Source organism: Bradyrhizobium sp. (assembly GCF_035701725.1).
Lineage (GTDB): Bacteria > Pseudomonadota > Alphaproteobacteria > Rhizobiales > Xanthobacteraceae > Bradyrhizobium.
Genome location: NZ_DASSRP010000155.1, coordinates 1 through 46217 on the forward strand (window position 1 = coordinate 1; position 46217 = coordinate 46217).

Annotated in this window: 38 protein-coding genes and 1 pseudogene; 26 read left to right on the forward strand and 13 right to left on the reverse strand. The window is 62.0% G+C overall.

Annotated elements, in window-relative coordinates:
- Nucleotides 1–580 precede the first annotated feature (580 nt).
- Nucleotides 581–775, reverse strand: a pseudogene (locus VFL62_RS08810) (DUF6496 domain-containing protein); the annotation flags it as partial.
- 509 nt (nt 776–1284) lie between these two features.
- Here VFL62_RS08810 and VFL62_RS08815 point away from each other — a divergent pair.
- The 4 genes from VFL62_RS08815 to VFL62_RS08830 all read left to right on the forward strand — a co-directional run bounded on the left by VFL62_RS08815 (nt 1285) and on the right by VFL62_RS08830 (nt 3126).
- Nucleotides 1285–1950: a phosphatase PAP2 family protein gene (locus tag VFL62_RS08815; RefSeq protein ID WP_325171985.1), complete on the forward strand. Its 666-nt coding sequence runs from the start codon at nt 1285–1287 to the stop codon at nt 1948–1950.
- Nucleotides 1947–2294: a DUF3147 family protein gene (locus VFL62_RS08820; protein WP_325171986.1), complete on the forward strand. Its 348-nt coding sequence runs from the start codon at nt 1947–1949 to the stop codon at nt 2292–2294. The genes VFL62_RS08815 and VFL62_RS08820 overlap by 4 nt, the downstream gene beginning before the upstream one ends.
- On the forward strand, nt 2291–2776 hold the full coding sequence (locus VFL62_RS08825; RefSeq protein ID WP_325171987.1) for a DUF3147 family protein: 486 nt from the start codon (nt 2291–2293) through the stop codon (nt 2774–2776). Before VFL62_RS08820 ends, VFL62_RS08825 begins: the two co-directional genes overlap by 4 nt.
- Nucleotides 2777–2925: 149 nt before the next feature.
- Nucleotides 2926–3126 carry a hypothetical protein gene (locus VFL62_RS08830; RefSeq protein ID WP_325171988.1) on the forward strand — a complete coding sequence of 67 codons (201 nt, stop codon included), beginning with the start codon at nt 2926–2928 and terminating at the stop codon, nt 3124–3126.
- A 42-nt stretch (nt 3127–3168) separates the two neighbouring features.
- Here the strand turns inward: VFL62_RS08830 and VFL62_RS08835 are convergent, their stop codons facing one another.
- On the reverse strand, nt 3169–3372 hold the full coding sequence (locus tag VFL62_RS08835) for a hypothetical protein (protein WP_325171989.1): 204 nt from the start codon (nt 3370–3372) through the stop codon (nt 3169–3171).
- Nucleotides 3373–3418: 46 nt separating this feature from the next.
- Entirely contained in the window at nt 3419–3541 is a 123-nt protein-coding gene (locus VFL62_RS08840) for a hypothetical protein (RefSeq protein ID WP_325171990.1), read from the reverse strand.
- Nucleotides 3542–4013: 472 nt separating this feature from the next.
- Here VFL62_RS08840 and VFL62_RS08845 point away from each other — a divergent pair, with 472 nt between their 5' ends.
- Both VFL62_RS08845 and VFL62_RS08850 read left to right on the forward strand, forming a co-directional pair.
- A complete protein-coding gene (locus VFL62_RS08845; protein WP_325171991.1) occupies nt 4014–4598 on the forward strand; it encodes a hypothetical protein in 585 nt (194 codons plus the stop codon).
- Between the two features lie 107 nt (nt 4599–4705).
- Nucleotides 4706–5944: an amidohydrolase family protein gene (locus VFL62_RS08850; RefSeq protein WP_325171992.1), complete on the forward strand. Its 1239-nt coding sequence runs from the start codon at nt 4706–4708 to the stop codon at nt 5942–5944.
- A 12-nt stretch (nt 5945–5956) separates the two neighbouring features.
- On the opposite strand, the gene VFL62_RS08855 is transcribed toward VFL62_RS08850, so the two are convergent.
- Together VFL62_RS08855 and VFL62_RS08860 are read right to left on the reverse strand one after the other, a co-directional pair.
- Nucleotides 5957–7843 carry an HlyD family type I secretion periplasmic adaptor subunit gene (locus VFL62_RS08855; protein ID WP_325171993.1) on the reverse strand — a complete coding sequence of 629 codons (1887 nt, stop codon included), beginning with the start codon at nt 7841–7843 and terminating at the stop codon, nt 5957–5959.
- A 2-nt stretch (nt 7844–7845) separates the two neighbouring features.
- The gene (locus VFL62_RS08860; protein ID WP_414644655.1) at nt 7846–9549 is read right to left on the reverse strand and encodes a type I secretion system permease/ATPase; all 1704 of its coding nucleotides are present in this window, start codon (nt 9547–9549) and stop codon (nt 7846–7848) included.
- Between the two features lie 583 nt (nt 9550–10132).
- Between VFL62_RS08860 and VFL62_RS08865 the strand changes: the two genes are divergently transcribed.
- From VFL62_RS08865 to VFL62_RS08875, 3 genes are all read left to right on the forward strand, one after another.
- Entirely contained in the window at nt 10133–11314 is a 1182-nt protein-coding gene (locus tag VFL62_RS08865; protein ID WP_325171995.1) for a hypothetical protein, read from the forward strand.
- Between the two features lie 304 nt (nt 11315–11618).
- Entirely contained in the window at nt 11619–13508 is a 1890-nt protein-coding gene (locus tag VFL62_RS08870; protein WP_325171996.1) for an ethylbenzene dehydrogenase-related protein, read from the forward strand.
- Nucleotides 13505–14551 carry a 2Fe-2S iron-sulfur cluster-binding protein gene (locus VFL62_RS08875; protein ID WP_325171997.1) on the forward strand — a complete coding sequence of 349 codons (1047 nt, stop codon included), beginning with the start codon at nt 13505–13507 and terminating at the stop codon, nt 14549–14551. Before VFL62_RS08870 ends, VFL62_RS08875 begins: the two co-directional genes overlap by 4 nt.
- Nucleotides 14552–14637: 86 nt before the next feature.
- Here VFL62_RS08875 and VFL62_RS08880 read toward each other — a convergent pair whose 3' ends face one another.
- Nucleotides 14638–15567: a LysR family transcriptional regulator gene (locus VFL62_RS08880; protein WP_325171998.1), complete on the reverse strand. Its 930-nt coding sequence runs from the start codon at nt 15565–15567 to the stop codon at nt 14638–14640.
- 127 nt (nt 15568–15694) lie between these two features.
- On the opposite strand from VFL62_RS08880, the gene VFL62_RS08885 reads away from it, so the two are divergent.
- The 3 genes from VFL62_RS08885 (at nt 15695) to VFL62_RS08895 (ending at nt 17645) form a co-directional block, all read left to right on the forward strand.
- Nucleotides 15695–16222 carry a hypothetical protein gene (locus VFL62_RS08885; RefSeq protein ID WP_325171999.1) on the forward strand — a complete coding sequence of 176 codons (528 nt, stop codon included), beginning with the start codon at nt 15695–15697 and terminating at the stop codon, nt 16220–16222.
- A gap of 106 nt (nt 16223–16328) precedes the next feature.
- On the forward strand, nt 16329–16670 hold the full coding sequence (locus VFL62_RS08890; protein WP_325172000.1) for a hypothetical protein: 342 nt from the start codon (nt 16329–16331) through the stop codon (nt 16668–16670).
- Nucleotides 16671–16757: 87 nt separating this feature from the next.
- Nucleotides 16758–17645, forward strand: a complete 888-nt coding sequence (locus tag VFL62_RS08895) for a 3-keto-5-aminohexanoate cleavage protein (RefSeq protein WP_325172001.1) — start codon at nt 16758–16760, stop codon at nt 17643–17645.
- Nucleotides 17646–17734: 89 nt separating this feature from the next.
- Here VFL62_RS08895 and VFL62_RS08900 read toward each other — a convergent pair whose 3' ends face one another.
- The 3 genes from VFL62_RS08900 to VFL62_RS08910 form a co-directional block, all read right to left on the reverse strand.
- Nucleotides 17735–19357 carry an esterase-like activity of phytase family protein gene (locus tag VFL62_RS08900; RefSeq protein WP_325172002.1) on the reverse strand — a complete coding sequence of 541 codons (1623 nt, stop codon included), beginning with the start codon at nt 19355–19357 and terminating at the stop codon, nt 17735–17737.
- Nucleotides 19358–19598: 241 nt separating this feature from the next.
- The gene (locus VFL62_RS08905) at nt 19599–21722 is read right to left on the reverse strand and encodes an alkaline phosphatase family protein (RefSeq protein WP_325172003.1); all 2124 of its coding nucleotides are present in this window, start codon (nt 21720–21722) and stop codon (nt 19599–19601) included.
- A 145-nt stretch (nt 21723–21867) separates the two neighbouring features.
- Entirely contained in the window at nt 21868–22560 is a 693-nt protein-coding gene (locus tag VFL62_RS08910) for a TetR/AcrR family transcriptional regulator (protein WP_325172004.1), read from the reverse strand.
- 188 nt (nt 22561–22748) lie between these two features.
- Here VFL62_RS08910 and VFL62_RS08915 point away from each other — a divergent pair, with 188 nt between their 5' ends.
- A complete protein-coding gene (locus VFL62_RS08915; RefSeq protein ID WP_325172005.1) occupies nt 22749–23984 on the forward strand; it encodes an acyl-CoA dehydrogenase family protein in 1236 nt (411 codons plus the stop codon).
- A 223-nt stretch (nt 23985–24207) separates the two neighbouring features.
- On the forward strand, nt 24208–25266 hold the full coding sequence (locus VFL62_RS08920; RefSeq protein ID WP_325172006.1) for a phosphotransferase family protein: 1059 nt from the start codon (nt 24208–24210) through the stop codon (nt 25264–25266).
- 13 nt (nt 25267–25279) lie between these two features.
- Here the strand turns inward: VFL62_RS08920 and VFL62_RS08925 are convergent, their stop codons facing one another.
- On the reverse strand, nt 25280–26707 hold the full coding sequence (locus tag VFL62_RS08925) for an amidohydrolase family protein (RefSeq protein WP_325172007.1): 1428 nt from the start codon (nt 26705–26707) through the stop codon (nt 25280–25282).
- Between the two features lie 297 nt (nt 26708–27004).
- Here VFL62_RS08925 and VFL62_RS08930 point away from each other — a divergent pair, with 297 nt between their 5' ends.
- From VFL62_RS08930 to VFL62_RS08960, 7 genes are all read left to right on the forward strand, one after another.
- Complete coding sequence (locus VFL62_RS08930) at nt 27005–27856, forward strand: hypothetical protein (protein ID WP_325172008.1); 852 nt, start codon at nt 27005–27007, stop codon at nt 27854–27856.
- A gap of 906 nt (nt 27857–28762) precedes the next feature.
- Nucleotides 28763–29254: a Spy/CpxP family protein refolding chaperone gene (locus VFL62_RS08935; protein WP_325172009.1), complete on the forward strand. Its 492-nt coding sequence runs from the start codon at nt 28763–28765 to the stop codon at nt 29252–29254.
- Nucleotides 29255–29303: 49 nt separating this feature from the next.
- Nucleotides 29304–30644 carry a lytic murein transglycosylase gene (locus VFL62_RS08940; protein ID WP_325172010.1) on the forward strand — a complete coding sequence of 447 codons (1341 nt, stop codon included), beginning with the start codon at nt 29304–29306 and terminating at the stop codon, nt 30642–30644.
- A 101-nt stretch (nt 30645–30745) separates the two neighbouring features.
- Nucleotides 30746–32227: a L,D-transpeptidase family protein gene (locus tag VFL62_RS08945; protein ID WP_325172011.1), complete on the forward strand. Its 1482-nt coding sequence runs from the start codon at nt 30746–30748 to the stop codon at nt 32225–32227.
- A 47-nt stretch (nt 32228–32274) separates the two neighbouring features.
- On the forward strand, nt 32275–34734 hold the full coding sequence (locus VFL62_RS08950; RefSeq protein ID WP_325172012.1) for a hypothetical protein: 2460 nt from the start codon (nt 32275–32277) through the stop codon (nt 34732–34734).
- Nucleotides 34734–36152 carry a S8 family serine peptidase gene (locus VFL62_RS08955; RefSeq protein WP_325172022.1) on the forward strand — a complete coding sequence of 473 codons (1419 nt, stop codon included), beginning with the start codon at nt 34734–34736 and terminating at the stop codon, nt 36150–36152. The genes VFL62_RS08950 and VFL62_RS08955 overlap by 1 nt, the downstream gene beginning before the upstream one ends.
- A gap of 48 nt (nt 36153–36200) precedes the next feature.
- Nucleotides 36201–37253 carry a hypothetical protein gene (locus tag VFL62_RS08960; RefSeq protein WP_325172013.1) on the forward strand — a complete coding sequence of 351 codons (1053 nt, stop codon included), beginning with the start codon at nt 36201–36203 and terminating at the stop codon, nt 37251–37253.
- A gap of 81 nt (nt 37254–37334) precedes the next feature.
- On the opposite strand, the gene VFL62_RS08965 is transcribed toward VFL62_RS08960, so the two are convergent.
- A complete protein-coding gene (locus VFL62_RS08965) occupies nt 37335–38510 on the reverse strand; it encodes a cobalamin-independent methionine synthase II family protein (protein WP_325172014.1) in 1176 nt (391 codons plus the stop codon).
- A gap of 274 nt (nt 38511–38784) precedes the next feature.
- Between VFL62_RS08965 and VFL62_RS08970 the strand changes: the two genes are divergently transcribed.
- The 3 genes from VFL62_RS08970 to VFL62_RS08980 all read left to right on the forward strand — a co-directional run bounded on the left by VFL62_RS08970 (nt 38785) and on the right by VFL62_RS08980 (nt 42306).
- The gene (locus VFL62_RS08970) at nt 38785–40413 is read left to right on the forward strand and encodes an MBL fold metallo-hydrolase (protein ID WP_325172015.1); all 1629 of its coding nucleotides are present in this window, start codon (nt 38785–38787) and stop codon (nt 40411–40413) included.
- Nucleotides 40414–40585: 172 nt separating this feature from the next.
- A complete protein-coding gene (locus tag VFL62_RS08975; RefSeq protein WP_325172016.1) occupies nt 40586–40777 on the forward strand; it encodes a CsbD family protein in 192 nt (63 codons plus the stop codon).
- Between the two features lie 347 nt (nt 40778–41124).
- Nucleotides 41125–42306: a cytochrome P450 gene (locus VFL62_RS08980; RefSeq protein ID WP_325172017.1), complete on the forward strand. Its 1182-nt coding sequence runs from the start codon at nt 41125–41127 to the stop codon at nt 42304–42306.
- A 748-nt stretch (nt 42307–43054) separates the two neighbouring features.
- On the opposite strand, the gene VFL62_RS08985 is transcribed toward VFL62_RS08980, so the two are convergent.
- A complete protein-coding gene (locus VFL62_RS08985) occupies nt 43055–43840 on the reverse strand; it encodes an SDR family oxidoreductase (RefSeq protein WP_325172018.1) in 786 nt (261 codons plus the stop codon).
- Between the two features lie 139 nt (nt 43841–43979).
- On the opposite strand from VFL62_RS08985, the gene VFL62_RS08990 reads away from it, so the two are divergent.
- Both VFL62_RS08990 and VFL62_RS08995 read left to right on the forward strand, forming a co-directional pair.
- A complete protein-coding gene (locus tag VFL62_RS08990) occupies nt 43980–44684 on the forward strand; it encodes a histidine phosphatase family protein (RefSeq protein ID WP_325172019.1) in 705 nt (234 codons plus the stop codon).
- Nucleotides 44685–44720: 36 nt separating this feature from the next.
- Nucleotides 44721–45488 (forward strand): SDR family oxidoreductase, encoded by a 768-nt coding sequence (locus VFL62_RS08995; protein ID WP_325172020.1) that lies wholly within the window; start codon nt 44721–44723, stop codon nt 45486–45488.
- A 141-nt stretch (nt 45489–45629) separates the two neighbouring features.
- On the opposite strand, the gene VFL62_RS09000 is transcribed toward VFL62_RS08995, so the two are convergent.
- The coding region (locus VFL62_RS09000) for a serine hydrolase domain-containing protein (protein ID WP_325172021.1) at nt 45630–46217 on the reverse strand (588 nt) is incomplete at its 5' end.

The window sequence follows — 46217 nt, forward strand, 5'->3', positions numbered from 1 at the left end:
GCCCCCGATGCGCTTCTCGCCCATTGGGCGAGATCGCAGCTTGCGCAAATCGAATACCTGGTGGCAGACGGCACGCATTTCGAGCTCTCTGCTCACCGATAGCAAATGGTCGGCCATGCGAGCTACCGGTCCCATGTGCCAAATCGACCCACCGCCATTCCGACAACGAGAAATTCTGTAGTAGTCTCAATGGTCCGCAAAGGCTGCAAAATGTCGGAATGGTTATTGAATGTGCTCACAGATTCCACGACTTCCAAGCTGAATACGAGGGTTCGATTCCCTTCACCCGCTCCAGTTCATTCCGTGTCGAATAACAGAGGGGTCATCGCAACCGCCTCAACGGATCCTGGCTCTGATATCCCTTTCGTCGTCTGGACTGCAGTCATAGAGACAGCTTGTCTCCGCCGAGCCGGAACTGGTCTCGACCATTCGCTCCGACGACCCGGACGTATCTTATAGTTTGATGCCGAGCGCTCCGCCGCCCGGCGCGATTACTTCCGTGGTCCATTCTGTGACAATTATCAACTGACGACGCGGTGACCGCTTTGATTCGGCGTCGGCCTTCACGCCATCACTTCTTCTTTCTCGGTACCTTCTTGCCCTTCTTGCGGGCCTTGGAAAGTCCGATTGCGATTGCCTGTTTGCGGCTTTTGACTTTTCCGCCCTTGCCGCCGCGACCGCTTTTGGCGGTGCCTTTCTTGTAGCGGCGCATTTCGCTCTCGACATCCTTGCCCGAGCTTTTCGAGTACCTGCGTTTCTTCGCCTTTCGAGCCATGCATCGCTCTCCCTAAAGGGATGAAACCGGTCTCGCATGCCGTTGTTCCAGTTTGTCCTGGTTCCCTGTGCGGGCTTCTTGGAACGGAATGGATTGCAGCCGGTTGGGCCGGCAGAGGACAAGAAGATGCAGCGCCGTCGCGCCCGAGTTTCATTTCTTTGCGCCGTGCGCGAGCACAGGGGCGTTCGCTGGCGACGGATGGTCCAGGACGTTGCCGAAGACAGTCTGGAAGACTGGATGACCGCTGGCGGGGATTCAGCAAGGCCCGGCTAGACCCATAGCCGACCGCGACGGTGCTTCCCAACCGATAAGCGATCCGACGCTTCGCGCCGGGCTCAACATTTGTGCCGCGCGCCTCCAGTATATGACAGAACGATGAACCCCTCGCCAAGTCGCGCGTTTAGCAGGGTATGTCAGTCTCTGATCATCCGGAGGTGAACCGCACCTTGCTCCGATCCGCTCGCGGTGACTTCAACCGTCGCTTTCCAATAACCGTCCAACCCACGACGATGGACGTTGCGATCGCGCGAACCGTCGCGCGTCGGACAGGACCCGTTGCCGAGGAGGTCGCGCGGACCCTGACCTGGGGCGCGGACGAGAAGGTTCTGCTGCTGCTGGCCGCGGCAGGCTTTTTTGCAACCCGAACCCAGAGCGGTCCGGCCCGTCGCGCAGGCAATCATGCGCTTCTGGTGACGGCGACGGCTTCGCTCTTGCCCCACGCTCTCAAGCTGGTTTTCAATCAGACCCGGCCGGACCGCACGACCGTGCTGGGTCACCTGCACGGCGTGCGATTTTCCGGCAAGGCGGAGGACGCGTTTCCTTCAGGTCACGCGCTGCATATGGGCGCACTGGCGTCCTGGGCCGGCATGCTGCCTTCGGGCCCGCGCAAAACCATCCGTACAGTCGCGATCGCTCTTTCGATGACCCGGATCCTGGTATTGGCGCATTGGGCAAGCGACGTCGTTGTCGGATTTGCGCTCGGTGCCGCGATCGAGCGGCTCGTGCGTCCCAAAATCCCAGCCAAGACAAAGCCACGCGTGCCGCGCGAGCCAGCCGCGGAAAGCCGGCGAGAAGCGCTCCCCCACCTGGCGGCGGGCGGCCTTTCCAGCGCGCGAACAGCGCCAGTCGGCGAAACGCGCTGGCCGTTCTTGCAACGTCGTGCAACACCGAAATGAGCGAGTACCTGGTCCGTTTCCTGATCGGCGGCGCAATCGTATCGGCATTCGCGATGCTCGGCGACGTGCTGCGGCCCAAGAGTTTTGCCGGGCTTTTCGGGGCGGCGCCGTCGGTCGCGCTCGCCACACTTGGCATCGCCGTGCACGGCTACGGCGCAGACTATGCGGTGGTGCAGAGCCGGGCCATGATCGGGGGCGCTGTTGCGCTTGCGGTCTACAGCATCCTCGTTTGTCAGTTGCTGATCCGCGCGCGGTTGCGAGCGGCTGAGGCGAGCTTGCTCTCACTTGCCGTCTGGCTCGTCGTTGCGCTCGGCCTGGCATCCATTGCGGGAGGCCAAACATGATGCCGGTCCGGCTTTCGCTTTCGTCTCTGAAAGAGGGCCGCTGGTACGAATATGTGATCCGTTTTGCGCTTGGCGGCGCCGCGACGGTTTTCACCGGCCTGGTGAGCCGCTGGTATGGACCGGTTATCGGCGGCGTTTTTCTCGCGCTTCCCGCCATTTTCTGCGCCAGTTCAACACTGATCGAAGCGCACGAAATTCGCCGCAAGCGCCAGGCAGGTCTGGACGGCAGACGGCGCGGCGAAAAGGCCGCGGCGCTCGAGGCCGCCGGCACCCTCCTTGGTTCGATCGGGATGTTGGGCTTTGCAGCGGCTTTTATCTTGCTAGCCAAGATCAGCATCGCGGCCGCATTCGTTGTTGCCGCGCTGGCGTGGCTGATTGTGTCGGTCGTCGCCTGGTACGTGCGGCGCAAATGGCGCCCCCTGACGAGGAAACGGATTGGAACGATGGGTGTTCGGCACGGATCTCGACGAGTCCCACCATGAAGGATCGTTCACGCCGCCCGCGGCAATCCTGGCGATCGGCCAAAAAAATGCGGCACGAGCCGCGACGAAAATCCCGCCCGCATTAACCCGTGTGAATGTGGGCTCCGGTGGCGACAGGTTATCCTCGATCATCTTTCTGGGAGGCGGCCATGCTCAATTCCGAGACCACGGCGCTGCTGCGCGCGCTCTTGCAGGAGATATGCGAGGAGGTCGGCCAGTACGAGAACGGCACCCGAGCCCATGTCGCGGCGAAACTGCTGGAGGCCGCCGCGCGGGGAGAGCAGACCATCGAAAACCTGAAAGCGACGGGCAGAGAAGCCTTGCGGCGCACCCCGACCATGTGGCGATGAGGCTCTGCCGCGTCGGTCTGCGCGACCGCGGGCTCCTGACAACTATGCCAGCGCGGTCGGCTTCGGCGGGTGCGCGGTGCGCGGGTGATGTTCATGGAGATAGAGCGCCAGGCGGTGGCGCAGATGTTCGTCGGTCCCAACGGCGTTTTCGAACAACTCCTCCTGGACATCGCGCGGAAGGTTGGCCCAAAGACCGAGAGCGGCCTGTCCGATCGCAACCTGAAACCGGGAAATGTTATCGCTCATCAGCCTGCTCGCATCTTCGGGATCCTATCGCTCGGACAAATGTCGATCAGTCGTCGTGATCGAGATCGTCAGGGCCGACCGGCAGGCCAACGCTACCGCCATCGCCGTGCACCAGATCGCGGTCAGCCCCTTCCGTCTTGTCGGCATCCTTGATGATCGCCTTCCGCATCTCCCGATCTTTGTCTCTGCGCGGTTCTTGCTTGGGAAGATCATTGGACGATTGGGGCTTAGCGGGCATCGGATCATCCTCCATTCGGCGGAGAAAACACCCGCCGAGATATTCTCGACGAGGGGCCGAGATCTGCTAACGCGGTGGCGAGGTGAAAAGTTCGCTACATGCGTGATGCCGCGTAAGATAGTGTCGGCAAGATCGCCGCGCATGAACGAAAATGTCATCCGGGTCCCTGCTGCCGCAATCATTGCCGGAGCGTTTACGCGTTCCATGCATGAGCGCATATCTCATTGTTATTGTTGCATTCCTTCGCCACATTCCCGCCACGTGCAGTTTCTCTAAGGGCGCCTCGGCCGAATGCATTTCGGCCCTCATCCGTTGAGGCCGCAGCAAGGTGATCAACCCGAGATCACGCGGCCCTTGATCGCATCGCGATCGCTTTCCCTTAAACAGCACGAAGGAAGACAGTATGCGTAGTTTCGTTGCGGCGAGTGCATTGCTATTTGCATTTGCAACGAGTGCGGAAGCGCGAACCCATCATCAACACTACCGGCATTATGCTCACACCCATTATGGGCACTACGCCCATCGCCACTACCGGCAACAGCAGGAGTTCGGATTTTCGAATTTTGGTTCGGAATCGAGCTTTGGCTCCGGATCGGGCTTTGGCTCGGGGTTTGGATATGCGAGCGATGAGAACTCTGGCTCCCGCCGCCGAGGTTACCCGCGCGCGAGCTATGGGCAAACGAGCTACAGCTCGGCGCGTCTGGGCGGCCGGCCCGCGGCCTGGTGCGGCTGGTACATGCGCCAGCTGGTCGGTAGCGACCCGGGCCCGCAGTACAACCTCGCGCGATCGTGGGCGCACTACGGCACCAACGCCGGCGGACCGTCCGTCGGCACGATCGTGGTCTGGAGCCACCATGTCGGGAAGATCGTCGGCCGCGAGAACGGACAATGGATCGTTGAGAGCGGAAACGACGGTCACGCCGTTCGGACCCGGCCGCGATCGCTGGCCGGCGCCATCGCGTTCCGCAATGCTTACGCATCGTTCTAGATAGAAGCCTCATTCTAGAAGACAAAGCCCCGCTTCATCGCTTAGATGGAGCGGGGCTTTTTGTGGGGTGGGATGGTTCCGACCCGAAGCGAAGGGAAAGATCTTACATGCGCCGTGCCTTGATACTTCGTGGGGGCCGCGTCTTGCGCTTCGGGGCGGCGGCGCTCGAGGCGCTCGACGTCAGGATCGGCGGCGATGGGCGCATTGCCGAGGTCGGCCCGTCGTTGCCCGACGATGGCGCCGAGATCCTCGCGCTTGGCGGACAACTGGTGCTGCCGGGCCTTGTCGACATGCACCAGCATCTCGACAAGTCGCGGACCCGCGCTTTGCTCGACAATCCGTCCGGTACATTGAAAGGCGCCTCCGCCGCATATCGCGCACTGGCGCCCTCGATTACAAAAGAACAGATGATTGCGCGCGCGCGTGCGACAGTCGACGCCTGCAGCGCCCATGGCACGGTCGCGATCCGCAGCCACACCAATATCGACCCGCAAAGTGGCGTGCGCGGCGTCGAGGCGATGGTGGCATTGCGTGAACAGTGTGCACATCGCATGCGCATCCAGGTGGTGGGCCATGTCACCTCGGAAGCGACGTCGATGCTGCCGGAAAGCGAGGCTTGGTTGCGTCAGGCGGTCGATCTTGGCATCGACGCTATCGGCGGCGTGCCGGCGTTCTCGTCCGAACCGGAGGCGTTTCTGAAACTCCTGTTCGCGTGCGCCGAACGCAGCGGTCTGCCGCTCGATATGCATATCGACGAGCATCTGGATTCCGGTCGAGCGGTGTTCAGCGAACTTGCCCGGCTGACGCGCGCTTATGGCATGCAGGGCCGGGTGGTTGCCGGCCACTCGTCGGCCTTGAGCGCCATGTCGCCGGATCGGGCCAAGCGCACGATCGACGAATTGCGCGAGGCCGGTGTCGGCATCGTTACGCTGCCGGCGGCAAACCTGTTCCTGCAGGGGCGCGAGGCGGATCGCTTGCCGCCGCGCGGGCTGACGCGGGTCAAGGAATTGCTGGCGGCGGGAGTGCCGGTCGCAACCGCGTCAGACAATATCCAGGATCCGTTTGTTCCGATCGGCTCGGGTGATCTTCTGGAGATGGCTCGATGGACCGTTGTCGCGGCGCATTTCGGTCTCGGTGACCTGCGCACCGTCTTTGAAATGGTCTCCTCGATGCCGGCGCAGATGATCGGACTGGGCGCCGACTGGGGCATCCGCAAAGGCGCGCGCGCCGATTTGCTGATCGCGCGGGCCGAGACGATCGAGGATGTGGTCGCCAGCGGTGCGTTGGAGCGGACCGTGATGATCGCGGGGCAGGTGGTTTCGCAGATCAGGGTGCAGAACTTCTAGGCGCGCAATCGCCTATTGTTCAACGAAAGCACGCCGCATTTGATCGGTGATCGGTTTGAGCAGATAGCTCATCATGGTCCGGCTGCCCGTCTGCATGAAGACTTCCGCCGGCATACCCGGAACGAGTTGCAATCCGGCGAGCCGTCGGCGCTCGCTGTCAGATAGCGAGACCCTGACCGTGAAATACGTTGCATTGGTCTGCTGATCGCGGCTGGTGTCGGGCGAGACGTAGGACACGGTGCCGCTGACCTGCGGCGTTACGCGTTGATTGAAGGCCGTGAAACGCACGAAAGCGGCCTGGCCCATTCGCACCTGGTCGATGTCGTTGGGTTGCAGCCGTGCTTCGATCTGAAGATCATCGAGATCGGGAACGATTTCCATGATCGGATCGCCGGCACGGATCACGCCGCCGATGCTGTGGACCGATAGCTGTTGTACCACGCCGGATGCTGGCGCGCGGATGTCGATGCGGTCGAGGACATCGCGCGCCGCGGTGCTCCGTTCCACGAGCTCGGCCTCCTTGCCGTTATTCTCGCCCAGCTCCTTGACGACGTCGGTACGGAAATCATGATCGAGCTTGAGAATCTGTAACTGCGCTTCGCCGATCTTGGAGCGAGCCTCGGCGATCGAGGAAGTCAGCTGTCCGCGCTCGCCTTCGATCCGCGCGCTTTCCCGCTGCAGCGCGGTCAGCCGGGCGAGCGGAACCAGCCGCTTGTCATAGAGCTCCTGCACGCCGGTCAGCTCGCCGGCGATCAATTCCAGTTGCTTGCTTTTGGCTTCGACTTGGGCGTCGAGACCGCCGATTTGCTCGCCGAGCTGGGTGATCCGGCTCTGAAAAACCTCGATCTGGCTTCGTCGCGCGTTGTTGCGCGCCAAGAAAAGCGATTCCTCGGAGGCCAGGAGCGCGGCTATTGCGTCTTCGTTCTTCCTGGGCGCCAACTCGTCCGGCATTTGAATTTGCGAGAGGCCATCGCGCTCGGTGGTCAGGCGGGCGATCCGGGCCCGCACTTCGTCAAGCTGCTTGCTGATCACTTGCAGGCTGGCTTGCGCCTGGGTGGCGTCGAGCCGCACGAGCAACTGACCGCTGTTCACGCGCTGGCCATTGTGAACTGCGATTTCGGCGACAACCCCGCCGGTCGGATGCTGGACAGCCTTGACGTTGGATTGAACCACGAGGTTTCCAGGAACGATGACGGCTCCCGCCAGCGGCACAAGGGTGGCCCAGCCGCCTGCGAGAACGCCGACAACGAGCAGTACGCGCAGTCCCGTCCGCAGTTCACGCTCGAGCGCGTGGCCAGTGCGCACCAGGAGGCTGCCGTCGGCGTCGCCACCATCTGGCACGACGCCGTCGCGGGTCAGCAGGAACGAAAGGGGCGGCCCCAGCCAATTCCGACAAGCTGAAACCAGCTGGTTGGCCGTCAACGGCGACGCGATGCCGCCGGCGGACGGAGGCAGTTCCATGCGTGGGCTCTCGACATGCATCGATTGATATCTGGCGGTCGGTTCGGGAGAGCTCCGCTCAAGGTCGATGAGAACGGATGCACCTGCCTCACCATGGGCCGCTTGTCGGTGCTGCGGTGAAGCCGACGCGGCTTCATGCGCCGGATTGGAGCCAGGAACCGTGGCGGGCATTGCCAATCCGAACTGCTCAAGACAAAGGCTGATGGCGCGGCCAATCGTTCCTTGCCGTCGGCGACGGGCGTGCTGCTGTCGCCGGCGGACCGAGGAGGGCGGGCGTTTGGGGGGCGGGTCGGATTGCTCTTCGTGCTCGAGCGCGCGCCGCAGGCGCTGCAGTTCGAGAATCAATGCCGCGCCCTGTGGTCCTACGCCGCCATCCTTCTCAACGTTGGACCAGCGCTGGGGAGTGGCGTCGATGCGAGCGGCGGCGTCGTCGTTCAACATCAGGCGACGCTCTCGGGCACCGCGGACCGCGGCGCGTGCGCAGCCGGAGAGGACGCCCTTGCGGATGCCGCTTTTCCGGAAGCGCCGCGGACGCGCGCAAAAAGCTCCTGACGCGGTCCAAATGCGATCGCTTTGCCTTCATAGAGCACCATCGCCATGTCGAGCGCGGCAAGGGCGCTCGGCCGATGCGAAATTACCACGACGATGCTGTTGTTCCGACGCAGGATTTCAATGGCGCGATGCAGGGCGTTCTCGCCGTCGGCGTCGAGATTGGCATTCGGCTCGTCGAGGACAACGAGGAACGGATCGCCGTAGACCGACCGTGCAAGCCCGATCCGTTGACGCTGCCCAGCGGAAAGCGACATTCCGCCCTGGCCAATTCGGGTCGAATATCCCTCCGGCAATCGCAGAATGATATCGTGCACGCCGGCGATCTGCGCCGCCTTCAAGATGGCGTCCGAACTCGCCGTTCTGTCGAAACGGCAGATGTTTTCGGCGACGGTGCCGTCGAACAGCGCCACGTCCTGCGGCAAATAGCCGATGTGCTGGCCAAGATGTTCGCCCCATTGGTCGAGGGCCGCGCCATCGAGCCGGACGACCCCGTGCTGCGCCGGCCAAATTCCCACCAGCACTTTTGACAGCGATGTCTTGCCCGAGGCGCTGGCGCCGAGCAGGGCCAGGCCCATGCCGGCTTTCAGCATGAATGACACGTTCGAGATGATGGCCGTCGAGGTGCCGGGCGCGCAGACCACAAGATCCTTGACCAGCAACTCGCGGCGGGGACGGGGCAGCACGACGGGTGGAGCGGGCGGTGGCGCGGTGACCTTGCAGATATCGCGCAGACGTACCACGGCTTGACGCGCGGCCACGAGCTGTTTCCAGGACCCAAGCGCGATTTCGACTGGCGCCAGCGCGCGGCCCATCATGATTGACGAGGCGATCATGATGCCGCCCGACGCGCGATCGGCGACCACCAGATAAGCGCCGATCCCCAACAGCCCGGATTGCAGGACATAGCGCAGAACCTTTGCGCCCGATCCGAGATTCGAGTTGACGTCGGTGGCGCGGATATTCTCGTGCAGATAGCGTTCGTTGATCAATGACCATTGCTCAAGCAATCGTTCGGTCATGCCGAGCGCCCGGATGACTTCGGCGTTGCGCTGGGTCGCATCCGCCAGGACCTGGCGCTGCGCGCTGCAATCCATTGCGGCCTTGGCCGCGCCGCGCGAGATCTGTTCGGTCAGAAAGGTCATCGCGACGATCGCGGCCGTGCCGACAAGAGCGGTCAAGCCGATCGCCGGATGAAAAAGAAACAACGCGGCAAGAAATAGCGGAATCCATGGCATATCGAGGAATGCCGTCGGTCCCATGCCCGACAAAAAGCTGCGAACCTGATCAAGGTCGCGCAGCGGCTGTTGCAGCAGCATGGGTTTGACTCCGCGCAGCGGAAGCGTCGCGAGCGCGGTATGGATCGAGCGTTGCAAACTTGCATCGAAAAGTGTTGCAACCCTGCACAGCATCCGCGAGCGCAACGCGTCGAAATAGCCTTGGACGAGGTAGGCGAGCAGCACGATCAGCGACAGGCCGAGCAATGTTGCCAAATTGCGGCTCGGGATCACCCGGTCGTAGACCTGCAGCATGTAAAGTGAGCCCGACAGCATCAGAACGTTGATCACGCCGCTGAATATCGCGACGCCGGCCATGCGGCGCGCGCTATCGCGCAAGCCGAGCGCGACCGGGTCATCGGAAGAAAGCGCGGAAACAAGGCTCGAAAAGCCCGAATTTGCTGCCCTTCCTTGGGCACCCGCTTGCGCAAAGCTCATGACTGCGGACTCCCCACCATTCTGCGCAGTCAAATCTGATTGAAGGTCGATGCCGACCATTTTTCGGCAGGAATGCGACGCGCGTGCATAAACGTTATGACGATCGTGGCAGACGTTGTGGTTCACGCGCGTTTGTTGAAGTCGCGCCGCGCCATCAAGGATGCTGCAAGATGTCACCACTCATATTATGCAGAAATCATCCGACGGTTCGCGCGACATCGGCAGGGTCACGCTATTACCTTACTTGTCGCGCGCTTGGCCCCGTTGTCGGCCGAAAGCTGCCACGAAACTAAACGCAAAATCCGTACGACGTTCATTGTGGCGAAATGCCACCGCATGAAGTCCCGACGCTTCGGTCTCAAGAGGAAATCTTGCGGCCGGCGCTGCGGATCTGTGCGAGCGACGACCGAGGCAGCGGCGGCAACTATCGCAATCGAAAACTGAGAGTGGCAGGAGAAATTCAATGGCTCTGACAGCAACGGACCTGTTTAACGACGCAACGACGCGGGAGATCGGTGGCATTGGTCCGGACCAGGTCAGCGCGATCGTCTCGGATCTCGTTGGCGTACAGCAGATGTTGAGTGCGGCCGATCCCCAGATCAACAATCTGACGGATCTGCACACGCACGTCATTATCAACCAGCTCAACGAAGAGATCGCCTCTGTTGAGCTTGCAAACTCGCCGACCGGAACGCTGGTCCTCGGCACCAATCTCGGACAATATGTCGGGCGCGCCATCAACGACATCCACCGGGACATCATCGATATCGCGCAAGGCGATGCGGGTGTGCAGGCCATCTTCAACCCGACGCCGCTGCCCGGGTTGAACACGCCGGCGACGCCGTTTCTCGACAACGCGACCCAGACAACGTTCGTGACCCAGTGGATACAAGACAGCAACCATCTCGGACAGATGGCGACGACGATCGAAAACAACGGTTTTCAGGGTGACATTGCCGGCCTCGTCCAGCAGATCCAGACCTTCGAAACCAACTCGAACGCGTTCGACCAGTCGCAGGGCGGGTTGTGGTCGGCACGCTTCTGGAACGAATTTCGATCGGACGGAACGACCGGCACCGCGGCGAACGCTCTCATCGACGGCCTGCAAACGCACAATGCCGGCGAAGTCAACGCCGCGGTATCGCAGCTCGCTGCGAACTCGGCCGATGTCGCGGGCAACAACCTCATGGCGGACGGCGGCAGCTATGCGAGCGTCGTGGCCGCCGCTCAAGCCACGGCGGTGACGCCAAACCCGACACCGACGTCGCCTCCATCGACGCCGCCCGGAGGAACGCCGGACCCGGGATCGCCGCCGCCTGGCGACGGTGGCAACCATCTTGTGACCGACCTGATCGCCCTGCTTCAGGGCGGCGGTCAAAACAGCGCGGCGGCAGTTGTCGCCGATCTCCAGCAGTTGGTTCAGGCGGCTGGCGGCGGTCACAACAATGGCCTCGCGGCATTGCTCGGTGATTTGCAAACCGCCGCCGGTCCGGCAGCGCAAACCCAAAACGGTCAGCCGGCAACAAACGCTTCGTCGGGCCCGGAGCATAATCCGGCCGGCGATCCAGGGCTGGCGCCCGCCGTGGGGGCAGATCCGGCTGGACATCATGTCCATGAGCATCAATTCCACCACATGTGGGGATGACGTGAGAATCGCAGCGTCTCGTCGAACGGACGAGACGCTGTGATTTGACGATCGTGAATCAACCGCGGCCGGGGCGGCCGCTCAGTCAGAAGGAATTTTCAGCTCGTCGGCACGGCGAAACGGCAATTGGGGATGCTCCTTTGTTCAAGTGTGATGGCTTCTTACATCGTGTTTGGCGCGCCAAACCGAAAAGCGACTCTGTCTGGCGCAGCGCGGTGATGGTTGGTGCGCACGCATTTCAGTCGAGGCTGAAGGGTCATGAAAGGCGAGGCGATTGCGCGCTCCGTGAAGATGGAGCCCGCAAATGAAAAATCGCAAGACCGACTACGGTACGATCGTTCTGCACTGGTTGCTGGTGGGTGCCTTTGGCGTCGCCCTTCTGAGCGGAATGCGGATCGCTACCGAAACGCCTGAACGCCGCTGGATCAACCTGTTCGACATTATTCTGCCGCAGGACAGCGTGTGGGTGCTGCATATGCAGGCGGGATTGGTGCTGGTCGCCGTTGCACTTGCTTATGCGGTCTACCTCTGGAGAACCGGCCTGACGCGCCGCGTCAGATTGGATACCGTGCGCATTCGGGCATTGTTCGGCCGCTCGGAGGCCAGGCTGGGTGCATCGAATGTCCTGCTCTGCTGGGTATTCTTCGTTGCGATGCTGCTCCTGATTGCAAGCGGCGGCGCGCTTTATTTCGGCCTTTCGGTCGGGCACGACACCGCGGCGCTGCATTGGTATTCCACCTGGGCCATTCTCGGCTTTGCCGCGCTCCATGTCTTCACCCACTTCAAGATCGGCGGCTGGTCGCAGTTGCTTCGGATCGTTCGGCCCACAGGCGTGCCGCCTGCACCCAAGCAACTCGATCCCGTGGAGTTGCTGACCATTCTGGCGGAGCAATCGACACAGTCGGCCCGCGACACCGGCAGTGCGGACCAGCAGCCGACGCGGCCGCGGCCCGCAGTGCGCGTACCAAGCGGCGCAGCACGGTTGCACCCGGGCGCTCCTGCTCAGGCCGCGCGGGGCGCCGCGACCATGCAAGGCGAGCGGTCGAGACGACGACACCCGAGCCTGCAGTCCAATGCCTTCGTCGTGGCGGCGGCCATCGCCATAACCGGCGCCTCATTCATCGTGGCTGTCGACCGGCTCGACGTTGACCATTTGCAGGTGCGACGGATCGACCGCGCAGACGCGCCCAAGCTCGATGGAGACACGTCCGATCGTGCTTGGCGCGCCGCGGTGCCGTATTTCGTGGCGACCAGCGGCGGCGGAAATTTCGACGGCAGAGGCGAGACCAGGATTGAGATTCGGGCGGTGCACGACGACACCTGGGCGTATTTTCTTTTCATATGGGAAGATCCGACGCGATCGCTGAAGCATTTTCCGATGGTTAAGGAAGCCGGCGGCTGGCGTGTCCTTCACCACGGGCTTGAAAACGGCGACGAGCGCGACTTCCACGAGGACAAATTCTCGGTCCTGCTGACGACAGCGGATACGACGCTCGCGGGCGACCGAACCTTCCATGCCAGTCCTCATCCTGTCGCCGGCGCACCCGAAACGCTGACCGGCCGTGGATTGCATTTTACGAACGTCGGCTACGCCGACGTTTGGGAGTGGCGGGCGACGGGCGGTGCGATGGGATGGATGGATGATGCGCATTTCGGGCCGCCGCTGCAGCCGACCCCGCTGCAGGCGCGTCGTGTCGTTCCCTATAAAGGCGGTTTCGCGCCCGATCCGGGCGTCGCGAACTTCTCCGATAATTTCACGATCGAAGAAGACGAGGCTGGCGGGCCGCAGCTCATTGCGCCGCTTCGATTGCCCAGAGATATCGCTGCCACAGCGGCCGCGATCGGGCCTGTCGATCTTGATCCAAATCACGGCGACGAAGATGGCAGCCGCTGGTTCATGACCGACACTGAATCCGTGCCGTATTCGGCTGACGATGATGCCCGCATTCCCGTGGGGACGGTGATTCCCGGCGTCATTATCGCAGGCGAGTTTGCCGGCGATCGCGCCGATGTCCGCTGCGCGGCTCGCTGGGCCTCCGGGCATTGGGCGCTCGAGGTTGCGCGGCGCCTCGATACCGGAAGCGCGTATGACGTTGCGATCAAGACGGGCACGTTCATGCGGGTTGCCGCCTTCGACCACAGTCAGATCAGACATACCAGGCACGTAAGGCCGATCCGCCTGGAGGTGGAATGATGAAGAGAAACTGCCAGATAAGTCTGAACGGAAAGTCGTTCCCGGCCAAGTGCGGTGATGTCTTGCTCGATGCGGCGCTGCTCAATGGTGTCGACTTGCCGCATGACTGCCGCAGCGGGATCTGCGGTGCCTGTCGTGTTCGTCTGGTCAAGGGACGGGTATTTGGCGGCCAGCAGGAGGGTGACGAACTCATCCAGGCCTGTCAGGCGCGGGTTATCTCCGATATCGAGATCGAAACCGAACGCGTTCCGGATCAAGTTTCCGTCTCCGCCCGCGTCGCGGCGATCGTTCGCCTGTCGCCGGACGTCATCGGCGTCGATGTCGAGCTGCCAAAGCCACTTCGCTATCTGCCGGGGCAGTTCTGCAAACTGCAATTCTTCGGATTCCCGGCACGAAGCTATAGTCCGACCTATCCGTTGGAGGGGCGGCCGAAGCCTCACCTGATGCACTTTCACATCAGGATCTTTCCCGACGGCATCGTCTCTTCCGAACTCGGTCGCGGGATTCGCGTCGGGCATCGCGTCAGGGTGTCGGGGCCATTCGGCACGGCTTTCCTCCGACCCAATCACGGCGGCGGTATTGTGCTGGCGTCGAGCGGCACGGGTTTCGCGCCAATGTGGTCGATCGCGGTCGGAGCGATCACCGAACGCCCTCAGCGCGAGTTGATTTTCGTGGTCGCGGCGCGAAAGCTTCAATCTCTCTACATGCACGCTGCACTGTGCCGCCTCGCACTGTTCCCGAACGTCACGATCATCATGACGGTGTCGGAGCCGCAGACCGTCTCGCCGGCGATCCGGCGCGGCCGTCCAACCGATCATCTGCCGATCCTGTCGCCCGATGACATGGTCTACGTTTCGGGCGCTCCCGCCATGACTGCGCAGGTGGCGCGGATGGCAAGGGCGGCCGGTGCAAGGTGTTTTGCCGATCCTTTCACCTCCAACGAGACGGCGGGCGAACAAGGCCAGTTGGCGCGGACATTGGGCCGGTTTGCTCGATCGCCCGGGAGGGCACTTTTCGGCATTGCGTCACGGATGGCGGGATGATGCGATACTTTCAACCGCTGGCTTGCCGATAGCGTCATCGCGCTTGCGGTCGTCAGGCCGCTCTGGGCTTTGCGGTTGTCAAGCCCTCATGAATGCCGTGTCCTGGCTTTCGGCCGGGTTTTCACGTGATCGATGAAGGCGCGAAGCTTTGGCAGCATGTGCCGCTGGCTCGGATAATAGAGAAACACGCCGGGCACGGTCGGCGCGAACTTCTGCAGCACCTGAACGAGTTTTCCGGCTTTGATCGCGGCGGCGGCGACCGGCTCCGGCACCTGCGCCAGACCGACGCCCTCGATCGCAGCTCCGAGCACGGTCGGAAAGTCATTGGCGATGAGAGGGCCCGACACGGCAATCTCGAGCGCGCGGCCGCCATCGTTGAGAGACCATAGGGCAATTGCGCCGCTGGAGCGGCGCATCCGCAGGCAGGCGTGTTCGCGCAGATCGTCCGGGCGCAGCGGGCGGCCGCGGCGCGAAAAATAAGCGGAACTGCCGACGACGACGAAGCGAAAGGGCGGGCTCAACCGTACCGCGATCATGTCGCTGGCGATGAATTGACCCATTCGCACGCCGGCATCGAACCCTCCTTTGGCGAGATCGACGAGTTCCTCGCTGGCGGAGAGTTCGACCTCGACCCCGGGATAGGCCTCGCAGAACGATGCGATCAGCGGCTCGAGCAGGATCGGCACTGCCGCCCGCGGCACCGCCAGGCGCAGCAGCCCGGTCGGCCGCTGTCCCAGTTCGCGCGCGGTCTCGCCGGCCGCGACAAGCTCCTCAAAGGCGGGCTTGGCGCGGGCCAAAAATCGTTCGCCCGCTTCCGTCAGCCCGACGCTGCGCGTGGTGCGCGCGAACAGCGCCGCGCCAATGCGCGCCTCCAGAGTCCGCACCGCCTGGCTGATCGCCGACGGCGTCACGCCGAGTTCGGCCGCAGCCCGGCGAAAGCTGTGATGCCGGGCAACGCTCAGGAAGGCCTCGACGCCATCGAGTGCGCCTTGGCGAACTGTGAAGTTCTGCTTCATAGAGCATCGACATTATCGCAAATAGTCGCGCGGGAAAAGCAGTCCTAGCTTGGGTCTCGGGATAGGAACGGGTCGGCATTCTCGCCGTGGCGTTCGAGACTTCAGCAAGGCGTGACAGGAGGCAAAAATGTCGGCGGAAACCATCTTTCGTATTCATCTTGCTCTCGGATATGTCACCTGGCTGCTTTGCTTCGGCGCCTATGTCTGGCCCTGGCTGAAGTCCATGGAGCGGGACGAGGCGCAGCGCGCGATCGCGACCGTGCACAGCTTTCGCTTTTTCGGACTCGTTTTCCTGGTTCCCGGCGTCACCGGCGACCACTTGCCGGCGGACTTCAGCGCATTTTCCAACTTCTCGGCCTATGGCGACTTCGCGACCGGACTGCTGGCGATCCTGGCACTCCTCGCCTTCAGGGTGCGGCCGCTGTTTCTTGCGCTCGTTGTCGCTTTCAATCTGGTCGGGGTCGTCGACCTCCTCGGCGACTACACGCTTGCGACGCTGGGCAATCTGCCGGCCCGGGCGGGTGAGTTCGGTTCGACCTATGCGATCCCGATCATCTACGTGCCGCTCTTGATGATCACGCATGTGGTTGCGTTCTACCTCTTGATGCGTTCCCGCGCAGCAGTAGCTGCGGCATCACCAGCGCCGACGACCTGAACCGGGTGACTGGCGGCATTGGACAAACGAGGCGATGCTGGTTTATGAGAATGCGAGGCGGGCGAGCACCGCAAAGGATCACCTCACATTTTCAGGAATTTGCGAAATGGCCGAAACGGACCTTGATGTTGTCATCCGCGGGATCGGAAAGACGCAACACAAGGCGCTGATGGCGGAGGCCAAAAAGCGTCAGGCCCGCCTGGCAGGCCTGGCCGCCAAGGCCAAAACCAAGGAAAGCAAAGCGCGCCTCAAGCAGACCGCCAAGGACATGATGCTGCATGCCAATGCCGCGGCGCGGCGGCTGCAGATCGGGTGCGAGAATGCCGCCGACAGCTACGCGCGGGCGATGAGAAATGCGCTTGAGGAGCTCAAGGCGGCCGAGGCCAAGGTTGCGGCGGCCGCCAAGAGCAAGGCGGAAGCCAAGAAGGCGGCCAAGAACAAGGGCTGAGGCGCCGGCAAGGTGGCTCGCCATCGGCTCTCCGCTGCGCTATGCCAGTCGCCAACCTCCACCAAGCCGAAAAAGGCGAGCCGCGCCATGGCGCATCAACCCCACTCCAAAGTCATCATTACCTGTGCGATCACCGGCAATATCACCCGGCCGGATCAGTCGCCTTATCTGCCGATCACGCCGCAGCAGATCGCCGACAGCGCGCTGGAGGCGGCAGAGGCGGGGGCTTCGATCGCCCATATCCACGTGCGCGATCCCGAGACCGGCCGGCCCTCGATGTCGATCGATCTCTACCGCGACGTGATGAGCCGGATCCGCGCCAAGAACCCGAAGATGATCATCAATCTCACGACGGGACCGGGCGGTCGGTTCGTGCCGTCGGACGAAGATCCGAAGGTCGCAGGCCCCGGCACCACGTTGATGGTGCCGGAAAAGCGGGTCGAGCACATCGAGCTCCTCAAGCCTGAAATCTGCACGCTCGACCTCAACACCATGAACTCCGGCGGGCAGGTCGTGATCAACACGCCGCCGAACGTGCGCAAGATGGCGGCGCGGATGCGCGCGGCGGGCGTGCTGCCGGAATTGGAGCTGTTTGATTCCGGCGACATTCATCTGGCGCGCGACCTGCTTGCCGACGGGACCTTGCAGGGCCCGCCGCTATGCACGCTGGTGCTCGGCGTCAAATACGGCTTCGATCCGTCGCCCGAGACCATGCTTTATGCGCGTAACCTGTTGCCGGAGGGTTCGACCTGGGCAGGCTTCGGCATCGGCCGCTCGGAGTTTCCGATGGTGGCGCAGTCCTGGCTGCTCGGCGGCCATGTGCGCGTCGGCATGGAGGACAATCTCTATCTGTCCAAGGGCGTGCTCGCCAAGAGCAACGCCGAACTGGTGGCGCATGCGGCGCAAATCCTCAAGGATCTGGGTGCCGCGATTGCTACGCCCGTGGAAGCACGCGCGATGCTCAAGCTGGCCTGAGCATTTTTCGAAGCGAATCGCCTCTCCCACATCGATCCGCCGCCCTCGGCGCAAAGACTGGGGGCGGCGGACGCCGTTTGGCGCTCGGGTCAGTGCCGGTCGAGAATCTTCTCGAGATCGTGGTCGAGATCGTCGAGAATCCGGGCGAGCGAGAGGTCGAACTGCCGCGGCGGCACATAAGTCGGCAGCGTCACGCGATAGACCAGCACCAGCGTATCGACGTTGAAGCCGGAGGCGTCCTTGTAGGGCTGGCCGGCCATGAAGCCGTTCTGGGTGATGAAATCGTTGTCGCTGCCGACGAACAGGAAGTAGTCGTGCGGCGTCTTCGGATCGAGCGTCGGCACGATCGCGATGCTTTCCCACTTTTCGTAGAGGTCGTTGCCGTCGGCCGGCGCGCCGTTGTGAAGGCCAAAGCGGTTGAGCTGTGCGTTGTCGTTGATGTTGAGGAAGGGCTGGTAGGCCGCGGGCGTGATGGCGGGGTTCAGCACGCCCTTTGGCGCCACCTGGCCGCCGACTTTATCGGCATCGGTGCCGGCAATGTTGGTGGCCTTCGAGATGTCGATCAGGTCGATGCTGCGATAGACCGAACCCGGGTTGGCGACGGCAAATCCGCCGGTGCTGTCGCGCGCGAGCACCAGGAATTGGTGGTCGTTGAGCGCGTGCAGTTCGCTCTGCGCGGCCGTGAGCAGGGTCGGCTTGGTCGTGGTCTGATCCTGGTAGAGCGGCAGCTGGACCACATATTCGCCGACGAGCTTGGGTTGCTCATGCCGCAGGTCGTAGGCCAATAGACGCGTGTTATGGCGGGTCAGCTTGATGGTGGCCGAGCTCGTCGCATCGAGATCCTGGATCAGCGCGCTCTGCAGCAGCACGAACAGCGTGTTGCGGTCCGGGCTCATCGCGAGCCCCTCAAAGCCCTGATTGTTCTGCCGGCCCGAGACCGGATTGCCGGTGTTCAAGGTGACGCCGATCGGCGGGCTGTTGGCCGAGAAGTTCTCAACCAGATTTCCGTTGGCATCGTGCCGCATCGGGATAAAGGCGTCCGGCGGCCGGATCACGTGGAGCAACTGCCCGTCCTTGGCGTAGTGATAGATATAGGGGCCGTATTCCTCGCTCACCCACACCGTGCCGTCGCCGACGTGAACCAGGCCTTCATCGTCAACGGGGACGTGGCCGTTGTCGGCGATCGGCAGATCGGGGGTACCGAACATACCCGGGCGGACCCCGGTCGGGTCGAGACCAGTGGTGGGTACGCCGCCGGCCTGCAGAAACAGCGTCGAAGAACGATAGTCGAGCTTGAGCTGATCTTGCGCGGTCGTGCTGGCGCCGGTGAAGGGCGTCAGCGTGACGTGGAAACGATGCATCCGGCCGCGGAAATCCACCGTGCCTTGCGTGTTCCAGCCGCGATCCGGCAGCATATAGAGCGTGCCGGCGTAGCTGCCGTCGAACTTGCGGTGCCAGGTCGCCAGATCCATCGCCATGCTGGAGCCAAAGCCGCCGAGCGTCTCGCCGAACTGATCGACCGCATCGGACGGCACGCGCGCCACGCCTACCAATCCCTTGTTGACGAAGGTCGCGCCTTGGAAGGTGACGGGCTGCGCGGCTGCAACGCCGTAGCTCAAGCCGAGGGCGATCGCCGCGGTCGCCGCAAGGCGCGTCCATCGAAGCGGAAAGTCCGCACGGTTGTTCTGCAAAGAGGTGGAGGAAATACCCATCGCGATCATGCTTTCCGGTGAGAGCGTTGAAAAAAACGGATCAAGCGAAAATGGCTTGCGAACCGTCTTGTTTGATTTCGCGCGCGGCAACTAAGCGCAATCCTGTATCAAAAATATTACAGTGTGGTCGGGTGCGTGTGGACAACGCCTGGCTGGCGTCGCCGTCTCGCCGGACATTTGATCGGGCGGCGCGTTGCCGCACCGCTCGATACTGATTTGTTGGATCGCACGCGGAAGATCGCTAACCCTTGCGATCGTCCAGGATACGGTCGAGGAGGCCATCGATCTCCTTGCGGAGGCCGCGGTCGTCACGGTCGTCGAAGTCAAACATCTCCATGAGATCGCCGATCGCCGGCATATTGCGCGGCACGTAACGATCGTCATCCTTGTCCATGACCGGATTCGGCAGATTGTCGCGGCTTCGGGCGGAAAGCGGCTTCAGTCCCCAGTTGCGCTCGATGAACTTCGTGATCGAGACATGATCGTAATAGGTGTGCACCACGCGGCCGCCGCGGGAGAACGGCGAGATCACCAGCAGCGGAACGCGGGGTCCGTCGCCGAAGAAGTCGACCGGCTGAATGAAGCCGGAGTCGTAGAAGCCGCCGCTTTCGTCCCAGGTGACGATGATCGCGGTCTCTGCGAACAATTCCGGATTGGCGCGGACCTGATCGACGATGTTGTCGAGCAGCGCTTCAAACAGGATCAGCTTTGAGGATTGCGGGTGACCGTCGACGAGGCCGCTCGGCTTGACGAAGGCAACCGACGGCAACTGGTCCTTGGCGACATCGGCGAAGAAGTCGACGATGTCCCTGGTGTGCTGCTTGATCTGGCTGGAATTGCCGTAGATCGAGGCCGCATATTGCATCGGGTTGCAGATCGGGCAGTAGGCGTTGGGCTGACCGGCTACGGCTTCGTTGAAGCCGCCTCCATAGTAGACCCAGGAGACGTTCTTGGCGTTCAACGCATCGCCAATGGTCGGCACATTCTGCGGTGGAATGAAGAAGAAGTCGCTGCCGTCCGCCGCCTGCTTCGCCGACAACGGATTGGCCGGTGTGCCGTCCGGATGGTAGCCGGGGAAGAAGTTGTTGATGGCGTAGAAGGTGCTTGGCGCGCAGACCGTCGGCGACAGCTTGTAAGGCAGGGTCGCCAGATAGTTCTTGATGGCGGGAACGCCGGGCTGCGTCACGTCGGAGCAGTTGACATATTCGCCAAGCGAGGCGGCGATGTCATTCTTGTAGACGTTGTTGGTGCCGGGCACCGGGTCCGGATTGGCGACCAGCGAGATCGTGACTTGCGGCGGCAGACCGAGCACCGCGCCGGGGACCGGCGGCGGGGGTACAGGCTGGAAACTGTTGGCGTTGAACACGCCATTTTCTGCGAACGTATTGTTGAAGAAGTACACGTCGCCCGTGCCGATCATGATGTGATTGGCGCCCGTGCCGCCCATCACCGCCTGATGATAGTTGTCGGCGATCGAATATTCGAGCGCGAGCCTTTTCAGGGTCGGCGCGTCGCCCTGGTTCATGTTGAAGAACGCCATCGAGGTGCCCATGCCTTCTTCCGCCAGCCCGGCAAACGTGGTGATCACGTAGGGCAGGAGGTCGGCTTGGCAGCCGGACGGATTGTCGCGCGAGGCATGCTGGAGCGTGCAATCGAATTGCTGCCACATCTGGAAGAACCGATGGATCGTGTCTTCCGTATAGGCATCGTAGGCAAGGCCGTGGCCCTGTCCGTCCTTTGCGGTTTGCTGGAACGGCCCGTTCGGCAGGTTGGTGACGTTGAGAATGCGGGTGTCGGGGTTGCGCACGCCGTTGGGTTGGCCGCCGGTGGTTTCCGGCTTCAGCGTAATGCCGCTCGCGCCCGTGGTCAGCAACACCGCATCTTCGGGTTCGAGGCTGGGCTCGGCCGCGCGCGCGACGGCGACGCTGGCGAAGGGGGGCGGGGTGGTGTCGCTGCCCGCAACCGGCACGCCATTCAGATCCGGCGGCGGCAGCGTTGCGAACGCCGTCTTGCTGACGTCGGGGGCGCTGATGAAATATTGCGGCTGCGGTGCGACGGTGAATTGCGCGGCTTTCGAGAAATTCGGACCAGGCGTGCCGTTCTCGTTGACGATGCCCTTCGACAGCAGGTTGGCGATGTGCTGGCCGGGACGGGGCCGGAAGGTGCCGAAGGCATGATCGAAGCTGGAGTTTTCGGCCAGCACGACGATCACATGCTTGATCGGTGTCGCGGTATGGGTGCGGTCGGCGGCTTTATCCGGATCGGTCGCGCCGGCCTGGGTCGTGAAGGTGCAGAGCGTTGCGACCGCTACGCCAGCCAGCAGTCTGACTTTGCGACTGCGCAGCGCGTATGTCTTTTGATACATTTAGGTGCTCCCCTGAGTGAAAACGGCGGGAAGCTAACGAGACGTCATGACACTTTCGTCGATGTGTCATGACAGCTTTGTTTGTCTCGACGGAAATTTTTTCTCGAAGAAACGGGAATATTGTCGCGAGCGGAGGTGTCGGGCCCTAACCCTTCAGTCTTTCCGGGCGGCGGGAAATAACGTCCGTCTCGTTGCGGGCCGGCGGCCGGCCGGCACCTGCACGGGCGGTCAGCATCATCGCGCAGGCCTCGACGATGCGTTCGATCAGCGCCTCGACGTCATCGAGATTGCATTTGCCTTCCGACAGCTTGCTCAGACGCTCGGTATCGCGAATGGTCTGATGCGCCATCGCGAGCGCGAAGTGCAGACCCCAATAAAGATCGGCCTCGTCGCAATCCGGCAGCGAGCGCCGCATGGCCGCGGCAAATTTCCGCAAGTGATCGATCTCGCGATTCTTGATGCGGCGGATCGGCGGTACCGACTCGATCGAGGCCCGGATCATGAAATGCGCGGCGGTCGACTGTTCGTTGTCCGGTCCCAGGCAACCGCGCAGGGTGGGGCCGACCAGCGCCCGCAGGATCGCCTTGATGTCGGCACGGCCCTCGTTGCCTTCGGCTTCCTTCAGCTCGGCGAGACGTTTGCGGTTGGTGGCGATGCCGCGGGTGACGAAGAGTTCGGCGATCAATTCGTCCTTGGAGCCGAAATGATAGTTCACCGCCGCAAGATTGACGCCGGCGGCCGCCACGATGTCGCGCAGCGTGACCTCACCGAAGCCGCGCTCGGCATAGAGCCGCTCGGCGGCGTCGAGGATCAAAGCGCGGGTCCGGTCTGATGGCATGAGCGTTGCGGGATTGCAATTCAAACAGTTGTATGAAACTATGGTTTGAACGTGGCGATGTCAATGCGCGATCGGTGCCTCGGACCGTTTCACGCCTTGTCGCGGCTCACGAAAATCACTTGCCGAGAACCGGCGGCGGGCGGAGAGTCGCCGCCAATCAATTCACTCAAAACAACGGGGAAACGCCCATGGACTTCACGATGTCGGAACGCCAGCGCGAATGGCTTGGCCGTGTGCAGTCATTCATGAAGAACCACATCCGTCCCGCGGTGCCGATCTACAAGCAGCAGGACGCCGAGGGTGGCCGCTGGAAGGTGATTCCGATCCTCGAGGAGTTGAAGAAGAAGGCGCGCGCCGAAGGCCTCTGGAACATGTTCATGCCGCCGTCCTCGCATGAGGACGATGAGTTCCGCGGCGCGGGACTGACCAACCTCGAATACGCGCTGCTGTCGGAGGAGATGGGACATATCAGCTGGGCCTCGGAGGTCTTCAATTGCTCGGCGCCCGACACCGGCAACATGGAAGTGTTGATCCGTTACGGCAACCTTGAGCAAAAGCGGAAATGGCTGCGTCCGCTGATGGACGGCGAGATCCGCTCCGCCTTCCTGATGACGGAGCCTGCGGTGGCATCTTCCGACGCCACCAACATCGAGACCCGGATCGAGCGCGACGGCGATCACTATGTCATCAACGGCCGCAAGTGGTGGTCGTCGGGCGTCGGCGATCCCCGGTGCAAGATCGCGATCCTGATGGGCAAGACCGATCCCAAGGCGGCCAAGCACCAGCAGCAGTCGCAAATCCTGGTGCCGTTGGACACTCCCGGCATCACGGTCGAAAAGATGTTGCCGGTGTTCGGCTTCGACGACGCGCCGCACGGCCACGCCCAGGTGCTGCTCGAGAACGTCCGCGTGCCCGTCAGCAACATTCTGCTCGGTGAAGGCCGCGGCTTCGAGATCGCACAAGGCCGGCTTGGCCCGGGCCGCATCCATCACTGCATGCGCACCATCGGCAAGGCCGAGGAGGCGCTTGAGAAGATGGTGAAACGGCTGTCGTCGCGCACCGCCTTCGGCAAGAAGATCATCGAGCATTCGGTCTGGGAGCAGCGCATCGGCGAGGCCCGTACCAATATCGAGATGAACCGCCTGTTGTGCCTCAAGGCCGCCGACATGATGGACAAGGTCGGCAACAAGACCGCGCAGCTCGAAATCGCCATGATCAAGGTCGCGGCGCCGAACATGGCGCTGAAAATCATCGATCAGGCGATCCAGGCCTTTGGCGGCGCCGGGGTTTCGGACGAGGCGGGGCTGGCCAAGGACTATGCGGGCATCCGTACCTTGCGGCTCGCCGACGGTCCGGATGAGGTGCATAACCGCGCCATTGCCAGGCTCGAGCTTCGGAAGTATGCCAACGCTCCGGCAAAGTAGTGAACTAACATAAGGCTGGATGTTGCCGCGTCGGCGGTGTGCTCCCTCTCCCCTTGTGGGAGAGGGTTGGGGTGAGGGGTTACGGTCCCTCCGTTGCGCACCAGCTCTCACCCGGATCGCACTGGACGATGCTGTCGCATCGCCAGGAGCGGTCCGACCTCTCCCAAAGGGAAGAGGTGAAATGGGGCGACGCTGCCGCTTTCGGCGAATGAGGGAGCGCACCGTGGCCGAAGGCGTCAGGAGCGACGAGGAGTTTTCCGGAACCAAGCCGGTCGAGGAGCGGCACCGGATCGACGAGGTGCGCCTCCACGACTGGATGGCGCAGCACGTCGAAGGTTTTCAAGGGCCGCTGACCGTGCTGCAGTTCAAGGGCGGTCAGTCGAATCCGACCTACCGGCTTGATACGCCGTCGCGTTCCTACGTGATGCGGCGCAAGCCGTTCGGCAAGCTGCTGCCGTCGGCGCACGCGGTCGACCGCGAATTCCGCGTCATCGCCGCGCTCGGCAAACAGGGGTTTCCGGTTGCGAAAGCCTATGCACTCTGCACCGATGATGGTGTGATCGGGGCGGCCTTCTACATCATGTCGATGGAGGAGGGGCGGGTGTTCTGGGACCCGACCCTGCCGAACCAGCCGCCGGCGGCGCGATATGCGATCTTCAAGGACAAGATCGAAACGCTCGCCAAACTCCATACCTTCGATCCGCAAGCCATCGGCCTTGGCGATTTCGGCAAGCCCGGCAATTATTTTGCGCGCCAGGTCGACCGCTGGACCAAGCAGTACCGCGCCTCCGAGACCCAGCACATCGAGGAAGTCGAGAAGCTGATCGAGTGGCTGCCGCGCACCGTGCCGCAACAGGAGCGGGTCTCGATCGTCCATGGCGACTATCGCCTCGACAACATGATCTTCCATCCGACCGAGCCGCGGGTGATCGCGGTGCTGGACTGGGAACTTTCGACGCTCGGCGATCCCATGGCCGATTTCACCTATCTTCTGATGCAGTGGACGATGCCGGGCCTCGCCAAGGCCGACTTCAAGGCGCTGAACATTCCGACGTTGGAGGAGGCCGCGCAGATCTATTGCAACGTCACCGGCAGCGCGGTGCCCGACCTGAACTGGTATTTTTCCTACAACCTGTTTCGGCTGGCCTGCATCACGCAAGGCATCGCCGGGCGGATCCGCGACGGCACCGCCGCGAGCGCCAAGGCGATGGAATCCGCGGCGCGCACCGTGCCGTTGTCCAAGGCGTCCTGGGGCTACGCACAAAAGGCGGGCGCGGTGTAAGCGCGTAACGCGCTTATCGCCACTTCGCCCGCTCGCGAATGCCTGCGAGCGCGGTGCGGGCGCCGGATATCACCTCCGCGGTGTCGACCGCCACGAGCTTGCCGCCGCGTTTGAGGATGCGGCCGTCGACCACGACCGTGTCGACGTTCTCCGGCGCCGTCGCTTCGAGCACGAGATGCGCGGGGTCGGTGACGACGGCCATGTTGAGCGCATTGGGGCTGATCATGATCAGGTCGGCGCGTTTGCCCGGCTTGAGCGAACCGACCTGGTCCTCGATCCCCATCGAGCGCGCGCCCTCGATGGTCCCGAGTTCAAGCGCGCGCCGGGCCGTCATCTTGAATTCGTTTTCGGCCCGTCCATTTTCGCAGTCGCGGGCAAGCTTCAAGACGCCGAACAGGTTGGAGCTTCCGGTCAGGGCCGAGGTGTCGATCGAGATTCCGATCGGAATGCGTTTGGCCAGCATTTCCGAGATCAGCGGAAAGCCGAAACCGATCCGCAATTCAGACCCCGGCGACATCGATATTGCGGCGCCTGATTCCTCGATCATGTCGAGTTCTGCCGGCGTGACCGCCAAGGCGTGGATGAGCTGAACGTCCTTGCCCATCAGCTTCGACTTGTAGAGCAGCTCGACCTGGTTCACGGCGCGATGCGCGGCCGCCGCCACATGCACCGTGATCGGCAGGCCGAGCTTGCGGGCATTGTCGAACTCAGGCTGATAGACTTCCGGCTTGATCGGGCCGGCGCGGAATTGTCCGCGCAGTCCGACGCCGAGCGTCAGCAGGCCGTCGTTGGCGTAGCTCTTCCAGTTTTTTGCCAGCGTTTCGATCGGCGCCTGATCGGCCGATTGCGTATCGGGCAGACCTTGCGGCCAGCCGCAGGAGTGCCGCGCGCGAATGCCGGCCTGGCTAAGGGCGCGGATGTCGGCCTCCGCGTGGGCCGTGCTTCGCACGTTGTGACACCATGAGTGCACGAAGGTCATGCCGGAATTGATGGCTTCCGCCGCCGAGAGCCGCGTGCTCTGGAAAATATCGTCCGGCGTCATCTGCTGGCCGAAGCGGGCGACGGTCGGGAAGTAACCGTCTTCCTGCTTGTCGCCGGCAAAACTGCGGAAAATCGTGTTCCACATATGCCAATGGGTCTCGACCAGACCCGGCATCACGATCATGCCGGTGCCGTCGATTGTCTCGCCGCCGCTGAGGCCATGACCGACCGCAACGATTTCGCCGTCGCGCACATGCACCGAGCCGCCGGTGAAGTCGCCGAAGTCGCGCTCCATCGTCATGATATAGGCGTTGGTGATGGTGAACTCGCCGCGCGCAGGCAAGCGCGTCGCGGCGGAACTATTGGGCGGCGTTTGCGCCATCAATGATGGCGAAAACAGCCCCGTTGCGCCCAACGCGGCCGCGCCGCCAATGAAATTCCGCCTGCAAATCTCGCACATAGTTCCTCCCGCGCCCCTTAATGCGGACTGGGTTTGTGACTGGTGTCCGCCTGTTGAGGCGGATTGTGACACCAATTGGCGCCGGTGACGACTAGCCTTTACGGTGGCAAGGCCAGCGGGCGCCTCGCGGTTTCGGCATTTCGCGCGGGGTCTTTCGGTCGCCGCCCGCGGTCGACGCGGAGCCGGCGCAGGCGCTCACAAGCCGGCGACTGTCACAAATCTCCTGTCGTGATTCGCCATTTTTTATGACAGAATTAATAAGGATAGATGTCGTTTTGATTACGGACGGAGCCGTTGATGAGACTGGAATCGCGAGCGCAGCCACGTTCATTGGCCTGGTCGAATCCCGTGTCCTGGTGGTGGGCGATGCTGACGCTGGTCAGCGCGATCAACGTTGCAGCGTGGGTGCTGATGTACCGCGAGCTGCACGCCGCCGGCACGTCGGGCCGGGTGCCGGGCATGGAAATCATGCTTCTGCTCAGCGCCGCCTATGTTTTCGGCTGCGCCTTCCGTTCATTTTTGCCGCGCGCCGATGTCCAGCGGATCTGTCTGTTTGACACCTGGCTCTCGAGCGTTGCGGTCGGACGCTCGGTGGCGACGGTCGCGGAGCTGTGCTTCGCCGCGCAGTGGACGATGATCCTCTGGCAACTCGGGACCATGTCGGGTGCTGAGACCGCGGTGATTGCGGCTTGGGCGATCCTGCCGCTGATCGTGATCGCGGAATGTTTTTCGTGGTATGCGGTCGTCACCACCAAGTATCTTTTCAATGCCATCGAGAATTCGCTGTGGGCGGTCGCGTTCTTCATCGCGGGCATCGGGCTTTGCCGATTGTTGCCCGAGTTTAACGGCGCGATCCGCATCGTGCTCGGCAGCGCGGTGGTCGGCATCGTGTTTTACATCGTATTTCTGATCACGGTCGATGTGCCGATGTACCTGAAGCGTTGGCGGGCGGACGTCGCCGGCGGTAACAAGATGCTGCGTCCGCTGGAAGGACTTCGTGACGTCAGCACGCGCTGGATCGTGACGCACGACATTTCGGAGTGGCGGGAAGAAATTGCGTGGATGTCGCTCTATTTCAGCGCTGCGGTGTGGGCGAGCCTCGGGCTTTGCGTGTTTTACGCACTCGAAGGTCACATCCTGGTGTCCTGATTTGTGAAGTTTGCAACACGCAGAACTTCCGAACTGCGAAGCCGGATAACATAAGATAAGAAAAGTCCGGCTTATTCAGGTTTTTTCAAGCAATCCGCCGGTCCCGCGGCGCAAATGCGTTGCAATCCGGGCAGTCCACATCTTTGCGACCGCCGATTTATGATTCATTTCGACGCACGCGCTGTGACGCGTCGCAACAGATTCCCATTTCGGTCTCAAATCCGCCCTCGACTCGCATCAGTGTCGCTGCCGGTGGAGAACTGGGGACACGTTTCGGCTAGTAGTTATTGGGGAATTTGGCCATGGTACCCGTACAACCGCTACACAACGCACTAAAAGAACTCGATGGGTCGTCATTCGGGCCTGACGAATTTACCGACGAAGATTACTCCGACGATGATGTCGTTTCGCTGCTCGAAGAGAATGCACGGCTGCGCAAGCTCGTAGTCAGGCTATCGGAGATTGTGCTCCGGAACGTCGCGGACGAAAAATAACAGCCAAACTGCCGCACCAAAATCGTCACTCTGATCAGAAGCTCGCCTCATCAAGACAACCGCTCCGATGCAAGTCGGGCGCTTTCCTTCAGAGCGGCGAGCTTCGCCTACACCACATCTTCCGCCAAATCGCCCGGCACCGGCTGAGGTATCTAGGCCGCAATCGGTGCCGGCCATCACGCGCTTGTACTCGCCGCATGGATCGGCAATGTGCGCATGCTTGGCGCGGTCTTGCGCTGGTCCCGGCGAAATCGCTGTATGTGTCCTTGCTTCCCACCGGCCCAAGCGGGGGCATAGTGCCGGGCAGTGATGCCGAGATGTCCTCTGCATCGGTATTGAAGTAGCGGCAAAACCGCAGTACCGTCCGGCCGTTTGCTGTTTTATTTTAGCAAAGTAATTTTGGGGGCAGGCAATGTTGAAGCATTTGGCTGTCGGCTTGGCTATTTACGCGATGGCGGGGACGACACTTGTCTGGTCGCAGACGCCGGCAACTCCGACAAATTCTCCTCCATCCGCGACGAGCGGCGATTCAGCATCGAGCAACGGGCCAAGGGCGGAAGACGTCGCGGCGCTGAGCGACGCGCGCCTGGCGGCCCTCAAGATCGGCTTGAAGTTGAAGCCCGATCAGGAAAAAGGCTGGGCCGCGTTCGAGAGCACGGTGCGCGATCTTGCCAAGCAGCGGCAGGACCGGTTCAGCCAACTGACCAAGGAGCGCCAAAGCCTCCCGAAAGGTCAGCTTGCGAGTCCGGCCGACGCCTTGCGTCTTCGCGCCAAATCAATGACGCAGGTTGCCGCTGACTTGACGCGGTATGCCGACGTTATCGACCCTCTCTACAAGAGTCTCGATGACGATCAAAAGCGTCGAATGCTCGTCTTGATGACCGGGTTGATGCCGGGCCGATGATCGGCTTTCCGGCGGGACTTTCCATCATTCTCCGCGGGGGATGAAAACGATGGTTGGCTCAAGCGTTCCGAGGTCGTGCCTTCTGTATGCGCTCGGCGCGCTCGCCGCGTCCGCTCTGACGGACAGCGCTTGCGCGCAAGCTGTCGACAGGACGGCCCAGGCCGCGACTTCAAAAGCTTTGAGCAACGTCAGCGCGGGCGAATGGAGCGGACGCTCCGGTCACTCCGGTGACGCGATGATGAAGGCCGACGCGATCCGCAGCGCAGCAAAGGATTTCCCGAAATGCATCGACGGACTCCGGACGGTGGCCGAGGCACGCGGAATTTCGCGTCAAACCTTTGATGCCGTGGCCGACGGGCTGAAACCGGATTTGCAGCTGCTCGATCATCTCGACGCCCAACCAGAATTCAGGATGGCGGTCTGGCAATATCTCGACGTGTTCCTGTCCAGCGACCGCATCGATCGCGGCCGCGAGATGCTCACCCGCTACCGCCCGGCGCTCGATGCAATCGAGAAGGCTTTCGGGGTAGATCGCCACGTTCTGCTGGCCATTTGGGGCATTGAGACCAACTACGGCACCGAAATGGGGCAGTGGCCGGTCCTGACTTCCACCGCGACGCTCGCCTGCATCGGACGTCGTCAGTCATATTTTCGCGGCGAGTTTGTCGCCGCACTTTCGATCCTCGAACGGGGCGACATCGGCCGGGATCATTTTGTCGGATCATGGTCGGGCGCGTTTGGCCAGACGCAGTTCATGCCGTCTTCCTTCGAGGCTTTCGCCGTGGACTTCGATCGCACCGGTCGGCTCGACATCGTCGGATCGGTCCCGAACGCCCTTGCCTCCACGGCGAACTATCTGAAGGTTTACGGTTGGACGCAGGGGCCGGCGAGCATGGAAGTCGTCCTGCCGAAATCGTTCGATTATTCCTTGAGCGATCAGGTTGAGCCCAGGGCGGCAGGTGATTGGGCTGCGCTCGGGGTCGTTGGTGCAGATGGAAGGCCGATTGCCAGCGCCAGCGATGCGAGCTGGCTTTTTGTACCCGCTGGCGCCCACGGGCCGAGCTTTCTGATTTTCCCGAATTTCAAGAGCATTCTTTCCTACAATCCTTCTTACGCCTACGTGCTGGCTGTCATGCTGCTGTCGGATCGACTTCGGGGCGGCGGCGAACTTCGTCATGACTGGCCGCGCAGTGAACGCATGTTGAGCGATGCCGAGCGGCTTGAGCTTCAGGCCCGCCTGGTTCGCCGCGGATTTGAAATTGGGGGAACTCCCGATGGTCACGTGGGGGTCGGCACGCGACAGGCGATCCGCCGCTTTCAGGCGTCTGTCGGCATGATTGCAGACGGATATCCCTCACCGGCTTTGTATGAACGGCTTGTGGCGCCGTAGGGTACTGATTTTTTGATGCTTGCCCGCCGGCGACAGGATCACCGGCGGGGTCTCTGGATGGTTCGACGGCAAGGCTTGTTTTCATGCCTGCAGGCACACGAATGACGATCGCGGTCTCGGCGCTGCTGCTGGCGGCGTTTTTGTCGCACGATACGAGGGTCGCCACGCACATGTCGGCGACCAGTCCCAACGCGCCGGTGGCGCGGGTGCTGCGCCACCTCGTCGACGATCTGCGCAAGAGCCGCCTCATGCCGGCCGCCGATCAGGCTGCGGTCGAGACATTCTATCGCAAGCGTGGTTTTTCTCCGCTCTGGATTGCCGACGGTCAGATGACCGACCGGGCGCGCGGGGCCATCGAGTGCCTTGGCGATGCCGACGCAGAGGGGCTGCGATCGGCGGATTACGCTATTGCCGAGCTTGCGCGCGACGCGGACGCAAAAGCGCTGGCGCGTGCCGAACTCGGTCTGACCAGAGCCGTGCTCGCCTACGCGCACGACGCCGCAATCGGCCGCGTCCCATATGACAGAGTGAGTTCGGAGATCGCCTACCAGCCCCAACCATTCGGGCGGCTGGCCGCGCTCGAGCGCGTTGCGGAAGCAAAAGACGCGGCTGAAACCCTTCGTTCCTTCAATCCAACGCACGCCGGCTATCGCGCGCTGAAGAGGCAGCTGTCGGAATACCGCGCGGCGCTCGTCAAGGCGAAGGGCGTCAAGCCGCGATCGTCGGGCAGCGTGAGCGAAGCCTCGCGTCTGGAGAGCGTCGTTCGCACGATCGTCGCCAACATGGAGCGTTGGCGCTGGATGCCGCGCGACCTCGGTGCCGATCATGTGATGGTCAACATTCCGGACTTCACGCTCAAGATTGTCCGCGCGGATGCGGCGGTATGGACGACAAAAGTCGTTGTCGGCGATCCGCTGTCGCCGACGCCCATCACATCCGCCGACATGACGTCGATCACGCTCAATCCGATCTGGAATATTCCAAAGTCCATTGTCGAGAAGGAATATCTCACGGCAATCGGGGACGAATTGGAGCGGATGGATCGTCTCGGTATTCGTTCCGCGCGCTCCGCCGATGGATCTCTGCACGTCTATCAATTGCCGGGCGAGTGGAGCGCGCTCGGCCAGGTGCGCTTCAACTTCCCGAACAAGTTTGCGGTCTACCAGCACGACACGCCCGAGCAATATCTGTTTGCGCGAAAAAGCCGCGCGTTCAGCCATGGCTGCATCCGGGTGGAAAAGCCGCTGATCTACGCCCAGGCGCTGCTGGCGATTGTTGCGCCCGAACGCGATTATAGCGCCGAGCGAATCTACGGTCTGCTCGGCGGGGATGAGTTCAACATCGAGTTGCCCAAGGCAATGCCGGTGCATCTCACCTATCAGACGGCTTTTGTGGATGATGCAGGCAAGCTGCAGCTGCGAGACGATATCTACGGCCACGACCAGCGCCTTCTGGCCGCGTCGATGCGCGCGCCCGCGTCAAATGTTGCGCAGACGCCGGAAAAACCACCTGTTGTCGCGAAGGGCTTGCTGGTTCGCATGGCGGATTGGCTGGACCGTCAGAGACATCGTCTGGGCGTATGAGGAACGGCATGCTGTCAACATATCGCTTGGCCAACGGAGGAATGGGGATGCGCAGGCGGTTGAGCCATTTGATCATGGCACGTGCGATATTGGCATGCATTGCCGCTTTCGACTTCACCGCAGGGGCGCATGCGTCGTCCCATTCCGGCGCGCCTGATCTTGCGATGATCGGCGAGATCGTCCGGCCCGACGCCAAGTCGAACGATCTCGCCACGCCCGTCCTGGCCTCGGTTCGTTGGTTGAGCCCCGACGCTGCTTCGGAGACTTCCGCATCTCGTGAGAACAGGATTCGTCTTGCCGCCGACCTTCCGGTCAAGGCGCCTCCGCCATCGCTGCCGTCGTGTCCCGGCGGTCTTTATTACCTGCCGGGTACCGATATGTGCACGTCTCTTCCGGTGAAGGCCGGATACAACTTTAAGTTCGAGTGCTTCGGCGATACCGGCATTGGCTACACCATCTCGGCATATACCGGCGGATTGTCGATCGGAGGAAATATCGGCCAACAAATTGCGACCGCTTATGGCGACTTCAAGCCAAGCTATTCAGGGGGAAGCGGCTGGACCATCGGCGCCGGTTTCGAGACAGGTCTGCATGCATATAACTGGGACGTCCCAAAAGATGGACATGACTACAACTGGGACGTCCCGAAGTGGACCGTCGGCGGCGGCCTGGGGGGCTGGGATCATCTTGGAGGCTACGGCAGCTACGACAAACCCGTCGGGGGCGACACGATCCGCATCGGAGTTAACTACCGATTTGACGATCCGCCCAGGAGAAGCGAGCCGACGAAGACGCCGCCGCCGGTGACGAAGATCCCTCCGTATGCCGTGATCGATTATAACGGGCTCAAGTTAGGCGGCTACGTGAAGGCCGACGACAATCCTGTCGGCACATTTCCAGGCGAAGGCTCCTCCAACTGGGGCAGGATCGATTACCGCGCCGGCTTGAATATGTGGGGCGGCGCTCAGGTCTTCGTTGGCACGCGCCAATCCACCGACGGCTACAGCAACGATGTTGGCCGTGGTGGGAAGATCTACCAGCCTCGCTGGGAAGAATGGGACGTCATTCGTGATCCCCACTTCGGCGACACTTACGACATCAGCTATCAGTACGATGACGGTACGGAAGACAGGTTCTCGGCATTTTACGACCTGGACGGCAATTATCACGAGAGATGGGACTACTACGACCACGAAGCGCCCGGGAACGACGAGCAAACGGACTACGTGTACGACGGTACATCGATGACGCTGATCAGCCGGACCCACACCGATTGGGAGTGGGATGCCGTATATGTGCATCAGACGATCAGCACGAACGGCAAGATAGTCGACCTGCGGAACAGCTACTCTTACTTCGACCTGGCCATCGGGCAGGGGGTTCAATCCGTGGCGACGACGCTGCTCCAGGTTCAACTCGCACAACTCTTCCTCAACGTCCTGTCGTTGCCGCCCTCGTTCATGGCGCCGGACGCCATGCGAGGCGGCGCCCGCGTAGCACCACCGGCCGCAATCCCGTTGGCGAGTGATTCCGGCTTACCGGTGGACGTGGTCCCCATCGTGGGCGACGGCGGATCGGTGGACGTGGTCCCGATCGTGGGTGACCTCGGCGGAGATGTCGATTTGGACATGGGCGGTGCGCCGGGTGGACCTGCTTCCGCTCCCGACGCCAATGTGAAAATGCAGGCCGAGCAGGCCGGACCCGCCCCGAGCCCGAGCAGTACCGGCAATCCCAAACGTGGAGACATCGAAACGCTTCGTCCGATTCCGGTTTCGCTCACCTCGCTGGAGTTCGCCGAGAACGCAACGGCACGCGACAAGGCCAAGACGGCCAATCCGGCTCCGGCGCCTGCACCGGCTGAGAAGCCTGCCGTCGCACTGAAGCTTTTCACCAACAAGCCTGCTCTGCCAACGGCGAGCGGGCCGCGGCCACTGGATGTCGGATTCGACCACGGCCCGGCGGCATGCCTGACCGACAAGACAGGCAGTTGCAGCGTGACCGTGCCGAGCAGCGAACGACGGTTCTACGGGCTCATCGGCAGCGCGTCGGATTTCGCAGTGAAGCTGAAAGTCCCCTACACGACGGCGATCGTATGGCGCGAGAAGGACGGCGCTGCGCCCGCGACCATTGACGCCATCCGCCAGCGTATGCCCTCTTTGCCGCCGGAAGTTCGGGCAAAGGCGAGATCCTTCACGATTGGAGACAAGAGATTTTCGCAGGCCATGATCGAGGCTTCCGATTTCAATCCGTCACCGGACCGCTGGAAGAATTACCTGCGCCCGACGACGCCCGCGCCCACGCCTCCTGCTACAAAAATGAAACGGGGCGACGCGGCAGGTAATCCGATGGATTCATACGCGCAGGGCGGCGATCTTGGATCGGCGCAGTCCGACGATTGCCACTACAAGCAGCCCGCAGCTTACGTCGAGGGCCAGCCGCTCGCGGTCAGCGATGTGGCGGCCCGCGAACTCAAGGGCGCAACCCTTCACATTGAGGCCGTGCGGTGATGTTCACCAAATACAAGTTTGTGCTGGCTGCTGTTTTCCTTGCCGCGCTTCCTGCCGCGGCGGCCGCCGAGGACATGCTCGAACCGCCCGTCAATAAATACTTTCTGAGCAAGGGCGCGTGGGGGCAAGACTACCCGGACCAATGGGCGCTCTCGCATATCGGGTTCGACAATTCAGCGAATTCGGCGTGGCGTCTGGTCCGGCGAAATGCCCAGCCGGTCATTGTCGCCGTCATCGATACCGGGCTCGACTGGAATCATCGCAACATCGATTGGGAGAACATCTGGCGAAACTCCAGGGCCTCGCCGGCGAAGGCCGAGCTCGACAACTATGCCGATGACGTCATCGGCTGGGATTTTTTTGATCGCGACAACAAGCCCTGGGATTTCGACGGCCATGGCACCATGGTGGCGGGCATCATCGCCGGCAGCTGGAAGGACAAGGACGGCATGGCCGGCGTCAATCCCTTTGCACGGTTGATGATCCTCAAGGCCGTAAACAATTTCGGCGTCACGCGGGCTTCTTTCCTCGCCGAAGCAATTGCCTATGCCGCCGACCACGGCGCGCGCGTGATCAATCTGAGCGTGGGCGGCAAAGGCAGCGCGCAGGTTGCGAAAGAGGCGATCGACTATGCCTATGCCAAGGGTGCCGTGATCGTTGTCGCCGCCGGCAATGACGGCGCCGAGATCAAGGATTACGGGATAGCGATGTCTGAGAAGATATTGCTGGTGGGCGCGACCGGTTTTGACGATCAGCGGATGGGATTTTCCAACTGGGGCAATATTTCAGTGGCTGCGCCCGGTCTTGAAATCCTCAGCCTGCGCGCCCGGCGCACCGATACCATGCTTGGGATCGAGGGTGTGAAGTATGTGCCCGGTGCCAATTTCGTCGGAGAGGACAAGCGCTACTATCATGCGAGCGGCACGTCCTTCGCGGCACCTCTGGTCAGCGGCCTGGCGTCGCTGATGATCGCCAACGATCCCACTCTCACCAATCGCCAGGTGATGAACATCATCAAGAGCACCGCGCGTGACGTCGGCACGCCCGGCGTCGACCAGTTCACGGGCTATGGACTGATCGACGCACGCGCGGCGCTGAAAGCGGCGCGGGACTATCGCCTGCTCGTAAATATTGCAGCCGTTGAATCTGCTACTGCCGGTGGAAAACAAGTTGCCCGCGTCCGCGGAACGGCCGATGCGGACGATCTCAAGAGTGCCCGTCTCGAGATCGGCGCCGGCGAATCCCCAACCGCCTGGGTGCCGATTGGCCCGGTATCGAGGTGTGACGCTGTGGATTGTGTGCTGGGCGATGTCCCGGTCGCCAAGCTGAGCGGGGCAAAACTGTGGCAAATAAGAGTCATCGTGGAACATTCCAACGGCTCGACCCGCGAAATGCGTTTCAGGTTGTCCTTGGGCTAGCCAAGGCATGTTAATTGTTTCTCCATATTTCAGTGATTGGGGGCGATCATGTTGCGCAGGTTCGTGGGGACGTGCCTTGTCGTTTGTGGCCTAACTCTTTCGGGCAACGCTTGGGCAATTACGGCAACTGTGACCGGTCAGGGGACGGGGCAGGCGGAAAAAGGCGGGACTTTTACGGTCGTCAAGCAGTCGTCGACTGGCAAAGTCACCCACTATACCGGCCGTATCAATCCAACCACCCACAAGGCGACGGTCAGCGTTCCGGTGAAAAAGGGTGATACGCTTTACGGCAGCCTCGATGGCGGTCTGACCGGCAAGCCGCTTACTGACGATAATATCAACGGGACCGTTCCGGTCGATTTCAGCACCGGCGTGGGGCCCATTCCTCAACCGGGAATGCCAACGACGTACACGTCGAATCCTCCCTATACGCCTTCATATCTCATCGTATCCAATCCTCTGCCCTGGAGCGGCTTCTACATCGGCGTCCAGGGCTCAGGCGGGACCACTGACCAGCGCATCGTCGAGCGCTTCGCGGGCACCGACATAATTTCCAATACCCTGTCGAACAACAAAGGAATTGGTGGCGTCGGCATCAACGCCGGATATGACTTCGGCGGCTTCGGCATGCCGGGAGCCAGCGTCGGACCGGACGTGTCCTTCAACTGGATCGGGAATTCCAACAACCAGGTGTTCGCCAACGGCAGCTTCATCGGCGTGCACTACAACTGGAACGTAGACCTTGCATTGAAGGGCGAGTACTGGAACCAGCAGCACACCATGGCGATCTACGGTCTCGCTGGCGCCCGTATCCTGGATTACGATCTGCAAAGCAATTTCACGGGCCCGGTCCAGTCGGTGAATCGTACGACGGCGGGCTTCCTGTTCGGCGTTGGCGGTGAAGCCACACGGCCGGACTGGCGATGGGGTAACGGGCAATGGACCGCTTATGCCCAACTCACGGTCGCCTATATCGACAGCGATACGATCCGCATGCCGCCATTCTCGACGGGCTTCGATTACGCGCAGCGCTTCACTCAGGTCACAGCTACTGGCGGCCTCCGTTACCGGCTTGGGGCTCCGCCGCCCCCGCCTCCGTAGGGCGTAAGCGAAGGGACGATCGATCCGGTGCAACGAAGGGGCGAGGGCAACTCGCCCCTTTCTCATGTCCGGCTCGCTCCGTCAAAACAACCGGTCCGATGCAAGTCGGGCGCCTTCCTTCAAAGCGGCGAGCTTCGCCCACACCACATCTTCCGCTACACGCCCGGCACCGGCAGAGGTATCAAAGCCGCAATCGGTGCCGGCCATCACGCGCGCGGGATCGCCAAGCGTCTTGGCGACCCGCTCGATACGCTCGGCGATCACCTCCGGATGCTCGACAAAATTCGTCGTTGAATCGATGACGCCGGCGACCACCACCTGGTCGTCGGCGATCGCTTTTCCCTGCAGGCAGCGAACCTCGTGCGCATGGCGGGGGTTGGCGAACGGCAGCACCAGCGCACCGACATTCATGCGCGCGATCAAGGGCAGGATCGTCTCCAGCGCCACGTCACGGTCGTGCGGACCTTCGTAATTGCCCCAGCAGACATGCATGCGCACTTTGTCGCGCGGAATGTTGCGCAAGGCGTCGTTGATGGTGGCGACCACGCGCTCGACGAAACTCAGAAAATCCCGGATGGGGCGGTCCTGAAACGAGATGTGATGCTCGAGCGCGAGATCCGGGCAGTCGAGCTGAAGCAGGAATCCCTGGTTGGCAATCGCCTCGTATTCCACCTGAAGCGCGCGGCCGACGGCGGCGAGATAGGCGTCCTCGGTGTCATAGTGCTCGTTCTTGATCGCGGCCACCACGATGCCCGGGGAGGGGGCGGTCAGGAACGCCTCCACAAATCCGCGTCTGCCGTCGCGCTTGCGCGCCTCCAGGACCGCGCGAAAATCCGTGCATTCGCGCACCGCCTCGGCGGCGCCGATATAGTTGATGTCGCCGATCACCTTCGGTGGCGCAAAGTTGCTGACCATTTCCCTGACGGCGCTTTGCTGCTCCAGCATCCGCTTGAACACCGGGTAGCCTTCGACGTCGGCGCGCGGCCAGCGCTTCCATGATCCGCCGAAGCCGGTCATGCGGTGGCGGACATGAAGAAAGAAACCTTCGCGCTGCTGCTCGCCATTATTGCCGATATCGATGCCGGCCTCGATCTGCCTGGACACGATCTCCAGCATCGAGGCGTGACCGGCGCGCTCGATTTCGCTTGCATCGACCGCCTCGCCGCGCGAGCGCATGGCATAGAGTTTCGTCAGCGCCGGGGGACGCGGCAGGCTTCCGGTGTGAGTGGTGAGAATGCGGTCGTTGCTGCGCTGCATCGGAACTGCCCTGAAAGTATGACCGGAAAAGATGGTCTGTGATACTGTCGAATACCCCTCAACTCAACAATAACAAGAGCGCCTAGTGGAGTGGATTTGATATTCGCGAGCCTGTTGCCCGGAATGTGTAATGCGAATGTCAAATCCAAACACTCCACTCAAAACCGATATTTGCCAGTGGTCCTTTGATTCGAACATTTGCAAGACTGCCAGCCAGACCGGGATGCAAATGATAGAATCGGACCACTGGTCTGCGCCGCACGAAAGAATGCGAATGCCCTCCATCACATCAGTTCTGGGACGCGTCGCCGCCGCGGCGATGCTTGTCGGCCTTCTCGCCGCAATCGGCATTGTGCCCGCGATCGCCGCGGAGCCCGCTGCGCTGGTCGCCGCTGCGATTGAAAAGCAGGGCGGGGCGAAAAAACTCTCGGACATCGCCACGCTGTCGATCACAGCGCGGCACAAGCATTGGGATCCGCAGGAGACGCTGGAGCCCGATCAGGGCAACCGACTTGGCGGCGAGTCGCATTTCACATTATCGATGGATCTCGCGCAGAACCGCGCCCGTTACGACTGGGTTCGTCATCGCGTCGCGCCGATGAAGCGCACCTTCATCTATTCGGAAGTGTTCGCCGACGGTGCCGGCTTTGTTCTGGGCGAGGACAACATCGTGCTGTCCAAGCAAGCCAAGGAAACCAATCCGTCCCTGCACACGATGAGCGCCTCGCGGGTGATCGCGAACCGGCGCGAGTTCCACCGGCTGTCGCCGCGGCTTCTCGTGGAGATGCGGGATCATCCCGAGCGGCTTGCGGCGCTGCCGGACGAGGCTGTCGACGGCAAGACGCTTTCGGTGGTCAGCTACAAGGACGATGACGCTGAATGGCTCGTGTTGTTCGGCGATGACGGGCTGCCGGCGCGCATCCGCACCGTCGATGCCGACGGGGTCTGGGGTGACAGCAACTACGACATGATCCTGTCGGACTGGAGGGAAGTCGATGGCGTCAGGCTTGCCTTCGAACGGTCGTTCACGCTGAACGGTCACGAAGTGCAGCATATCTCTATTGAAGAAATCGTGCTCAATCCCGTGCTCGGCGCGGACCTGTTCCGGATTCCGAAGATCGTCGCCGAGACGGCGGCGAAACAGAAGGCGCCGGAGCAGGTCAACTATCAATGGATGCTGCGGCGGGCGAATTGGGGCTCGTTCATCGATACCGATCAACTCGCCTTCGATCCCGCGGTGGTGCCGGCAAACATCTGGACCCAGGTGAAACCGGGTATCTGGCACATCACCGGCGGCAGTCATCACACGCTGGTGGTCGAGATGAAAGACTATCTGGTGGCTTTCGATGCGCCGATTGCGAACGAAATGTCGCGGATGACGATTGCAGAAGCCGCGCGAAGATTTCCCGGCAAGTCGTTCAAATATCTTGTGCTGACGCACCATCACATGGACCACGTCAACGGCGCGCGCGCCTTTGCGGCGAGGGGCGCCGACCTCGTCTTTCCTTCCGGCGACCGGCAATATTTCGCCGCGCAGATGCGGGCGCCGAACCGGGTGCGCAACGACGAACTCTGGCAGAAGCCGCGCGAGGTCGGTCTGATCGAGGTCAGCGAGAAGACGACGCTGACCGACGGCATGCGACGGATCGATCTCTACGTGATCAACAATTCGCACGCCAGGAGTTCGCTGGTTGCGGTGATTCCGGATGCCGATTTCGGCTGGGTCGTCGACCTCTGGTCGCCGACCCGCGATATTCCCGGTGCGCTGGCCTCGCATCGCGAGTTCGTCGCAGGCTTGCGCAAGTTCGGCGTGATGCCGACGCTATGGGCCGGCGGTCACGGCACGGGCGCCGCGCCGATCAAGCCGTTGCTTGAGGCGCTGGAGAAGGGTGACAAGAGGTAGACGCGATCAGCACCGATAAGGTCGAACTGGCTTCGTGGGATGAGCGGACATCAGCTCACGGCCGGCGAGCAAGGGGAACCGCAATTGGTTCCCCTATCAAATCCTCGCTTTCAGTCGAACGATCACGGTCCTCGCATGTTCTCGCTATGGCAAGGCCATAAAGGAGAAGCAAATGGATCGCGAGCACGTGAAGGGAGTTGCCGACAAGGCCAAGGGCGCCGTCAAGGAAGGCGCAGGCAAGATCAGCGGCGACAAAGAACTGCAGAACGAAGGCAAGGTCGATAAGGCCAAGGGCGCAGCCCACAAGGCCGCGGGTGACGTCAAGGACGCCGCCCGTAGCGCGGCCGACACACTGAAAGATTAGCAAGACGATCTCATGGGCCGCCTCGTGAAGAGACGGCCCTTCTCATTCAGGCGATCGTGGCCACCGCGAGTCGACGTTCGTCATCGAACATTCGCAACCGGATTTGCCCCCGCCTTAGCCGACGCATCATAGCAGGCGTCAATCTCAAAGGTGCTTGAGCGCCGCAACTGCGCGGCCCTCTGCGCCTCCGCACGTGCAGGCCTGTCTCGGGAAGCTCAAGCTCAACCCGGCGGACCGCCTGACAAGAGATAGCGGGATCAGCGGCGCAGGCCACGATTGAACTGTCTTGCGCCGCCTGCCAGTATCGTCCAGCTTGGTAACATGCCAGTTCCAAGAAGGATCAGCTCATGTCCGAGAACCTGGCTCCCCTGGATGAGACCATTACGATCGCGGAACTCACGCGCGATCCCTATCCGATTTACCAGCGCCTCAGACGCGAAGCGCCTGTCTTAAGGGTTAAGTCCGTGGGTCGCACCTTCCTCACCAAGGCGGCCGACACCAAAACCGTGAAGGACAATGCGGCGTTGTTCAGCTCCGACGATCCGAACACGCCAATGAAGCGCGCCTTTCTGGCTCATACACTGATGCGAAAGGACCATGAAGAGCACCGGGCCGAACGCATGGCGATGATGCCGGCGCTGATGCCGAAGACGATCGAATCCGTTTGGGCGCCGCTGTACGAGAAGCAGGCCGCAGCCTACCTTGACCGTTTGCCGCGCGGTGAGGTGGTCGATCTCTTTCCCGCTCTTGCAGGGCCGCTTGCCGCGCGGATTCTGGCGCATGCGATGGGCGTGCCGGACGCGAGCGATGCGGACATGCAGCGGTGGTCGCAGACGCTGATCGACGGCGCCGGCAATTTTGGCTGGACGCCGGGGCCTTTCGATGCGACCGACATAGCCAACGCGGAGATGGACAAATGTATCCGCGCGAATGCCGAACGCGTGCGGGCCGAACCGGATTCCTCAGCGCTCTCCTTTATGGTGAACGCGAAGAATCCGATTCCAGAAAGCCAGATCATCGCCAACGTGAAGATCGCGATCGGCGGCGGCATCAACGAGCCGCGCGACGCCCTGCTGACGATCCTCTACGGCCTGCTGACAAATCCAGATCAGCTTGATGCCGTGCGCGCAGGCGAAAAATGGCGCTCCGCCTTTGAGGAAGGGATACGGTGGGTCGCGCCGATCCAGGCGAGTTCGCGGCTCGTCATGGAGGACACGGAGATTCGCGGCTTCTTGATTCCAAAGGGCGATACCGTGATGACCATCCAGGCTTCGGCCAACCGGGACGAAGACGTCTTCGAAGATGGCGAGAATTTCAACGCGCTCCGCGAGCCTAATCCTCATCAGGCCTTTGGCAACGGCCCGCATCATTGCGCGGGGGCGCACCTGTCGCGGCGAACCGTCGGCGCCATCCTGTTGCCGATGCTGTTCGAGCGCTTTCCGAATATCACCCTGGTTGATCCCGCGAGCGTGCGCTGGCACGGATTCGGATTCCGCGGCCCGCTCAACCTGCCGGTGCTCCTGCAATAGAATCAGTGCGCGTGCCGCCGAGTTGCGTCTTCAGCGGGTTAGCCATCATGACCCGACGGCCCGACGCGGTCGGACGCGGAGTTGGGGCACGACAGGGTACGGTGGCGCCAAACCGTTCACCGGTGATTTGCGCCGGCTGTCCATATCCCCCGGCGAAAATATTTCGCTTCGTCGTCCGGTAGAAGCAGACTTATTGATTCCGGCTATCCCGGCCCGCCAATGAGGGGCGTACGCGTCGTCACGAACGTTGGGTCGGGAAGCGATGGACGCGGATGGCACGCTCGACGAGGCGTGTCGTCGCGGACGGCGAAGTCGTGTGGGCCTGATATCCCGACGCTGATATCCGGTGCAACGTGAAAGCGTTGTCATCCACGGAGACAACAAAGCCCGGTCTCCGGGGCGAGCACGAAGGAAACCGTAAAACCATTGCGCAGGGAGTGCCGGAACGTTGCGGCGGACCTGTGGTGACTACACTCGTATGCTTTCTTTACTTGCATACGAGGCTGCGGGTGAGCCGATCGCCCGGCATTCCCTGCGCCCTCTGGTTTGAGGGCCTATTGCAAAACAAAACTCGGGCGCCGGAGCGCCGCGGGAATGCATCTGTATGTCCGATGAGATTGGATGGGGATCGTCATTGCGAGGAGCGGAGCGACGACGCAATCCAGTCCTTTTGCCGCAAGACAAAGCTGGATTGCTTCGCTTCGCTCGCAATGCCGGTCAAACTGGCGATCGAACGTCAAATCGAGCGTCAGATTGGCTTGCCCGCATAGGGCATCGACGCGGTGAGGCCGCCATCGACCGGAAACGCCTGGCCATTGACGTAGGAGGCTTCGTCGCTGAGCAGGAACAGGCCCATGGCCGCGAGTTCATGCGGCTGACCGGCGCGCTTCAGCGGATTGAGCTGGCCGATCTTGTCCTGGGTGCCGCGCTCCTTGGCACGGTCGAACACCGGCTTGGTCATGCCGGTTTCGATCAAGCCGGGGCAGACCGCATTGATGCGGACGCCGGTTCCCGACAGCGAATAGGCCGTGGTTTGCACCAAACTGATGACGCCGGCCTTGCTCGCTGCATACGGATGGCCGCTCGCGCCGGATTTCAATCCCGCGACCGAAGCCGTGCAAAGGATCGCGCCGTGTCCCTGTTTGATCATATGCGGGCTTGCGTATTTGATCGCCAGAAACGGCCCGATCAGGTTGATGCGCAGGATTTCCTGCCAGTGCTCCACCGTCTGTTCGGCGATCGGGACCAGCCCGCCGCTGATGCCGGCGTTAGCCCAGATCGCGTCGAGCTTGCCATAGGTGGAAACGGCCTTGTCGATAAAAGCGATCACATCTTTTTCGGAGCCTGCATCGGCCATGACCGCTTCCGCGGCGCCACCGGCCTTGCGCACCTGATCGACCGTGTCCTTCACGGCTTCGGTGCGATCGACCGCGATCAGTTTCGCACCTTCCTTGGCAAAGAGCAGCGCGGCCGCGCGTCCGATGCCGCTGCCGGCGCCGGTGATGATGACGGATTTGCCTTCGAGCCGGCCCATGTCGTTTCCTTTGGCTTGTTGAACAGCTTTTCGCCTTGCGGAATTTCAAACAAGGTTTCAAACGTCGATATCGAAACGTCAAAGCCACTTGAGACTTGTCGTCACTTTGACGTACCAACCTTATGTAAGGGTGTTCACGATGTCCAATGCCGATAAACCGGGAGTCGTTACCACGCGATGGTGGTGGGTTCGTCATGCGCCAGTGCGCATCGATGGCGGCAACATCTACGGCCAGACCGACATCGAATGCGACACCGGCGATCGCTACGTGTTCGAGGCGGTCGCGAAAGTATTGCCGCGGAGTGCGGTCTGGGTCGCGAGCAGCCTGCAACGCACGCATCAGACCGCGCAGGCGATCTGGGACACCGGATTTCCGAAACCTGTATCGATGGCAAAGGAGGCGGCCTTCGCCGAGCAGCATCTCGGACAATGGCAGGGGATGAATCGCGCCGCGTTTCATGCAAGCCGCCCACCCGGCAGCCACTGGTTTGCCGGGATCGACGAACCCGCGCCCGGCGGCGAAAGCTTCATGGATCTGTACAACCGGGTCCGCGACGCCATTCTGCGCATCGGCACCGAACATGCGGGCAAGGACGTGATCGCGGTTGGTCACGGCGGCACGATCAAGGCGGCGATCGGCCTTGCGCTCGGCGATCAGCCCGAGAAAGGTCTTGCCTTCGATATCGACAATTGCTCGGTGACGCGGCTCGATCACATCACAAGCCCCACGGTCAATGTCTGGCGTCTGCCGATGGTGAATCAGCAGCCTTGGGTCGCTGACGCCGCGCACAAGGCGATGCATCAGCCGGCGGGGCCGGAGGTGGCGACGAGCAAGCTCGCCTGATGGTCGACATGCGTGCGAAGGGGAGGAAAAAAGAAAATGAATTTGTTCGATCTATCGGGAAAAATCGCCGTCATCACCGGCTCCTCGCGCGGCATCGGGCGCGCGATCGCTGAACACATGGCTGAGCACGGCGCCAAGGTGGTGATTTCCTCGCGCAAGCAGGCAGCCTGCGATGAGGTTGCCAAAGCGATCAACGACAAGGCCGGCAAACAGGTCGCGCTTGCGGTGGCCGCCAACATCTCGACCAAGGACGATCTCAAACACCTGGTCGAGGAGACCAACCGCGTCTTCGGCGCCATCGACACGCTGGTGTGCAACGCGGCGTCCAATCCGTATTACGGACCGCAGGCCGGCATTTCCGACGACCAGTTCCGCAAGATCCTCGACAACAACATCGTCGCCAATCACTGGCTGATCTCGCTGGTGGTGCCGCAGATGATCGCGCGCAAGGACGGCACGATCACCATCATCTCGTCGATTGGCGGGCTGAAGGGCTCGACCGTGCTCGGCGCCTATGCGATTTCCAAGGCTGCCGACATGCAGCTCGCCCGCAATCTCGCCTGCGAATACGGCCAGCACAATATTCGCGTGAATTGCATCGCGCCGGGCCTGATCAAGACCGATTTTGCCCGCGCGCTCTGGGAAAATCCGGAGACGCTGAAAGCCTCCACCGCGCGCTCGCCGCTGCTGCGGATCGGCGAACCCGACGAGATCGCGGGCGCTGCGGTGTTTCTCGCCTCCCGCGCCGGCTCGTTCACGACCGGCCAGGCCATCGTGATCGACGGCGGCGCGACGATCAGTTGATGTCGGGTGCGGCGTGTGGGCCAACTCTTTCGTCATGGCCGGGCTTGACCCGGCGATCCACGCTTGGCCTTAGCGGGAAATAAGACGTGGATGCCCGGCACGAGGCCGGGCATGACGGTGGGAGATATCGGTTTCGCCCGGCTACTCCATGGCCGCGTAGACGAGGTTGCGCACCAGCGTGCGGGTGTAGACCCGCTGGCCCGGGGCCTGCGACATGAAGATCGCGAACATGTCTTCCCTCGGGTCGATCCAGAAGAACGTGCCGCCCATGCCGCTCCAGAAGTACTGGCCGACCGAGCCCGAAAACGGCGCGATGCCCGGTTGAGTGCGGACGCCAAAGCCGAGTCCGAAACTGTGCCCCGGTTGCGTCAGCGTGCCCTGAATTTTCACGCTCGGATCGAGGTGGTCCGATGTCATGAGGTCGAGCGTCTTGCGCCCGATGATCCTGCTGCCACCGAGTTCGCCGCCGTTGAGCAGCATCTGGCAGAAGCGTGCATAATCCATGGTGGTGGAGACGAGCCCGCCGCCGCCGGATTCCATCACCGGCTTTTCGAGCATATCGAAGAGCTGCACCTTGTCGCCGGTCCAGGGATCGGCGGCGAACGGTTCGGCCAAACGGTGTGCATTTTCGTCGCCGGTGTAAAAAGCGGTTTCGGTCATTTGCAGCGGCGCGAGAATGCGCGTGGTGAGGAATGCGCCGAGTGATTTTCCGCTGACGATTTCGATCAG

Excerpts from the sequence above, each read along its gene's own strand:
- VFL62_RS08815 (WP_325171985.1), top strand. The coding sequence starts at position 1,285 with ATGGACGTTGCGATCGCGCGAACCGTCGCGCGTCGGACAGGACCCGTT.
- VFL62_RS08820 (WP_325171986.1), top strand. The coding sequence starts at position 1,947 with ATGAGCGAGTACCTGGTCCGTTTCCTGATCGGCGGCGCAATCGTATCG.
- VFL62_RS08825 (WP_325171987.1), top strand. The coding sequence starts at position 2,291 with ATGATGCCGGTCCGGCTTTCGCTTTCGTCTCTGAAAGAGGGCCGCTGG.
- VFL62_RS08830 (WP_325171988.1), top strand. The coding sequence starts at position 2,926 with ATGCTCAATTCCGAGACCACGGCGCTGCTGCGCGCGCTCTTGCAGGAG.
- VFL62_RS08835 (WP_325171989.1), bottom strand. The coding sequence starts at position 3,372 with ATGAGCGATAACATTTCCCGGTTTCAGGTTGCGATCGGACAGGCCGCT.
- VFL62_RS08840 (WP_325171990.1), bottom strand. The coding sequence starts at position 3,541 with ATGCGGAAGGCGATCATCAAGGATGCCGACAAGACGGAAGGGGCTGAC.
- VFL62_RS08845 (WP_325171991.1), top strand. The coding sequence starts at position 4,014 with ATGCGTAGTTTCGTTGCGGCGAGTGCATTGCTATTTGCATTTGCAACG.
- VFL62_RS08850 (WP_325171992.1), top strand. The coding sequence starts at position 4,706 with ATGCGCCGTGCCTTGATACTTCGTGGGGGCCGCGTCTTGCGCTTCGGG.
- VFL62_RS08860 (WP_414644655.1), bottom strand. The coding sequence starts at position 9,549 with ATGGCCGGCGTCGCGATATTCAGCGGCGTGATCAACGTTCTGATGCTG.
- VFL62_RS08865 (WP_325171995.1), top strand. The coding sequence starts at position 10,133 with ATGGCTCTGACAGCAACGGACCTGTTTAACGACGCAACGACGCGGGAG.
- VFL62_RS08870 (WP_325171996.1), top strand. The coding sequence starts at position 11,619 with ATGAAAAATCGCAAGACCGACTACGGTACGATCGTTCTGCACTGGTTG.
- VFL62_RS08875 (WP_325171997.1), top strand. The coding sequence starts at position 13,505 with ATGATGAAGAGAAACTGCCAGATAAGTCTGAACGGAAAGTCGTTCCCG.
- VFL62_RS08880 (WP_325171998.1), bottom strand. The coding sequence starts at position 15,567 with ATGAAGCAGAACTTCACAGTTCGCCAAGGCGCACTCGATGGCGTCGAG.
- VFL62_RS08885 (WP_325171999.1), top strand. The coding sequence starts at position 15,695 with ATGTCGGCGGAAACCATCTTTCGTATTCATCTTGCTCTCGGATATGTC.
- VFL62_RS08890 (WP_325172000.1), top strand. The coding sequence starts at position 16,329 with ATGGCCGAAACGGACCTTGATGTTGTCATCCGCGGGATCGGAAAGACG.
- VFL62_RS08895 (WP_325172001.1), top strand. The coding sequence starts at position 16,758 with ATGGCGCATCAACCCCACTCCAAAGTCATCATTACCTGTGCGATCACC.
- VFL62_RS08900 (WP_325172002.1), bottom strand. The coding sequence starts at position 19,357 with ATGGGTATTTCCTCCACCTCTTTGCAGAACAACCGTGCGGACTTTCCG.
- VFL62_RS08905 (WP_325172003.1), bottom strand. The coding sequence starts at position 21,722 with ATGTATCAAAAGACATACGCGCTGCGCAGTCGCAAAGTCAGACTGCTG.
- VFL62_RS08910 (WP_325172004.1), bottom strand. The coding sequence starts at position 22,560 with ATGCCATCAGACCGGACCCGCGCTTTGATCCTCGACGCCGCCGAGCGG.
- VFL62_RS08915 (WP_325172005.1), top strand. The coding sequence starts at position 22,749 with ATGGACTTCACGATGTCGGAACGCCAGCGCGAATGGCTTGGCCGTGTG.
- VFL62_RS08925 (WP_325172007.1), bottom strand. The coding sequence starts at position 26,707 with ATGTGCGAGATTTGCAGGCGGAATTTCATTGGCGGCGCGGCCGCGTTG.
- VFL62_RS08930 (WP_325172008.1), top strand. The coding sequence starts at position 27,005 with ATGAGACTGGAATCGCGAGCGCAGCCACGTTCATTGGCCTGGTCGAAT.
- VFL62_RS08935 (WP_325172009.1), top strand. The coding sequence starts at position 28,763 with ATGTTGAAGCATTTGGCTGTCGGCTTGGCTATTTACGCGATGGCGGGG.
- VFL62_RS08940 (WP_325172010.1), top strand. The coding sequence starts at position 29,304 with ATGGTTGGCTCAAGCGTTCCGAGGTCGTGCCTTCTGTATGCGCTCGGC.
- VFL62_RS08945 (WP_325172011.1), top strand. The coding sequence starts at position 30,746 with ATGACGATCGCGGTCTCGGCGCTGCTGCTGGCGGCGTTTTTGTCGCAC.
- VFL62_RS08950 (WP_325172012.1), top strand. The coding sequence starts at position 32,275 with ATGCGCAGGCGGTTGAGCCATTTGATCATGGCACGTGCGATATTGGCA.
- VFL62_RS08955 (WP_325172022.1), top strand. The coding sequence starts at position 34,734 with ATGTTCACCAAATACAAGTTTGTGCTGGCTGCTGTTTTCCTTGCCGCG.
- VFL62_RS08960 (WP_325172013.1), top strand. The coding sequence starts at position 36,201 with ATGTTGCGCAGGTTCGTGGGGACGTGCCTTGTCGTTTGTGGCCTAACT.
- VFL62_RS08965 (WP_325172014.1), bottom strand. The coding sequence starts at position 38,510 with ATGCAGCGCAGCAACGACCGCATTCTCACCACTCACACCGGAAGCCTG.
- VFL62_RS08970 (WP_325172015.1), top strand. The coding sequence starts at position 38,785 with ATGCCCTCCATCACATCAGTTCTGGGACGCGTCGCCGCCGCGGCGATG.
- VFL62_RS08975 (WP_325172016.1), top strand. The coding sequence starts at position 40,586 with ATGGATCGCGAGCACGTGAAGGGAGTTGCCGACAAGGCCAAGGGCGCC.
- VFL62_RS08980 (WP_325172017.1), top strand. The coding sequence starts at position 41,125 with ATGTCCGAGAACCTGGCTCCCCTGGATGAGACCATTACGATCGCGGAA.
- VFL62_RS08985 (WP_325172018.1), bottom strand. The coding sequence starts at position 43,840 with ATGGGCCGGCTCGAAGGCAAATCCGTCATCATCACCGGCGCCGGCAGC.
- VFL62_RS08990 (WP_325172019.1), top strand. The coding sequence starts at position 43,980 with ATGTCCAATGCCGATAAACCGGGAGTCGTTACCACGCGATGGTGGTGG.
- VFL62_RS08995 (WP_325172020.1), top strand. The coding sequence starts at position 44,721 with ATGAATTTGTTCGATCTATCGGGAAAAATCGCCGTCATCACCGGCTCC.